The 57,671-nt window shown below is 51.0% G+C and carries 52 protein-coding genes and 2 tRNA genes (2 of these 54 cut by a window edge); 18 read left to right on the top strand and 36 right to left on the bottom strand.

What is annotated here, in order from left to right:
• The 6 genes from QZ516_RS04330 to QZ516_RS04305 form a co-directional block, all read left to right on the top strand.
• A protein-coding gene (locus QZ516_RS04330) for a carboxy terminal-processing peptidase (protein WP_297186708.1) crosses the window boundary here: on the top strand, nt 1-68 show its 3' portion. Its footprint begins 2,005 nt before the window's first position; the window shows 68 of its 2,073 coding nt (coding positions 2,006-2,073); its start codon lies beyond the left edge, outside the window; its stop codon occupies nt 66-68.
• 193 nt (nt 69-261) lie between these two features.
• The gene (xthA, locus tag QZ516_RS04325; RefSeq protein WP_297186705.1) at nt 262-1,074 is read left to right on the top strand and encodes an exodeoxyribonuclease III; all 813 of its coding nucleotides are present in this window, start codon (nt 262-264) and stop codon (nt 1,072-1,074) included.
• A gap of 73 nt (nt 1,075-1,147) precedes the next feature.
• Nucleotides 1,148-1,504, top strand: coding sequence for a hypothetical protein (locus QZ516_RS04320; RefSeq protein ID WP_297186702.1), 357 nt, complete (start codon nt 1,148-1,150; stop codon nt 1,502-1,504).
• A gap of 17 nt (nt 1,505-1,521) precedes the next feature.
• Nucleotides 1,522-2,127, top strand: coding sequence for an RNA polymerase sigma factor (locus QZ516_RS04315; RefSeq protein ID WP_297187301.1), 606 nt, complete (start codon nt 1,522-1,524; stop codon nt 2,125-2,127).
• The gene (locus QZ516_RS04310; protein WP_297186698.1) at nt 2,120-2,449 is read left to right on the top strand and encodes a hypothetical protein; all 330 of its coding nucleotides are present in this window, start codon (nt 2,120-2,122) and stop codon (nt 2,447-2,449) included. Before QZ516_RS04315 ends, QZ516_RS04310 begins: the two co-directional genes overlap by 8 nt.
• Nucleotides 2,450-2,452: 3 nt before the next feature.
• Complete coding sequence (locus QZ516_RS04305; protein ID WP_297186696.1) at nt 2,453-2,926, top strand: DUF3106 domain-containing protein; 474 nt, start codon at nt 2,453-2,455, stop codon at nt 2,924-2,926.
• A 44-nt stretch (nt 2,927-2,970) separates the two neighbouring features.
• Here QZ516_RS04305 and QZ516_RS04300 read toward each other — a convergent pair whose 3' ends face one another.
• Nucleotides 2,971-3,900, bottom strand: coding sequence for an FAD-binding protein (locus QZ516_RS04300; RefSeq protein ID WP_297186692.1), 930 nt, complete (start codon nt 3,898-3,900; stop codon nt 2,971-2,973).
• The gene (locus QZ516_RS04295; RefSeq protein ID WP_297186689.1) at nt 3,900-4,652 is read right to left on the bottom strand and encodes an electron transfer flavoprotein subunit beta/FixA family protein; all 753 of its coding nucleotides are present in this window, start codon (nt 4,650-4,652) and stop codon (nt 3,900-3,902) included. The genes QZ516_RS04300 and QZ516_RS04295 overlap by 1 nt, the downstream gene beginning before the upstream one ends.
• 237 nt (nt 4,653-4,889) lie before the next feature.
• Between QZ516_RS04295 and QZ516_RS04290 the strand changes: the two genes are divergently transcribed.
• A complete protein-coding gene (locus tag QZ516_RS04290; RefSeq protein ID WP_297187298.1) occupies nt 4,890-6,515 on the top strand; it encodes an electron transfer flavoprotein-ubiquinone oxidoreductase in 1,626 nt (541 codons plus the stop codon).
• A gap of 84 nt (nt 6,516-6,599) precedes the next feature.
• Here QZ516_RS04290 and QZ516_RS04285 read toward each other — a convergent pair whose 3' ends face one another.
• The gene (locus QZ516_RS04285) at nt 6,600-7,307 is read right to left on the bottom strand and encodes a TetR/AcrR family transcriptional regulator (protein WP_297186687.1); all 708 of its coding nucleotides are present in this window, start codon (nt 7,305-7,307) and stop codon (nt 6,600-6,602) included.
• Between the two features lie 143 nt (nt 7,308-7,450).
• Here QZ516_RS04285 and QZ516_RS04280 point away from each other — a divergent pair.
• Nucleotides 7,451-7,527, top strand: a tRNA-Pro gene (locus QZ516_RS04280).
• 52 nt (nt 7,528-7,579) lie between these two features.
• Here the strand turns inward: QZ516_RS04280 and QZ516_RS04275 are convergent.
• The 4 genes from QZ516_RS04275 to prmB all read right to left on the bottom strand — a co-directional run bounded on the left by QZ516_RS04275 (nt 7,580) and on the right by prmB (nt 11,216).
• Nucleotides 7,580-7,861, bottom strand: coding sequence for a hypothetical protein (locus tag QZ516_RS04275; protein ID WP_297186684.1), 282 nt, complete (start codon nt 7,859-7,861; stop codon nt 7,580-7,582).
• A gap of 51 nt (nt 7,862-7,912) precedes the next feature.
• A complete protein-coding gene (locus QZ516_RS04270; protein WP_297186681.1) occupies nt 7,913-9,061 on the bottom strand; it encodes an MFS transporter in 1,149 nt (382 codons plus the stop codon).
• A 15-nt stretch (nt 9,062-9,076) separates the two neighbouring features.
• Nucleotides 9,077-10,180, bottom strand: a complete 1,104-nt coding sequence (gene aroC / locus QZ516_RS04265) for a chorismate synthase (protein WP_297186678.1) — start codon at nt 10,178-10,180, stop codon at nt 9,077-9,079.
• Nucleotides 10,181-10,304: 124 nt separating this feature from the next.
• Entirely contained in the window at nt 10,305-11,216 is a 912-nt protein-coding gene (prmB, locus tag QZ516_RS04260; protein ID WP_297186675.1) for a 50S ribosomal protein L3 N(5)-glutamine methyltransferase, read from the bottom strand.
• A 106-nt stretch (nt 11,217-11,322) separates the two neighbouring features.
• Between prmB and folE the strand changes: the two genes are divergently transcribed.
• Nucleotides 11,323-11,865: a GTP cyclohydrolase I FolE gene (gene folE / locus QZ516_RS04255; RefSeq protein ID WP_297187295.1), complete on the top strand. Its 543-nt coding sequence runs from the start codon at nt 11,323-11,325 to the stop codon at nt 11,863-11,865.
• A gap of 58 nt (nt 11,866-11,923) precedes the next feature.
• Here folE and QZ516_RS04250 read toward each other — a convergent pair whose 3' ends face one another.
• The 13 genes from QZ516_RS04250 to sdhC all read right to left on the bottom strand — a co-directional run bounded on the left by QZ516_RS04250 (nt 11,924) and on the right by sdhC (nt 27,030).
• Nucleotides 11,924-12,379, bottom strand: a complete 456-nt coding sequence (locus tag QZ516_RS04250) for a histidine phosphatase family protein (protein WP_297186673.1) — start codon at nt 12,377-12,379, stop codon at nt 11,924-11,926.
• Between the two features lie 8 nt (nt 12,380-12,387).
• The gene (locus QZ516_RS04245) at nt 12,388-12,822 is read right to left on the bottom strand and encodes a DUF4389 domain-containing protein (RefSeq protein ID WP_297186669.1); all 435 of its coding nucleotides are present in this window, start codon (nt 12,820-12,822) and stop codon (nt 12,388-12,390) included.
• On the bottom strand, nt 12,806-13,843 hold the full coding sequence (locus tag QZ516_RS04240; protein WP_297186666.1) for an NAD(P)H-dependent glycerol-3-phosphate dehydrogenase: 1,038 nt from the start codon (nt 13,841-13,843) through the stop codon (nt 12,806-12,808). Before QZ516_RS04240 ends, QZ516_RS04245 begins: the two co-directional genes overlap by 17 nt.
• A 59-nt stretch (nt 13,844-13,902) precedes the next feature.
• Entirely contained in the window at nt 13,903-15,801 is a 1,899-nt protein-coding gene (htpG, locus tag QZ516_RS04235) for a molecular chaperone HtpG (protein WP_297186664.1), read from the bottom strand.
• A gap of 217 nt (nt 15,802-16,018) precedes the next feature.
• Nucleotides 16,019-16,891: a succinate--CoA ligase subunit alpha gene (gene sucD, locus QZ516_RS04230; RefSeq protein ID WP_036860383.1), complete on the bottom strand. Its 873-nt coding sequence runs from the start codon at nt 16,889-16,891 to the stop codon at nt 16,019-16,021.
• Nucleotides 16,891-18,060 (bottom strand): ADP-forming succinate--CoA ligase subunit beta, encoded by a 1,170-nt coding sequence (gene sucC / locus QZ516_RS04225; RefSeq protein ID WP_036860385.1) that lies wholly within the window; start codon nt 18,058-18,060, stop codon nt 16,891-16,893. Before sucC ends, sucD begins: the two co-directional genes overlap by 1 nt.
• Before the next feature lie 82 nt (nt 18,061-18,142).
• A complete protein-coding gene (gene lpdA / locus QZ516_RS04220) occupies nt 18,143-19,585 on the bottom strand; it encodes a dihydrolipoyl dehydrogenase (protein WP_297186658.1) in 1,443 nt (480 codons plus the stop codon).
• 32 nt (nt 19,586-19,617) lie between these two features.
• A complete protein-coding gene (odhB, locus tag QZ516_RS04215) occupies nt 19,618-20,835 on the bottom strand; it encodes a 2-oxoglutarate dehydrogenase complex dihydrolipoyllysine-residue succinyltransferase (protein WP_297186657.1) in 1,218 nt (405 codons plus the stop codon).
• Between the two features lie 38 nt (nt 20,836-20,873).
• A complete protein-coding gene (locus QZ516_RS04210) occupies nt 20,874-23,705 on the bottom strand; it encodes a 2-oxoglutarate dehydrogenase E1 component (protein ID WP_297186654.1) in 2,832 nt (943 codons plus the stop codon).
• Between the two features lie 86 nt (nt 23,706-23,791).
• Nucleotides 23,792-24,496, bottom strand: coding sequence for a succinate dehydrogenase iron-sulfur subunit (locus QZ516_RS04205; RefSeq protein WP_297186651.1), 705 nt, complete (start codon nt 24,494-24,496; stop codon nt 23,792-23,794).
• A gap of 14 nt (nt 24,497-24,510) precedes the next feature.
• Nucleotides 24,511-26,283 (bottom strand): succinate dehydrogenase flavoprotein subunit, encoded by a 1,773-nt coding sequence (sdhA, locus tag QZ516_RS04200; protein WP_297186649.1) that lies wholly within the window; start codon nt 26,281-26,283, stop codon nt 24,511-24,513.
• A gap of 4 nt (nt 26,284-26,287) precedes the next feature.
• Nucleotides 26,288-26,656 carry a succinate dehydrogenase, hydrophobic membrane anchor protein gene (gene sdhD, locus QZ516_RS04195; RefSeq protein ID WP_297186646.1) on the bottom strand — a complete coding sequence of 123 codons (369 nt, stop codon included), beginning with the start codon at nt 26,654-26,656 and terminating at the stop codon, nt 26,288-26,290.
• Nucleotides 26,653-27,030 carry a succinate dehydrogenase, cytochrome b556 subunit gene (sdhC, locus tag QZ516_RS04190; protein WP_297186643.1) on the bottom strand — a complete coding sequence of 126 codons (378 nt, stop codon included), beginning with the start codon at nt 27,028-27,030 and terminating at the stop codon, nt 26,653-26,655. Before sdhC ends, sdhD begins: the two co-directional genes overlap by 4 nt.
• Nucleotides 27,031-27,339: 309 nt before the next feature.
• On the opposite strand from sdhC, the gene gltA reads away from it, so the two are divergent.
• The 3 genes from gltA to QZ516_RS04175 all read left to right on the top strand — a co-directional run bounded on the left by gltA (nt 27,340) and on the right by QZ516_RS04175 (nt 29,777).
• On the top strand, nt 27,340-28,617 hold the full coding sequence (gene gltA, locus QZ516_RS04185) for a citrate synthase (RefSeq protein WP_297186641.1): 1,278 nt from the start codon (nt 27,340-27,342) through the stop codon (nt 28,615-28,617).
• A 237-nt stretch (nt 28,618-28,854) separates the two neighbouring features.
• Nucleotides 28,855-29,289: a hypothetical protein gene (locus QZ516_RS04180; protein ID WP_297186639.1), complete on the top strand. Its 435-nt coding sequence runs from the start codon at nt 28,855-28,857 to the stop codon at nt 29,287-29,289.
• Between the two features lie 98 nt (nt 29,290-29,387).
• Nucleotides 29,388-29,777, top strand: coding sequence for a hypothetical protein (locus QZ516_RS04175; RefSeq protein ID WP_297186637.1), 390 nt, complete (start codon nt 29,388-29,390; stop codon nt 29,775-29,777).
• 347 nt (nt 29,778-30,124) lie between these two features.
• Here the strand turns inward: QZ516_RS04175 and QZ516_RS04170 are convergent, their stop codons facing one another.
• The 5 genes from QZ516_RS04170 to QZ516_RS04150 form a co-directional block, all read right to left on the bottom strand.
• The gene (locus QZ516_RS04170) at nt 30,125-30,577 is read right to left on the bottom strand and encodes a lipocalin-like domain-containing protein (RefSeq protein ID WP_297186634.1); all 453 of its coding nucleotides are present in this window, start codon (nt 30,575-30,577) and stop codon (nt 30,125-30,127) included.
• Between the two features lie 112 nt (nt 30,578-30,689).
• On the bottom strand, nt 30,690-31,091 hold the full coding sequence (locus tag QZ516_RS04165; protein WP_297186631.1) for a GFA family protein: 402 nt from the start codon (nt 31,089-31,091) through the stop codon (nt 30,690-30,692).
• Between the two features lie 1,007 nt (nt 31,092-32,098).
• Nucleotides 32,099-32,174 (bottom strand) — tRNA-Ala (locus QZ516_RS04160).
• Between the two features lie 40 nt (nt 32,175-32,214).
• Nucleotides 32,215-33,729: a glutamate--tRNA ligase gene (gltX, locus tag QZ516_RS04155; RefSeq protein ID WP_297186629.1), complete on the bottom strand. Its 1,515-nt coding sequence runs from the start codon at nt 33,727-33,729 to the stop codon at nt 32,215-32,217.
• A 68-nt stretch (nt 33,730-33,797) separates the two neighbouring features.
• Nucleotides 33,798-35,762 carry an EAL domain-containing protein gene (locus QZ516_RS04150; protein WP_297186626.1) on the bottom strand — a complete coding sequence of 655 codons (1,965 nt, stop codon included), beginning with the start codon at nt 35,760-35,762 and terminating at the stop codon, nt 33,798-33,800.
• 172 nt (nt 35,763-35,934) lie between these two features.
• On the opposite strand from QZ516_RS04150, the gene QZ516_RS04145 reads away from it, so the two are divergent.
• Nucleotides 35,935-36,609, top strand: a complete 675-nt coding sequence (locus QZ516_RS04145; RefSeq protein ID WP_297186623.1) for a transglutaminase-like cysteine peptidase — start codon at nt 35,935-35,937, stop codon at nt 36,607-36,609.
• Between the two features lie 82 nt (nt 36,610-36,691).
• Here the strand turns inward: QZ516_RS04145 and QZ516_RS04140 are convergent, their stop codons facing one another.
• The 4 genes from QZ516_RS04140 to QZ516_RS04125 all read right to left on the bottom strand — a co-directional run bounded on the left by QZ516_RS04140 (nt 36,692) and on the right by QZ516_RS04125 (nt 44,923).
• The gene (locus QZ516_RS04140; protein ID WP_297186620.1) at nt 36,692-39,859 is read right to left on the bottom strand and encodes a retention module-containing protein; all 3,168 of its coding nucleotides are present in this window, start codon (nt 39,857-39,859) and stop codon (nt 36,692-36,694) included.
• A gap of 68 nt (nt 39,860-39,927) precedes the next feature.
• Nucleotides 39,928-41,244 (bottom strand): TolC family outer membrane protein, encoded by a 1,317-nt coding sequence (locus QZ516_RS04135; RefSeq protein WP_297186617.1) that lies wholly within the window; start codon nt 41,242-41,244, stop codon nt 39,928-39,930.
• A gap of 152 nt (nt 41,245-41,396) precedes the next feature.
• Nucleotides 41,397-42,761 carry an HlyD family type I secretion periplasmic adaptor subunit gene (locus QZ516_RS04130; protein WP_297186614.1) on the bottom strand — a complete coding sequence of 455 codons (1,365 nt, stop codon included), beginning with the start codon at nt 42,759-42,761 and terminating at the stop codon, nt 41,397-41,399.
• Nucleotides 42,761-44,923, bottom strand: a complete 2,163-nt coding sequence (locus QZ516_RS04125; protein ID WP_297186611.1) for a type I secretion system permease/ATPase — start codon at nt 44,921-44,923, stop codon at nt 42,761-42,763. The genes QZ516_RS04130 and QZ516_RS04125 overlap by 1 nt, the downstream gene beginning before the upstream one ends.
• Before the next feature lie 147 nt (nt 44,924-45,070).
• Between QZ516_RS04125 and dusA the strand changes: the two genes are divergently transcribed.
• From dusA to QZ516_RS04110, 3 genes are read left to right on the top strand one after another with little or no spacing between them, the layout of a single operon-like run.
• Nucleotides 45,071-46,099, top strand: coding sequence for a tRNA dihydrouridine(20/20a) synthase DusA (gene dusA / locus QZ516_RS04120; RefSeq protein ID WP_297186608.1), 1,029 nt, complete (start codon nt 45,071-45,073; stop codon nt 46,097-46,099).
• A 1-nt stretch (nt 46,100) separates the two neighbouring features.
• Complete coding sequence (gene tal / locus QZ516_RS04115; RefSeq protein WP_297186605.1) at nt 46,101-47,054, top strand: transaldolase; 954 nt, start codon at nt 46,101-46,103, stop codon at nt 47,052-47,054.
• The gene (locus QZ516_RS04110) at nt 47,051-47,497 is read left to right on the top strand and encodes a TerB family tellurite resistance protein (protein ID WP_297186602.1); all 447 of its coding nucleotides are present in this window, start codon (nt 47,051-47,053) and stop codon (nt 47,495-47,497) included. The genes tal and QZ516_RS04110 overlap by 4 nt, the downstream gene beginning before the upstream one ends.
• Here QZ516_RS04110 and QZ516_RS04105 read toward each other — a convergent pair.
• The 3 genes from QZ516_RS04105 to QZ516_RS04095 all read right to left on the bottom strand — a co-directional run bounded on the left by QZ516_RS04105 (nt 47,494) and on the right by QZ516_RS04095 (nt 49,962).
• Nucleotides 47,494-47,985, bottom strand: coding sequence for an STAS domain-containing protein (locus QZ516_RS04105; protein ID WP_297186599.1), 492 nt, complete (start codon nt 47,983-47,985; stop codon nt 47,494-47,496). The two genes, QZ516_RS04110 and QZ516_RS04105, sit on opposite strands and share 4 nt — an antisense overlap.
• Nucleotides 47,985-49,160 (bottom strand): SpoIIE family protein phosphatase, encoded by a 1,176-nt coding sequence (locus QZ516_RS04100; protein WP_297186597.1) that lies wholly within the window; start codon nt 49,158-49,160, stop codon nt 47,985-47,987. The genes QZ516_RS04105 and QZ516_RS04100 overlap by 1 nt, the downstream gene beginning before the upstream one ends.
• Before the next feature lie 106 nt (nt 49,161-49,266).
• Nucleotides 49,267-49,962, bottom strand: coding sequence for a VacJ family lipoprotein (locus tag QZ516_RS04095; protein WP_297186595.1), 696 nt, complete (start codon nt 49,960-49,962; stop codon nt 49,267-49,269).
• Between the two features lie 276 nt (nt 49,963-50,238).
• On the opposite strand from QZ516_RS04095, the gene QZ516_RS04090 reads away from it, so the two are divergent.
• Nucleotides 50,239-51,474 carry a putative porin gene (locus QZ516_RS04090; protein ID WP_297186592.1) on the top strand — a complete coding sequence of 412 codons (1,236 nt, stop codon included), beginning with the start codon at nt 50,239-50,241 and terminating at the stop codon, nt 51,472-51,474.
• A 237-nt stretch (nt 51,475-51,711) separates the two neighbouring features.
• A complete protein-coding gene (locus QZ516_RS04085) occupies nt 51,712-52,968 on the top strand; it encodes a putative porin (RefSeq protein WP_297186589.1) in 1,257 nt (418 codons plus the stop codon).
• A 77-nt stretch (nt 52,969-53,045) separates the two neighbouring features.
• Here QZ516_RS04085 and QZ516_RS04080 read toward each other — a convergent pair whose 3' ends face one another.
• The 4 genes from QZ516_RS04080 to hrpA all read right to left on the bottom strand — a co-directional run.
• Nucleotides 53,046-53,828 carry a putative DNA-binding domain-containing protein gene (locus QZ516_RS04080; RefSeq protein WP_297186586.1) on the bottom strand — a complete coding sequence of 261 codons (783 nt, stop codon included), beginning with the start codon at nt 53,826-53,828 and terminating at the stop codon, nt 53,046-53,048.
• Nucleotides 53,821-54,681 (bottom strand): DUF692 domain-containing protein, encoded by an 861-nt coding sequence (locus QZ516_RS04075; RefSeq protein ID WP_297186584.1) that lies wholly within the window; start codon nt 54,679-54,681, stop codon nt 53,821-53,823. Before QZ516_RS04075 ends, QZ516_RS04080 begins: the two co-directional genes overlap by 8 nt.
• A 20-nt stretch (nt 54,682-54,701) precedes the next feature.
• Complete coding sequence (locus QZ516_RS04070; RefSeq protein WP_365332864.1) at nt 54,702-55,016, bottom strand: hypothetical protein; 315 nt, start codon at nt 55,014-55,016, stop codon at nt 54,702-54,704.
• A 132-nt stretch (nt 55,017-55,148) separates the two neighbouring features.
• Nucleotides 55,149-57,671: the 3' portion of an ATP-dependent RNA helicase HrpA gene (hrpA, locus tag QZ516_RS04065; protein ID WP_297186582.1), read on the bottom strand. Its footprint extends 1,356 nt past the window's final position; the window shows 2,523 of its 3,879 coding nt (coding positions 1,357-3,879); its start codon lies off the right edge, out of view; its stop codon occupies nt 55,149-55,151.

The following is a 57,671-nucleotide window of genomic DNA, read 5'->3' as shown; positions in this document are numbered from 1 at the left end:
CCGGCAACATCTTTGCCGATGTATTGATAATGAGTAATGCCAGGTCCATGTTGGTACAACAGCCCTGAGCTGGATGAACAGCCCTGAGCTGGATGAACAGCCCTGAGCTTGAATGGGCAGCCCTGGGCTGGCTCTCATTCGACGTTACCCATCGGCTTGAAATCAATCAAGCGGGTGGATAACGCCAAGTTGTCAATCCAAAGCCACCGGGACACCAACCAAACAGAATCAGGACACCTGCTGTAACCGCTGGAACAAGACATGTATATCGTTTCTTTTAACGTAAACGGGTTGCGCGCCCGCCTTCACCAGCTGAAAGCCGTTATCGACAAATATGCTCCGGATGTTATCGGCCTCCAGGAAACCAAGGTTGAAGATGCGCTGTTTCCCATCGATCAGATACAGGGAATGGGCTACGATGCGATTTATCACGGTCAGAAAGGCCACTATGGTGTCGCCCTGCTCTACCGGATACCCGTCGCTCAGCAAATGAAAGGACTGCCTGGCGACCCGGAAGACCGTCAGAAAAGACTGGTGTACGGGACATTCGCTATTAACAACCGTAAAGTCCATGTCTATAACGGGTATTTCCCCCAGGGCGAAAACCGAAGCCACCCACAGAAATTTCCCTGTAAAGAACAGTTCTACAAAGATCTAACACACCATTTATCGAGCGTTCACACCAATGGCGACCACGTCATTGTGATGGGCGATATGAACATAGCCCCTCTCGACCGGGATATTGGTATTGGCGACGAAAACCGCAAACGCTGGCTGCGCAGTGGTAAATGCTGTTTTCTTCCCGAAGAGCGGACATGGCTATCCAGCCTCCAGAGCCTGCCACTGAAAGACAGTTTTGATTATTTTCATCCGGATGAACCCAACCGATTCAGTTGGTTCGACTACCGCAGCCGGGGATTTGAAGCGACACCGAAACGCGGCCTCCGAATTGACCTTATTCTCGCCTCGGAAAACCTCTTGCCTATTACCTCTGACGCCGGTATTGATTACCAGATCAGAGCCATGGAAAAACCCTCCGACCACTGCCCAATCTGGTTGTCCCTCAAGCCCTGATCAAAAGGTTTTGTCAACCGATGCCTCACCGGTACGTTCTAATGAGCATTACTGGAAAAATGGAGTACCCGGCATGCACAAATTCCCCATTATCAGCCTGCTGGCCACATCAATCATATTCGGCATGGCGCCGGCCTTGGCCGGGGATCGAGGCCACAAACCGAATTTTCGTGCTGAATATCGGCATGAATACCGGCACAACGATCGCATAAACTATCGGGACGATTATCGATATGACCAAAGGCATGACCAATACCGCGATCGCAGGTTTCATTCACACGACAACAGGCACTACAAGTACCGAAAACACTATGGTCATTCCGGCAGGCACAAAAAACATGATCACTACCGGAGAAGTGCCTCGGATGATTACATCTACATCATTGGTGGGGCCGTGCTGTTAAATGAAATATTGCATCACCGTCGTTGACAGCGCGCCAGTTGTCCATGCTGCTGACCTTATTGGATAATCGGACAGGTAACGACAAAAGGAACAGGACTCTGACGCAGCAATCTATGGAAAACTTTTTGTCGTCGGTTGAGCGCAGGGCCTACGCCATCGCAGTAACCTCCGTTGCGGACAGGGAGGATGCGCTGGATATTGTGCAGGAGGCCATGACCCAGCTGGTGGTCAGCTATGCACATAAGCCATGTGGCGAATGGCGCCCGCTGTTTTACCGAATATTACAAAGTAAAATCAATGACTTGCACCGTAAAAGAAAATTTCAGCGGCAGTTTAAAGGATGGCTTTCACGCTTTCGGGACAAACAGGGCGACGAGACCGAAGAAGACCCTATCGAAGCTGTTGCAGGGCCTGACAGTACGACGCCACATACACGGCATGAGCGCGAGCGCCAGATAAGCGTTTTGAAAGAGGCGTTGACCCGCCTTCCCCCTCGTCAACAACAGGTTTTTATGTTGCGCTGCTGGGAAGGCCTCAGCACAAAAGAGACAGCAACAGCCATGAAGTGCAGTGAGGGCAGCGTTAAAACCCATTATTCCCGCGCATTAATCAAGCTTCGGGACACACTGGGAGATTATTGGTATGACTGATCTAGAGAAACAACTACAGGACACCTTGCGTCACTCTGAAAACGGGCTTGACGCTGCAACAGCCCGTCGCCTCGTGGCAGCAAGAACCACTGCTCTCAGTGCAGTCAATCAGCGCAGATGGCCAGGATTTTTTATCCCGGTTATCAGCATGGCGGCGGTGTCCCTGGTAGCAGTGATGCTGGTATTCTCGCCACCCACACAACACCTGCAGCAAAATAGCTCTCCTCAGGAAGAGTTCCTGCTCAGTGAAGAAATCGATCTTTACGAAGATATGGAGTTCTATTCCTGGCTGGCCAGCGACACGTCCAATCTGAAGGGCTGATACATGTACAAAAGCATATTCTATCGCGGTTATTTTTTACGGCCTGTACTCACCTTTGCCCTGGTTTGTGTCTTTTCATTGCCGGGACAGGCCTATCAGGGTGAATCCTTTGTGCTGGGCAACAGCCGTCTCAGTCAGGTCAAAAAACCCTTCGAGGCTGCCACAAACCATCGTCATTATGCTGAAAAAGACAAAGGGCATCCCTCTAAACCCGACAAAAAAGACTGGAAACGTCGTTATGAATCAATGACGCCTGCGGAGAGAGAACAGCTGGAGAAACGACGTGAGTATTTTAAATCACTTTCGCCGGAAGAACGCCAACGCATCCATCAGGCACGTGAAAAATTTCGCAGCCTGCCCCCCGAGAAACGGGAAGTGTTAAAAGAACAATGGCGCAGCATGTCACCCGAACAACGGAAGGCATTCCACAAGAAAATTGATCGGAATGGTAACTTCTCAGAAAAAAACAGGAACTAAAAAAACCGGCCTAAAGACCGGTTTTTTTAGGGGCGATCCATCGCTCAGAGCTGCGCCTCAATGGCGGGAACCAGCTCAAACAGATCACCGACCAGACCATAATCTGCCACCTGGAAAATAGGTGCCTCCGGATCTTTGTTAATCGCTACAATGACCTTGCTGTCTTTCATGCCTGCCAGATGCTGAATCGCGCCTGAAATACCAACGGCAATATACAGGTCCGGTGCAACAATTTTACCTGTCTGGCCCACCTGCATATCATTGGGCACGAAGCCCGCGTCTACTGCTGCACGGGATGCGCCCATTGCCGCACCAAGCTTGTCGACCAGTTTTTCCAGCATAGAGAAACCCTCACTGCTGCCCATGCCACGACCACCCGCGACCACGATCCGGGCAGAGGTCAATTCCGGGCGCTCGGAAACGGCCAGCTCCTGGCCTACAAAGGTACATGCATCCTGGTTGTGTACACTGGAAATCTGTTCAATGGTGGCATTGCCTCCCTCTGCCACAGCCGCCTCAAATGCCGTGGAGCGCACAGTCAGCACCTTGACCTCATCGCTGCTCTGCACTGTCGCGATGACATTGCCCGCGTACACTGGCCGCTTGAAGGTGTCCGGGCTTATTACCTCGCTGATATCTGAAATAGCCTGCATATCGAGCAGAGCAGCCACTCGCGGCATCAGATTTTTTCCAGTCGTGCTGGCTGGCGCCAGTACATGACTGAAACCTTCAGCAATCTCGGCAACCAGGGGCGCCATATTCTCGGCCAGGTGATGGCTATAGACCGGATTGTCAGCCAGAAGTACTTTTTGGATACCAGGCACCTTTGACAGTGTGTCAGCCACGCCGGCGCAATCGGAGCCCGCCACCAATACGACAATATCACCACCAATCGCCTGCGCCGCGCTGACACTGTTCAGCGTCGAAGGCCTAAGATCACTGTTATCATGTTCAGCAATAATCAGAATACTCATCAGATCACCTTCGCTTCATTTTTCAGTTTGTCCATCAACTCCTCAACATCGGCCACTTTAATACCCGCCGCTCGCTGCGCAGGCAGTTCAACCTTTAGCAGCTTGACGCGCGGCGAAATGGAAACACCCAGCTCATCCGGGGTCGAAGTATCCAGAGGTTTCTTTTTGGCCTTCATAATATTGGGCAGAGAGGCATAGCGCGGTTCATTTAAGCGCAGATCGGCAGTCACAATTGCCGGCAAGGTAAGCGCCAGTGTTTGCAACCCGCCATCAATCTCACGGGTTACCGTCGCCTTATTGTCACCCGTCAGTTCCAGCTTTGATGCAAAGGTGCCCTGAGGGTACCCAGTCAGCGCCGCGAGCATTTGCCCGGTCTGATTATTATCGCCGTCAATGGACTGTTTACCCATCAGAACAAGGTCCGGTTGTTCGCGATCACACAACACTTTCAGACACTTGGCGATGGCCAAGGGTTCGAGCACATCTTCTGTAACCACCAACAGAGCTCTATCTGCGCCCAGTGCCAGCGCCGTACGCAACTGTTCCTGAGCCTGTTGAGGCCCTATTGAAACGACAACAATTTCATTGACAAGGCCCTGTTCCTTGAGACGTACTGCCTCCTCCACAGCAATTTCGCAGAAAGGATTAATCGACATTTTGACATTATTGAGATCAACGTCGGTAGCATCGGCTCGGGGTCTCACCTTGACGTTGTAGTCCACCACGCGCTTGATAGCGACAAGTACTTTCATGGAATACCCTTTGAAATTCATTGGTTAGCATTGAGGGGTGCTAATCATGCCGCCACCATCAAGCCAAATCAAGGCAAAGGGAGGTTTTCAGACAATCAATTACTGACCTCATGGTACTGACTGGCGAGTCCTAAATCTGCATGGCACCATGGGTCTATACAGGCTAAAATTCACACCCCTCCCACACTGGACATGACAGGCTGAAACCCTATGGAGAATGCTGTGGAACGTGAATATATGGATTACGACATCGTTATTGTCGGAGCCGGGCCAGCGGGCTTATCTGCCGCCTGTCGCTTGAAGCAGGTCAACCCCGACCTGTCTGTTGTCGTTCTTGAAAAAGGCTCGGAAGTCGGCGCCCATATTCTCTCGGGTGCCGTCATGGAGCCAACTGCCCTGAATGAACTGTTTCCGGACTGGAAAACGCTCGGTGCACCGCTCATCACAGAAGTTCGTCAGGACAACATCTATGTATTCAACAAAACCCGGGGAATAAAGGTTCCATCCCTGTTTGTGCCTAAAACCATGCACAATACCGGTAATTACATTGTCAGTCTTGGCAATGTCTGTCGCTGGCTGGCTGAACAGGCCGAACAGCTTGGCGTAGAAATTTTCCCCGGTTTCGCTGCAGCCGAAGTACTCTACGACGACAACAATAACGTTCGCGGCGTTGTCACCGGCGACATGGGTGTTGCGGCCGATGGCAGCCATAAAGCGGACTACACCCCCGGCATGGAACTGCGTGGCAAATACACTTTTTTTGCCGAGGGATGCCGGGGCCACCTTGGCAAACAGCTCATTGAGCAGTTTTCCCTCGATGAGAACAGCCTACAGCCACAGCACTACGGCATCGGCATCAAGGAGCTCTGGCAGATACCGCCGGAGAAACACCACCAGGGTCTTGTGGTGCACAGTGCAGGCTGGCCTCTGAGTGAAACAGGCTCTTCGGGCGGCGGCTTTCTATACCACATGGAAGACAACCTCGTCGCGGTCGGCCTGACGATCGACCTCTCCTATTCCAACCCGCATCTCAGCCCATTTGATGAATTCCAGCGCTATAAACAACACCCGGTCATCAGACAATATCTGGAGGGGGGAGAAAGAGTATCCTACGGTGCTCGGGCTCTGGTTAAAGGCGGTATGCAATCTCTGCCCAAAATGACTTTCAATGGTGGGGTTTTGTTGGGAGATAACGCCGGCACACTCAATTTTGCGAAAATCAAGGGCATCCATTGCGCGATGAAGACCGGCATGATCGCTGCGGAAAGCGCGGCGGAAGCCATTGCGAACAACAGACAACAGGATGAACTGACGGCCTTCAACAGTAGCTATCAGTCCAGCTGGGCCTATCAGGAACTGCACAGGCACCGCAATTTTGGCCCCGCACAACACAAATGGGGCAATATTATCGGCTCGGCCTATGCTTTTATCGATATCAATATTTTCAATGGCCATCTGCCCTGGACACTCACCGATCCCAGACCGGACCATACCAGGCTCAAACCCGCTTCGGAGTCAAAAAGCATTGACTACCCAAAACCGGATAACAGGCTCACCTTCGACAAACTGTCCTCGGTATTTATATCCAACACCAATCACGAAGAGGCGCAGCCCTGTCACTTGAAATTGAAAAACCCTGATGTACCAATCAGCCACAACCTGCCGCTCTACGATGAACCTGCGCAGCGCTACTGCCCGGCGGGTGTCTATGAAGTGGTAGACGCTCCCGAGGGAGGAAAGCGTTTTCAGATCAACGCACAGAACTGTGTGCACTGTAAAACCTGTGATATCAAGGACCCCAGCCAGAACATCATATGGGTTGCCCCAGAGGGTGGTGGCGGACCCAGCTATCCCAATATGTAACTTTAAAATCAAAAAGTTACAAGTAAAACTTAGTTAACTACATCAACCTGGTCAGCTGTCAGCCAGTGGTCATTTCGGTTTGTACTATGCGGGGTGTTTGACGTCGGTCGAGGTGGCACTGGAATCAGTAATTTTGTCGTCACGCAATTGACCGCGGTTACCCATCGTGATGCCAATATTACCAATAAAGTTAAGAAAGTCCTGCTTGTCCTCTACTGCTGCACCGTAACTGATATTGAAGTACGCCTCGACGGCACCCTGGGCCAGAGCCCAGCAGGCCAGGTAATGGTAATGTGGCGGGACATCTTCCAGCACCCCCTCCTCTATGAGTCTGGCAAGCATCGAATTCAGCGCATCCACATTGGAGCGCCGCAAGGCATGCAGCTCATCAATTTTATCGGCCACCTCATGATTATCATGGAGGCGGACTTCCAGCAATTGCACCAGGCGATCCAGTGATGGGTCGGCCAGACGGGCCTGGAAATAGGAGCGAGCAGCAGCCCCGGGATCACCCGCTTCGGCAGCCTCGATCCCCCTGCGAAGGTTTTCAGTAATATGTCGCTCATAGTCGAGCACAATACGCATCAGGATTTCTGTCTTGGTCAGGAAGTGTTTGTAAATGGTCCCTTTACCGACACCGGCTTCACGGGAAATGGCGGACACGGTCACCTTGTCAACACCGTCCCTGATCAGCAGACACAGTGCCTTCTCAATAATCGTTTCCTCGCGTTCCAGAAAACGCTTTTTCTTTGCACGAATTTTTTCAGTGCTATCGGAGATTGATCGTGGCATCAGATACTCTACGGGGTTTTGCCAGCGGACGATGATTGTCCGATGAAAACTCAAATACTGTCAATGGTCACACTAGTGAACCCGGGCAAGGGCGTGCGGCGAGCCGTGGACTCTTCAATTGAGAATGATATAATGCGCGCCGCCGGTGTGTAGCGCAGCCTGGTAGCGCACTTCCTTCGGGAGGAAGGGGTCGGAGGTTCGAATCCTCTCACACCGACCAACTATTAAACCCACGTTTTCGTGGGTTTTTTGTTGCTCACGGCGTCCAGCAATCAATTCGTGTCTTCTTTAAATAATTCAGGGTCGCTATAACGTTTTTCAGGTTGATAACTGCCATAGGTGCTTAATAGATCGCTCCAGTTGCTGCTACCTGCACAATGAAAGTAACGCAGCTTCATCACCATTGCCGCCTCCCGGCACCGATCAGCCGTCAGAAACTGGCTGTCCTGTAATGTAAAGGTTTCATCGAACGGGCTGTCCTTGACCAGCAGATCATAGGTGGGATAAAACAGATAAACACCAACCAGAATTACAATCACTAGAACGGATTTCATTGGCCCCTCTCCAGAGTCGCTGCGTACACAGGTATGATAGCTCTGAAAATATCAAAGACGGGTATCCTTCAGGCGGAACCAAATCACAAAGCTGGCCAGAAGACAGGACAGCGAACCCAGCTGGAAAGCCATCAGCGGACTGAAATCCCATATTAGGCCCCCTGCCCCGGAACCAACAGCACCGCCAAACCCCAGACAGAACGCACTGTACAGGGCCTGGGCCTTACCCTGATTACCTGCTTCAAACAGACGGCGGATGCAATCGATGCCCGCTGCATGATAGGCACCAAAGGTCAGTGCATGACAAACCTGAGCAAGCACCAATATTACCGGTTGTTCGGGGAAGTAGCCTATCAATAGCCAGCGCAATGTGGCGACCAGCAGGCAACTGATCATAATTATGCGCACACCAAAACGTGGTAAGAGACGGTGCATGATAACAAATAGAAACACCTCGGCAACGACACCCACTGACCACAAGACACCGATTTCACTCCTGCTGTAATCGTGAGACTCCATGTAAATACTGAAAAAACTGTAATAGATGCCATGGGACAGCTGCATCAGCATGCCTGCCACAAAAAAAGCCACCACAACAGGTTGTTTCAGGACTGATGCAAATGTCTGCGAGACGACTTCAAACTGTCGATAGGCAGGCGTGGGCACAGCGAGGCTGGACAGGAAAATTCCCACCAGCAACAGCAGACCGATGACGGGCAATGTATTGATGCTGTATCTGTCGAACCAGGCACCACTGCCCAACACAAACACAATAAAGCCAACAGAACCCCACACCCGGATACGACTGTAGTTTTCTGGTCGTTGATGTAAAAAACTGGTGGTTACCACCTCTTGCTGGGGCAACACTGCATTCCAGAAAAAACTGTATCCAGCCATCACCAATGTAATGGCCCAGAAACCCTGGTCAATAAAAATGCCGGCAAAGCACAGGCAGGCCAGCAATGCACCCAAACGAATAATGGCCAGCCGCTCACCGGTATAATCGGCAATCCAGGCCCAGATATTTGGCGCAATCACCTTGGTGGCCATCGGAATAGCCAGTAAAAAGCCTATCTCGGTAGCCGTATAGCCAAGCGACTGTAGATATAGGGACCAATAGGGAAACAGCGCACCCAACAGGCCAAAGAAACAAAAATAGAACGCAGACAACCGCCAGTATGGAACTGCCTCGTGAGTCACAAAGAAAACAGTTGTCTAACTGCCAGTGCTGGCAGGGATTGGTGGCAGACCGCTACTCACATGGATATTCTGGGCACGATGACGCAACAGGTGGTCCATCAGAGTGATTGCGAGCATAGCCTCAGCAATCGGCGTGGCACGAATACCCACGCAGGGATCATGTCTTCCAGTGGTCACAACCTCAATCGCATGGCCATCGATATCCACTGAACGGCCGGGAACCCGTAAACTGCTGGTCGGTTTTAACGCCAGATGAGCAACGATATTCTGACCCGAGGAAATACCACCCAGCACACCTCCCGCATGGTTGGACAGAAAGCCCTCGGGGGTTATTTCATCGCGATGCTCGGTACCTCGCTGGGCAATCGCATCAAATCCGGCACCGATTTCAACACCTTTAACGGCATTGATACTCATCAGACCATGGGCAATCTCCGCATCAAGCCGGTCAAATACCGGTTCACCAAGGCCCGGTGGGACACCGGTGGCAATGACGGTGATCTTTGCACCAACAGAATCACCCTCCTTGAGCAGCTGCTGCATGTAGGTTTCCATTTCCGGAATTTTGTCGGGGTCAGGGCAGAAGAAGGGATTATTTTCTATCTCATCAAAGAGAACCTTCTCGGCTTTGATCGGACCCAGTTGTGAGAGGTATCCACGAATCGTTATACCGGCAACTTCTCTCAGGTATTTTTTGGCAATCGCGCCAGCCGCGACGCGCATGGCGGTTTCGCGTGCAGACGACCGACCACCACCACGGTAATCCCGAATACCATATTTCTGAAAATAGGTGTAATCAGCGTGCGCCGGCCGAAACTGATCCTTGATATTGGAATAATCCTTAGAGCGTTGGTCAGTATTCTCAATGATTAATCCGATCGGGGTTCCGGTTGTCCTGCCCTCAAATGTGCCCGACAGGATTTTCACCTGATCGCCTTCACGTCGCTGGGTGGTGTAGCGTGACTGACCCGGTTTGCGCCGATCCAGGTCGCGCTGCATGTCCTGTTCGGTCAAACACAGTCCGGGGGGGCAGCCATCGACAATGCAGCCCAGAGCAGCACCATGGCTTTCACCGAAGGTGGTCACGGTAAACAGCTTGCCAATGGTATTGCCAGACATAGGATTTTCCAGGTTATCGGTTCGTTATGGGTTCATAGTCATGCCCGCATCTACTCTCCTGTGGACAAGAGACACAAAGGCAATAAGGGAGGAATTTTATACGATCATCTTTGCCCTGTCGTGGTTAGTCTAAGCCCAACGACAGGCGATGTGCACGCAGCTGCTGTGCGGTCAGTAAAAAAACCCCATGGCCACCGCGCGCAAAATCTATCCACAGGAATGATATGGTCGGGAATGCATCCTCGAGAGCCAGCCATGAATTGCCCACTTCAACAATAAGAGAGCCTTCCTCCGTGAGATAATCCAGTGCCTCACTAATCAGACGGCGAGTAAAATCCAGACCATCAACCCCTGAAGCAAGCCCGACAGCCGGTTCGTGCAGAAACTCACGGGGCATGGCTGCAATATCCTCTGCATCCACATAGGGAGGGTTCACAACGATCAGCTCAAAACGTTGACCGCAGAGGCCGACAAACAGATCCGACTCTACGGTGGTCACGCGTTCGCTGAGCTGATGACGCTGAATATTTTGCTCAGCCACGTCCAGTGCATCAACTGAGATATCACTCAGCACCACACGGGCCTTCGGGAAATAATGGGCGCAGGCAATACCAATACAGCCACTGCCGGTACAGAGATCCAGAACAGTCGCCGGCGAGGTTTTTAACCAGGGGGAAAACCCTGATTCAATCAGCTCGGCAATAGGTGAGCGCGGCACCAATACTCGCGGATCAACAGCGAACGACAACCCGGCAAACCAGGCCTCACCAATCATATAAGCTGCAGGAATACGCTCGTTAATACGCTGGTCGAACAGACTGGTGATACGCGATTGCTCATCAGTGGAAAGTAACCGTTGCAGCAAGCTTACATCGCTATCCCAGGGCAGACACAGAGCAAACAGCACCAGACTGAGGGCTTCGTCCCAGGCATTGTCAGTGCCGTGCCCAAAACACAATCCTTCAGCCTCAAAGCGGTCTGCACCCCAGTTGATGAAATCGCCAACCCTGGCGGGCATTATTGTTTGATTTTTCATGCTGTCATTGTACTTTTACCATCAACAAATGGCTTTAGGTTTACCTATTGCCAACGTAGGGTTATGCTCCCAGATCTACCGCTACTGGCTGAGAACCTTTGTGAAAATTACCGATTGCTACACCCATATAATTGAGTCTACCGGAGAAAAAATCTCCCGGGCAGGGCTGAAGGATACACCCAAGCGCGCGGCCAAGGCGTTCGAGTTTATGACCCGCGGCTATCACCAGAATCTCGACGATGTGATCAACGGGGCCCTGTTTCCCTCTGATGCCAGCGAGATGGTTATTGTCAAGGACATTGAGCTCTATTCGCTCTGTGAACATCACTTGCTGCCCTTTATCGGCAAGTGTCATGTCGCCTATATTCCCGAGGGAAAAGTGCTGGGCCTGTCAAAAGTTGCCCGGATTGTGGACATGTATGCTCGCCGGCTACAAATTCAGGAAACACTGGTTACCCAGATTGCGAACACCATTGAGTCGGTCACTGGAGCAAATGGCGTTGCAGTCATTATTGAAGCCAAGCATATGTGTATGATGATGCGGGGCGTTGAGAAGCAAAACTCGGTAATGAAAACGTCCGCCATGCTCGGCTCGTTCAGAGACAATCAAGCCACCCGGAATGAGTTCCTGTCACTGATCAATTGTTAGTCTCTCCGCTGACTCGACTCAAGAATTCATGGGGATGAAGTCTGCAGGTTCAGTTCGGCTATGGGTTGACTAACCACTTGAGATCAGCACAACCCCGGCTGAAAGCGGTGACATCAAGACAAGCCAGTGAGCCGGTGGTCATCGACCAGCCCAAACCAGTCCGATCTGTCAGATACTCGAGAATTTTGCCAATCAGAGGCTGATGACCGAGCAACAGTATCGGCTCCTCCGCCACGGCATTCACACGGTATTCAACGGCAGCCACACTACTTTCCGGGCTCAGCACATCATCAAACAGCAATGGCCCCTGATAATTCAGTGTTTCTGCCAAAACGGTCATGGTTTGCCGGGCACGAAGAACCGGACTGCAGAGCACCAGGGCGAGCCCGGACAGTTCTGCCCGATGCTGCGACAAGACACGTTGGAGGTCTTTTTTGCCTTCAGCCGACAATGATCGTTCACCCGCCATGCCACTATAGGGTGCGTCGCCATGGCGCAATAGGTAGATCAGCACCGGCTTGGCTACTCGCCCTTTTCCTTTTGAGCCTCATCAGCTGAGGGGGCATCTGCTGCAGACTTCTGACTGACAAAGGAGGGCACGTCCTCATCAGAAGCAGAGGAATACTCGGCGACAGGTATCTCATCTACTTCTGCGTCAGCCCAGTGATCGACTGAACTTGCCTGTGTTTCAGGCCAATCTGTAAAGGGATAGGGTTTTTCTTCGGAGTTGTAGGTGAGAAAAAGTACCGACTGATAGACCCATTGAGCAGTCCCCTGCCCTAATGTTCTCAGGTTACGGTTGTCCTCGCCGCTGACCAACACCACCAAAAACTGGAGAATGGTAATAATCAGCACAACAAAACGTGCGACCACTAACAACATGACAAACAGAATCATGTAGAGCAGCCGAATCCAGGTATCGACATTTAATACATTGACCTTAAACGTCTCTTTCATGACATTCCCCTGCGGTAAACTCAACATCGGTACTTTGCTCAGCGAGCATCAGGCTACTGAGCACCTCACTAACCGGCTTTTTATTGAACATGGTTTCATAGAGGGCACTGACCAGAGGCATATAAATACCCAGCTCTTCAGCCTCCTGTTTGATGATTTTGGTGGTGTTGACACCCTCCGCAACCTGCCCCACTTTTGCAACTGCTTGATCGAGTGTCAACCCCTCACCCAGGGCAAAGCCTATCTGATAATTCCTGCTCAGCGGGGAGGTACAGGTAACGAATAAATCACCTACTCCACTCAGCCCCAGAAAAGTCATCGGGTTCGCACCCAGCTTGGCGGCAAACCGGCTCATTTCTGCAAGACTGCGGGTAATCAGCACACTGGTGGTGTTTTGCCCCATTTTCATGGCTGCGCCCATACCGGCAGCGATCCCATAGATATTTTTTAAGGCCCCGGCCAACTCCACACCAAATCGATCGCGGTTGGCATAAACGCGAAAATAGGGAGAGCCCAATAACATCTGAACTTCCTTGCATAAACGCTCATCATCACTGGCAATGACTGTAGCTGTGATGGCTTTGTTGACGATTTCCTTGGCCAGGTTAGGCCCACTGACAACCCCAACCCTGACCTCTGGAAGCTCCTCTTCAAGGATCTCACTCATCAGTTTGAATGTGCTGGCCTCAATCCCCTTGGCAGTGCTGATAACCATTGCCCGGGGAGCAATATACCGCTTGGCATCTTGCGCCAGGCACCGAAAAGCGGAGCTTGGGACAGAAAAAAATATGACCTCCGCCCCGTCCAGACTTTCATGAAGATCGCTCGACACCTCGAGGTTCTGGTGTAATTGGTAACCCGGAAGATAGAGGTGGTTTTCACGCGTTTGACGGCAGCGTTCAACATTCTCCCCATCCCGCATCCACAAGATCACATGGTGGCCATTAGTAGCGATCATATTGGCAATGGCAGTACCAAACGTACCGCCACCCAGTACTGCAATTTTCTGTAGTGCTACCATGCTTTCAACTTCTGATTATCGTTGTTTTCGGGATTATAGGTTGAAGCCAGGGAGCATGGCTATGATGCTCCCTCAAACAACAATTGATTGAGCCGGCGAACAAAGAGGCCGGGGTTGTCCAGTTGATCACCGGCGGACAACACAGCCTGATCGTAAAGCAGTGCCACCAGATCAGCACATCGTTCTGTATTTTCCTCTTTGCTCAGCTGATTGATAAGCGGATGATGAAGGTTGATCTCCAGTGTCGGTTTATCTGCAGGCACTGGCTGCCCGGCAGCTTCCATCAATTTTCGCATTTGTGGACTCAATGCATCTTCAGCATACACCAGGCAGGCGGGTGAGTCCGTCAATCGACGAGTTTCTCTGACAGTTTCAACTTTGTCGCCCAGGCGACTGGCAATCTTGTCAATGAGCTCTGATGAAGGTTGTGTTGTCTCACCATCACTACCCGCTTGCTCCGTATCGCCAGTCAGAATGGCATCTTCCAGCTCTCCTTTCGCGATATCCTGCAGAACTTTCCCCTCAAACTCATGGATATGGGAAATGGTCCATTCATCAAGGCGCTCAGTCAACAAGAGCACTTCCACATCCTGCTTGCGAAAAACCTCAAGGTAGGCGCTGTTGCGGGCCGCAGTCATATTATCCGCCACCAGATAGTATATTTTTTCCTGCCCTTCCCTCATGCGGGACAGATAGTCTGCCAACGAAGCGGTTTCCTTCTCATCTTCTGTCTTGGTAGTAGCAAAACGAAGGAGTCCCGCAATCCGCTCACGATTGGCATAATCTTCTGCTGGCCCCTCTTTCAAAACGGTGCCGAATTCTTTCCACATTTTGTCATAGTCGGCGGGGGACTCTTTGGCCATTTTGTCCAGCATGTCCAGTACGCGCTTTACCAGTGCGGAACGGATGGAATCCACAGCGGGGCTGTGCTGCAGAATCTCCCGTGAAACATTCAGCGGCAAATCGTTGGAGTCCAGGACGCCCCGAATAAAACGCAAATAGGAGGGCAGGAACTGTGAGGCATCGTCCATGATAAAGGTGCGCTGAATATACAGCTTCAGCCCCCGGGCAACGTCACGATTATAAAGGTCAAAAGGTGCATGTCCCGGCACATAGAGCAGACTTGTGTAATCCAGCTTGCCCTCGACCCGGTTGTGAGACCAGACCAGCGGCTCTACAAAATCATGAGTGATGTGCTTATAGAACTCTTTATATTCCTCGTCGGTTATCTCATTGCGCGGGCACGTCCACAGGGCAGACGCTTTATTAATCACTTCATATTTATAAACCGGCGCTTCCGCATTTTCATCTGCATCAGGGTCCGGTTTTCTGACAGCTACGGGAATACCGATGTGGTCTGAATATTTTTTGACGATATTGTGCACCCGAAGCTGACTGGCAAATTCCAGTGCATCATCTTTTAAATGCAAGGTAATGGAGGTGCCTCTGGACGGCTTTTCTATATCTTCGATGGTGTATTCAGCTTCCCCTTCACAGGTCCAGCGCACAGCCTGATTCAGGTTAGCACCTGCGCGACGCGTTTCTACAACAACTTTGTCAGCGACAATAAACGCAGAATAAAAACCGACACCAAACTGGCCGATCAACTGGGCATCTTTGCGCTGATCTCCCGAGAGCGTGTTTAAAAATTGAGCTGTACCGGATTTGGCAATCGTACCAAGGTTCTCAATCACCTCCTCCTTCGACATACCGACACCATTATCATGCAGGGTGATGATACCCGCGTCGGGATCCAGGTCTATTTTGATCTGCAGGTCACTATCGCCATCGTAAAGTTCATTATCGGACAGAGCCTCGAATCGCAATTTGTCTGCGGCGTCTGAAGCATTTGAAATCAACTCCCTGAGAAAGATTTCCCGATTACTGTAGAGGGAGTGAATCATCAGGTGCAGAAGCTGTTTGGCCTCTGTTTGAAAACCGTGGGTTTCAACAGTCATGGCTGCCATTGTCTCCTTGTTACAAAGTTAAAAGCGAAATGTTTTTTGGCTGGTGCAGAAATGGGGGCACTAAATGAAAAATCAAGCACACAACGCTCAAATTTCGGGCATACATCAACGTTTATTCCCGGGAAAACCAATATGACAGGGTTTGATGGGGCCAACAAAAAAGGCGGCCCATCCAGACCGCCTTTTTGAATAACCAAGCAAACCAATACTACCAGCCTGTGACGTCCTTCAGGCCATTACCGATCTCCGCCAAACTGCGCACTGTTTTGACGCCCGCATCTTCCAGAGCAGCAAACTTTTCATCCGCCGTACCCTTGCCACCCGCAATAATAGCGCCCGCGTGGCCCATTCGTTTCCCAGCCGGGGCGGTCACACCAGCAATGTAGGATACAACCGGTTTGGTAACGTTATGTTTGATGTACAGGGCAGCTTCTTCTTCAGCAGTACCACCAATCTCGCCAATCATGACAATCGCTTCAGTGGCCGGGTCTTTTTCAAACAGAGCCAGAATGTCTATAAAGTTGGAACCCGGTATCGGATCTCCACCGATACCCACACAGGTGGACTGACCAAATCCGGAGTCTGTCGTCTGCTTGACCGCTTCATAGGTCAGGGTGCCAGAGCGGGATACAATCCCCACCCTACCCGGCAGATGAATGTGACCGGGCATGATGCCAATTTTGGATTCACCTGGCGTGATCACACCGGGGCAGTTTGGCCCGATCAATCGCACACCCAATTCATCACACTTAACTTTGCAATCGAGCATATCCAGCGTGGGAATACCTTCTGTAATACAGACAATCAATTTGATTCCCGCATTGGCAGCCTCAAGAATGGAATCCTTGCAAAAAGGTGCCGGTACATAGATAACTGATGCCTCGGCAGCCGTCTGGGCAACGGCGTCAGCCACTGTGTTAAACACTGGCAAACCGAGGTGGGTTGAGCCACCTTTACCCGGTGTAACGCCACCCACCATATTGGTGCCGTAGGCAATCGCCTGCTCGGAGTGAAAGGTTCCCTGACCACCGGTAATACCCTGACAGATCACCCTGGTCGATTTATTGATCAAAATTGCCATTACTGGTTACCCTCCGCTGCTTTTACCACTTGCTCCGCCGCATCAGTAAGGCTGGTGGCCGCAATAATATTCAATCCGCTGTCAGCAAGAAGCTTGGAGCCAAGCTCGGCATTATTGCCTTCCAAGCGCACCACTACAGGAACCTTCACGCCCACTTCTTCAACGGCACCGATAACGCCCTCCGCAATCAGATCACAGCGAACAATGCCACCGAATATATTGATCAAAACCGCTTCGACCTTGTCGTCAGAGAGGATAATTTTAAAGGCCTCAACCACGCGTTCTTTGGTCGCACCACCACCTACATCAAGAAAGTTAGCCGGTTGACCTCCGTGCAATTTGACAATATCCATCGTCCCCATGGCGAGACCGGCACCATTCACCATACAGCCGATATTTCCGTCCAGGGCCACATAGTTGAGATCCCATCTGGCGGCGTGGGCCTCGCGGGCATCTTCCTGAGAGGGATCGTGCATACCCTGCAGTTTTTTCTGACGATACATGGCATTGCTGTCGATATTAATCTTGCCGTCGAGACAATGCAGACTGCCTTCGTCAGTGATGACCAGCGGATTAATCTCCAGCAATGCAAGATCGTAATCATGGAACAATTTTGACAGGCCAAGAAATAACTTGGTGAACTGTTTAATCTGCTCAGCGTTGAGGCCCAGCTTGAAGCCCAACTCGCGAGCCTGGTAGGGCTGTGCGCCTGTGAGCGGATCAATTATCGCCTTGAGAATTTTCTCTGGGGTTTCTTCCGCAACCTTCTCGATTTCAACGCCGCCTTCTGTCGAGGCCATAAAAACCACGCGACGGGTTGATCGGTCGATGACGGCACCAAGGTATAACTCCTGGGCAATGTTTGTGACAGACTCAACGAGAACCCGGCTTACAGGTTGTCCACTACTGTCTGTCTGGTACGTCACCAGACGATTACCCAGCCACTCCCGGGCAAAGGCTTCAATTTCTGCTCTGGATGTCACCAGTTTGACACCCCCCGCTTTACCCCTGCCACCAGCATGTACCTGGGCTTTTACCACCCAGCGGTCACCGCCAATCACATCAGCAGCGGCAACGGCTTCCTTGACCGTTTCTGCTGCGATGCCCTCGGATACTGGCAGACCATACTCAGCAAACAGCTGCTTTGCCTGATATTCGTGAAGGTTCATTGTCATTCCCGTTTGTCGGTTAAGGATAATAAATAAGAAAACTCCGCAGGTCGTTGAGAACTGCGGAGTTATAAGACAAAAACTATTTCCGTTTCTTGCGGTTCGGTATGTGGATGGCGTGACCATTAACTGCCAGTGCAGCTTCATGAACCGACTCTGATAGGGTGGGATGTGCAAAGACCGTCATACCGATATCTTCCGCACTCGACCCAAACTCCATCGCAATCGCCACTTGCTGCACAAGATCTGCTGCACTGGGGCCGACGATATGGCAACCGAGGATACGATCAGTTTCTGCATGAGCGATCAGCTTTACCATACCCTCGCTGTCATTTGCTGCAAGAGCACGACCACTGGCGACGAAGGGGAATACACCGATACTGTAAGGCTCACCAGCTTGCTTCAGCTGTTCTTCGGTTTTGCCAACGGAGGCAATCTCCGGGTGCGTGTAGATAACATTGGGGACGATATCGTAATTCATCTGGGTTGTTTGACCCGCGATACGCTCGGCGACCATGACACCTTCTTCTGAACCTTTGTGAGCCAGCATTGGTCCTCGTACCACATCACCGACAGCCCATACCCCGGGCGCATTCGTGGCGCATTTTTCATTGACAAAGATGAAACCACGCTCATCGAGATTGACGCCGCAATCAGGCGCCAGAAGCCCTTCAGTAAAGGGTCGACGACCAACACAAACTATCAATTTATCAAAGGTCTCTTTAACTTCTTCACCGTCACTGTTCTGATAGGTGACAACAACCTCTTTAGCTTTTACGTCACTGCCAGTAACCCGGCACCCCAAACGGATATCCAGCCCCTGTTTGGTAAATATCTTCAGTGATTCCTTAGCAATTTGCTGGTCCATGATAGACAGAAAATCTGTCATTGCCTCGAGGAGCACAACCTTGCTACCCAGGCGGTTCCAGACACTCCCCAACTCCAGCCCAATTACCCCCGCACCAATCACACCCAGTCGCTTTGGCACAGCTGTCAATTCGAGAGCACCAGTGGAATCGAGAATAATTTTGCCATCAATGGGTGCCACTGGAATGTTGATGGGCTGAGAACCTGTCGCAATAATCACGTTATCAGCAGCGAGCACTTGTTTGCCGCCCTTGTGATCCGTCAACTCAACTTCCTTCCCAGACAACAACTTACCTGTGCCGAACAGGGACGTAACGCCATTACTTTTCAATAAACCTGCAATACCACCCGTGAGCTGCTCCACAATTTTGGTTTTGCGCTCAATCATCGCTTTTACATCAATTTTTACGCTCGTGGTGCTAATACCATGAACCGATAATTCACTTTTCGCCTCATGGTATTTATAGGAGCTATCCAACAATGCTTTAGATGGAATACACCCAACATTCAGGCAAGTGCCGCCATTAACGCCTTCGCCCTTGGCATTTTGCCACTTTTCAATACAAGCAGTCTTGAGACCCAGTTGGGCGCAACGAATGGCAGCAACATAACCGGCAGGACCAGCTCCAATCACGATGACATCATATTTTTCTGGCATTATTAATCCTATTAAATTCAGTTAACTAGGAATTATATCTCAAGTAAAATCTTAGCTGGATTTTCGATCATTTCCTTTATTGCCACAAGAAACTGCACCGCCTCCTTGCCATCGACCAAGCGGTGATCGTAAGACAATGCAAGATACATCATCGGGCGAATGACCACTTGACCGTTTTCGGCCACCGGGCGCTCCTGAATTTTGTGCATACCCAATATTGCCGTTTGCGGGGGATTCAGGATCGGAGTTGACAACAACGATCCAAACACGCCTCCGTTTGTAATCGTGAACGTACCACCCGTCATTTCTTCAATCGACAGTTTGCCATCGCGAGCCTTCGCACCAAATTCAGCAATCGTGCTCTCAACATCAGCGATACTCATTGTATCGGCGTTACGCAACACTGGCACAACCAGACCCTTATCGGTTGAAACTGCCACACCTACATCCTGATAGCCGTGATAAACAACATCCGGGCCATCAATAGAGGCATTCACGGCAGGGAAGCGTTTCAGTGCTTCAGTGGCGGCACGGACAAAGAAGCCCATAAATCCAAGCCGGGTACCATTGTGAATCTTGGAGAATGAATCCTTGAATTCTGTGCGCAAATTCATGATTCGGTGCATATCCACTTCATTGAAGGTGGTCAGCATTGCGGTCGTTTGGGTCACCTGAACCAGGCGATCAGCAATACGTGAACGCATACGTGTCATCGGGACACGTTTTTCGACTCGGTCTCCCTCCGCAAGAGGCGGCAGGCTGGCAGCTGGCGCTGGCGCACTGGCAGCCGCTGGCTGCTCAGGAGAAGCCGGTTGAATGGCGACAATATCCTCTTTGGTTATTCTGCCATCTTTGCCGGTTCCGCTGACATTTTGCAGGTTCACACCTTTTTCTTCAGCTAGCTTCCTGGCTGCAGGGCTGGCAATTTTTTCGTCGCTCGAATCTTTACCGCTATCATCAGATTTTACTTCCGGCTCAGGATTTTTTTCCACTGCCGGCTTCGCAGCACTGCTCCCGGCAACAACGCGGGCAATGATCTCGTTGCTCTGAACAATATCCCCCTCGCCCTTCAAGACTTCTTCCAGTGTTCCGTCTGCGGGAGCAACCACTTCGAGAACCACTTTGTCCGTCTCGATATCCACCAGTAACTCGTCACGAGTAACGGAATCCCCAGGCTTTTTATGCCAGGTAGCAATATTTCCCTCCTGAACGGATTCAGGGAAAGTAGGTGCCTTAATTTCAATGCTCATTTTTTATCATTTCCTTGGTCAAGGATGGTTTTTGGCGGCTAAAAGCTCAGCGCTTCATTAACAAATCTTGCCTGTTCCTCAAGGTGTGCCGACATGTAACCCGCAGCCGGCGCTGCCGAGGCAGGTCGACCGACATAACGAAGGGTTAAACCCGCATTATACTGATCGAGCACACTGCGCATGTGATGTTGACTGCTGTACCAGGCCCCCTGGTTTATGGGCTCTTCCTGGCACCACACCACCTCCTCTAAACAGGTATACTCACTGAGCACATTCAGCAAGTCTTCATCGGGAAACGGGTATAGCTGCTCAATACGCACCATGGCAATATCGTCAATTTTGCGCTCCATCCGCTCCTCCAGCATATGGTAATAGACTTTACCCGAGCACAATATCAAGCGGCGCGCCTTATCCGGAGCCACCTCTCGCTCGGGAATCACTGGCATAAAATGGCCATCGGCAAGATCTTCCAGCGAGGAAGTGGCAAGCTTGTGACGCAGGATCCATTTAGGGCTCATGACGACCAGGGGTCGGCGCATTGGCCTGATCGCCTGGCGACGAAGCATATGGTAGACCTGAGCAGGGGTTGTCGGGATACAGACCTGAATATTGTGCTCGGCACAGAGCTGCAGAAAACGCTCGAGTCTGGCCGATGAATGTTCCGGGCCCTGTCCTTCATAACCGTGCGGCAACAACATGGTCAGGCCACATAAACGCCCCCACTTGTGTTCACCGCTGGTAATAAATTGGTCAATGACAACCTGAGCGCCGTTCGCAAAATCTCCGAACTGTGCTTCCCATATCACCAGACCGGAGGGTGCAGTTGTCGAGTAGCCGTACTCAAATGCCAGAACGGCCTCTTCTGACAGGAAGGAATCGTAAATATCGAACACGGGCTGATTTTCTGAAAGATGCTTGAGCGGCGTGTAGGTTTCAGCATCTTTCTGGTTATAGAGCACTGCATGGCGATGAGAGAAAGTACCGCGACCAATATCCTGACCGGTCATCCGAATGGGATAACCCTGCTCTAATAACGTTGCATAGGCCAGAAGTTCTGCCATGCCCCAGTTCAGTTCCAGAGCCCCAGCCGCCATCTTCAGCCGGTCGTCATAAATTTTTTCCACCTGACGCTGCAACACAATACCTTCCGGAACCCGGCACATTCTGGTTGCCAGATCTTTCAGCTTGGTCAGCGGAAAGGACGTATCTGCTGGCGTCACCCACTCGTGCCCCAAGTAGGGAGACCAGTCGACAAACAGCGCATCATCTGGCTCTGAGACCAGCTTGTTCACGACATTATGGCCCTTGTCGAGGATGTTCCGATAATCGGCAAGCAGGCTGTCCGCTGCAGACTCATCAAGCACCCCTTCACTTGCCAGCCTGTCGGCATAAAGCGCTCTGGTGGTTTTATGTTGCTTGATAATCTTGTACATCAGAGGCTGGGTAGAAGAAGGCTCATCCGTTTCGTTATGGCCTCTGCGACGGTAGCAGAACAGATCAATGACAATATCCCGCTTGAACTGATAGCGATAATCTGCAGCCAGAGAGGTAGCAAACATCACCGCATCTGGATCATCTGCATTAACATGAATGATCGGGGCCTGAACCATTTTTGCCACATCAGTACAGTATTCTGTGGAGCGAGCGTCTTCCTTGCGACTGGTGGTAAAACCCACCTGATTATTGATCACGAGATGAATGCTTCCACCCGTTTTGTAAGCGCGGGTCTGAGACATCTGGAACGTTTCCATCACCACACCCTGTCCGGCAAAAGACGCATCGCCGTGGACAATAACGGGAACGACCTGATCACCCTCTGGATCTTCTCTGCGGTCCTGGCGCGCTCTGGCCGAGCCCACGACTACCGGGGATGCAATCTCCAGGTGAGAGGGGTTGAAAGCCAGAGCCAAATGCACTTCGCCACCCGGGGTCATGACATTTGAAGAAAACCCCTGGTGGTATTTCACGTCCCCCGAGGTATCGACATGCCTTTTACCCTCAAATTCAGCGAACAGATCAGCTGGACTTTTGCCCAACACATTCACAAGAACATTGAGTCGTCCGCGGTGGGCCATGGCCAACACAATTTCTTTGGCGCCGTATTCCCCGACTCGTTCGATCAGGCCGTCGAGCATCGGGATCAGTGATTCGGCACCCTCCAGACCAAATCGTTTGGTACCGGGATACTTGGAATCCAAGTGCCGCTCCAGCCCTTCAGCTGCCGTCAGTCGTTGCAACACGTGCTTACGCGTTTCAGCATCATAAGTGGGCTTCGAGCGCACACTCTCAAGGCGCTGTTGAAACCACTGCTTTTCAGCCAGATCAGTGATGTGCATCAGCTCCACACCGACGTGACGACAGTAGGTCTCCTCCAAAGCAGAGATGATTTCCTTCAGCGTGGCTTCTTGTTTACCAATAAACAATGTGCCACATTGAAAAGTGGTATCAAGATCGGCTTCCGTCAGGCCGTGATAAGAAAGCTGCAGATCTGGGACTATCTCCCGTTTCATGATACCCAAGGGGTCAAGGCTTGCTTTCTGATGGCCGCGGTTGCGGTAGGAACTGATGAGATGGAGTACTTTAACCTGCTTCCGTTCATGTTCGATATTGACGCCACCGGAACCGGGTGCGGGTACAGGTCTTGCCCTGCGACGACCGAGCAACTCAAAGTGCTCCTGTATAGTCGCATGGGATACGTCAATCCCATTATGGCCGTTAACACCGGGAAGCGAACTAAAGAAGGAGCGCCACTCGTCAGGCACTGCATTGGGGTCGTGTAAATAGGTTTCGTACAAACCTTCGATATATGCAGCATTCCCACCGGAAAGATGAGAAGTGCGCAAAAATTGCTGCATGATGCTTTCAGGCATCGAAATATTTCCTGTAGTCAGTCAGATAACAAAATCACCAAGACTCCCGGCAAAGGAAGCCTTGGCAGATTGTACTGTAATGTACTTTAAGTAGCACTTCTCAGTAGCATATTTCTGATATGACCAATCGCTTTGGTGGGGTTGAGCCCCTTGGGACAAACCGCCACACAATTTTGAATTCCATGACAACGAAAAACACTAAACGGATCCTCGAGATTGGCAAGCCGTTGCTCAGTATCCGTGTCACGGCTATCCACCAGAAAACGATAGGCCTGAAGCAGACCCGCAGGCCCGATAAACTTGTCCGGATTCCACCAGAAAGAGGGACAACTGGTAGAACAGCATGCACACAGGATACATTCATAGAGACCGTCCAGTTTGGCTCGATCTTCCGGAGACTGCAGGCGTTCAATTGCGGGTGCCGGTTGATTGTTTACCAGATATGGCTGAATCTTTTCATACTGGGCATAGAACTGGCCCATATCGATTACCAGATCCCGAATAACCGGCAGGCCAGGTAGCGGGCGAAGCACCAGCTTGTTATTTTTCACTGCTGCCGAGAGCGGCGTAATACAAGCCAAACCATTCTTGCCATTGATATTCACACCATCTGAACCGCAGACACCCTCACGGCAGGAACGGCGGTAAGACAACGTTGAATCCTGCGCTTTGAGCTGCTCTAAAACATCTAGCACCATCACGTCCTTGCCGGCAGTATCCACTTCATAGTCCTGCATGTATGGAGCTTCGTCCGTCTCAGGATTGTAGCGATAAATACTAACTTTCAACATGGTTCAAACCCTTATCAGTAGGTACGCGCCTTAGGCGCGAAGGCTTCCATGGTTTTGGGTGCAAAATTCACACCTCGCTTACCAACTTCTTTGGTCTCGGGAAAGTAGACCGAATGGCACAACCAGTTTGCATCGTCGCGCTCGGTAAAGTCCTCGCGGGCATGAGCGCCACGGCTTTCTGTTCGGACTTCGGCAGTAATGGCAGTAGCCTCTGCAACCTCCAGGAGATTTTGCAGTTCCAACGCCTCGATACGGGCTGTATTAAAAGCGTTGCTCTTGTCATCCAGGCGGACATTCTTTATGCGGGGACGAAGGGCCTTAAGTTTCTCAATACCCTCCAGCATGTAATCGCCGCGGCGGAACACACCAAAATAGTTTTGCATGATACTTTGCAGCTCAGCCCGCAACTCTGCGGTAGTCTCACCCTCAGTCGAATTATTGATTCGGTTTATGCCGGACATAGCCGCTTCAATATCTGCATCAGTGGCATCCTTCAGGTCAATTCCCTCGCGCAGAGCCTGCTCGATGAACAGGCCCGATGAACGACCGAACACCACCAGATCCAGCAACGAGTTGCCGCCGAGGCGGTTTGCCCCATGAACAGACACACAGGCCACCTCACCGCAGGCGTACAGGCCATCAATAACCCGATCGTTACCATCGATATCAAGGGTCAACGCCTGACCAGAGACATTAGTGGGGATACCACCCATCATATAGTGGCATGTCGGCACGACAGGAATAGGCTCCTTGACCGGATCCACGTGGGCAAACGTACGAGACAACTCACAGATACCGGGCAGACGACTTTCAAGAATCTCTTCGCCGAGGTGGTCCAGCTTGAGCAGCACGTGATCGCCTTTTTCACCACAACCACGGCCTTCCAGAATTTCCAGCACCATGGACCGGGCAACCACGTCCCGACCCGCCAGGTCTTTAGCATTGGGGGCATAGCGCTCCATAAAGCGCTCACCATCCTTATTGATCAGATACCCGCCCTCACCACGACAGCCCTCTGTCACCAGTGTGCCGGCACCAGCAATCCCGGTGGGATGGAACTGCCACATTTCAATATCCTGAACAGGAAAACCGGCCCTGAGGGCCATACCGACACCGTCACCCGTATTGATGTGCGCGTTGGTGGTCGACGCATAAATCCTTCCTGCACCACCGGTGGCGAGCACCGTGGCCTTGGACTTCACGTAAACGGTTTCGCCCGTTTCAATATTGATGGCAATAACGCCGACAACCGCATTATCGGCATTTTTCACGAGGTCGACTGCAAACCACTCATTAAAGAACACCGTATTGTTTTTGATATTATTTTGGTAGAGCGTGTGCAACAGAGCATGGCCCGTACGGTCGGCTGCAGCGCAGGTTCTCGCCGCCTGTCCGCCTTCACCAAAATTCTTGGACTGTCCGCCGAACGGGCGTTGATAAATACGCCCCTCTTCGGTACGAGAAAATGGAAGGCCCATATGCTCCAGCTCAAATACTGCCTCTGGCCCGACAGAACACATATATTCAATGGCCTCTTGATCACCGATATAGTCGGAACCTTTGACCGTGTCATACATATGCCAGCGCCAATCGTCGTTCGGATCGTCGCTGGCAATCGCACAGGTAATTCCACCTTGCGCTGAAACTGTGTGTGAGCGGGTTGGGAAAACCTTGGAAATCACCGCTGTCTTGTAGCCGGACTGGGCCAATTGGAGCGCCGCTCTCATGCCGGCACCACCACCACCGACGATTACGCCGTCAAACGAAATGGTTCTTACACTACTCATGGATTTAGATTCCCCATACGATATCAAGAGCCCATATGACATAAACCAGGGTGACCGCAATCATTCCCAGCTGAAGAAAAATACGCAGAGGTGTGGCCTTTGGACCAAGCAAACGCTCTGTCACATAATCGGTCAACACCGCCCACAAACCTATCCAGGCGTGGATAGCGATAGACAGCACTGTCAGGACATTAAAGATTTTCATGGCGATATGGCTATGCAGCCCGAGCCACTGGCTGTATTCAAGACCGGAATTAAACAGCAGGTAGGCTGTGATAAATACCGTGTAGGCAGCCATAACCACGGCGGTAACACGTTGCAGCAACCAATCTGAGAGGCCACTGCGACTGAAGCTCGTAACATTGGTAATCATACCCATACCCAGACCCCCGCAAGAAGAATTAGAACAACAGCAACAACCAGTACAATTTTTGCGCCCAGGCGGCCACCCTCAAGGGTTTCGCCCACGCCAAAATCCATAATCAAGTGCCGGACACCCGCGACAACATGGTAGGCCAGGCCCGCCAATGCTGCCCAGACAATCAACTGACAAATCGGGCTGCCCATCGTTTCCCTGATAGCATTAAATCCCTCTTCCGAGGACAAGCTGGTATCCAGCAACCACAGAAACACAGCAACTGCACCGAACAGTGCAACACCGGAAACACGATGCAAAATAGATACATAGGAGGTTATCGGAAGCGCTATTGTTCCGATATCAAGATTTACAGGTCTTTTCTTGTTCACGATATACACACCTTAAGTCCGCAGGTTGGGCAGAATGCAGAAATATAACGCAGGGAAAATCGGCTAACCGTCGTCGGCATACCGGGCTAAAATCGGGGAAAAATTATAGGAGTATTGTAACAGGATTACAATGAAACCTGTCCGCCATTCACTATTGAAGCAGTTATAGCCACAAAAGATAGCCGCTATTCACTCGCTGTATTTGCAGTAAAATTGACAAATCCAGAGAGAAGGCTATAGTTTTGCGCCTCAGAAATAGTTTGCACGCTTGATGCTTGCATCTCGCTCCCTGATTCGTAGGAGAACCCAATGAGCAATAAGAAGGTCCATCTTTCTGTAGAGGGCACAGATATTCATCTTGAATTACCGATACTTAAAGGTACTCTCGGCCAAGATGTCATCGATATCTCCAAGGTGCCTGAAACAGGTTGTTTTACGTTCGACCCCGGCTTTGGTGCCACTGCTGCCTGTGAATCAAAAATCACTTTCATTGATGGCGACAAGGGCGTATTGCTTCATCGCGGCTACCCTATAGAACAGCTTGCACAAAAATCCGATTATCTTGAGACCTGTTATCTGCTGCTAAACGGTGAACTACCCTCCCCTGAGGGGAAAAAAGATTTTGAGCAGATTATCAGAATGCACACCATGGTAAATCGCTCCATCGAGCAATTCATGTCCGGCTTCCGTTACGATGCGCACCCTATGGCCATGCTGTGTGGCGCAGTAGGCGGCCTGTCATCGTTTTACCACGACTCCATGGATATCAACGATCCGGAGCATCGACTGATTACCGCACATCGACTGATTGCCAAAATGCCGACCCTTGCGGCCATGTGCCACAAACACTTTATTGGCCAACCTTACATGTACCCCGATAACAAACTGGGTTATGCAGAGAATTTTCTGCACATGATGTTTGGCACTCCCTGCGAAGAGAGCAACATCAATCCCGTTATTGCGAAGGCGATGGATCTGTTGTTCCTCCTACATGCTGACCACGAACAAAATGCCTCCACCTCGACCGTCCGTCTCGCCGGCTCTTCAGGCGCCAACCCCTATTCCTGTATAGCTGCGGGCATCGCAGCACTGTGGGGGCCCGCTCACGGTGGCGCCAACCAGGCTGTTCTGGAAATGCTCGAGCAAATCGGCGATGAAAAACACATCGATAAGTACGTGGTTCGCGCCAAGGACAAAGACGACCCCTTCCGACTGATGGGCTTCGGCCACCGGGTCTACAAAAACTTCGACCCTCGCGCCAAGGTCATGAAAGAAGCCTGTGACGCAGTACTGGCTGAACTCGGCATCGAAAATGATCCATTGCTGAAAATCGCCAAGCGGCTGGAACAGATTGCACTGGAAGATGAGTATTTTGTTGAGAAAAAACTCTACCCTAATGTGGATTTCTACTCCGGCATCATCATGAAAGCTATCGGTATTCCCACTGAAATGTTCACTGTTATCTTCGCCACCGGGCGCACCGTTGGCTGGATATCTCACTGGAACGAGATGCTGAGCAACCCCTACCGTATCGGTCGCCCGAGACAACTCTACACGGGCTCGCCCAAACGGGATTATCCCCAGTAAGATCAGGTAAACTGCCAATCTCTGTATACCAAAAAAGCCACTCCTTGAGTGGCTTTTTTAATTCTTCCCTGTCCCGGCCTCGACTCTCCAACCTTACAACTGCACAGTCGCTATTCTTTCCAGGAGGTTACAGCTAGCAGCTAAATCCATTATTCTGTAGTAACATCAAAAAAAAGCTAACCTGAACTTGATCCAAAAAATCGAGTCTCAGTAAAAAGTTACATCCGGAGGCTACAAATGAGCATTAAACCAGTGAGCAAACTACTTCTACCCATCACCATAGTGCTGTCATTATTATTCACAGCAACGGCATATGCAGCGGAGAATACACCTGAAGGTGTCGTCAACAGCTACTACGCTGCATTAAAAGCACGAAAATACGAAGATGCTTACGACCTGCTGACACCAAGAATGATCGATGGTCGCACCAAAAAAGAGTACGCAGCTGACTGGAAGAATATCGTGGATATGGCGTCTGTCATTCTGCACGAATACGGCATATCGTCAGTCGAAATTGACGGAGAAACGGCCAAGGTCAATGCCTGGACCAGGGCCAGCGACGTCTTTAACACCAAAGGCATTATTGAAAAAGAAGTTGATTATCTGATCCTGACAGACGGCGTCTGGAAACTGGATGCAACAGAGGTCAGCATGGAAGCAGTCGATATGTAATGCAATCCTGTCAACAAAGCCGCCCTTTCGGGCGGTTTTTTTGTGCCTGCTGATTGGCATTGGCACGACTAACGTCCAATAGAGCACCGCACCAATTCATGGAAGACTCAGCGGCAGAATATGTGGAAACAGAAGGCAGTCAGATAATGCAAAAAATTCAGGCCTACATCGTTGGTGCACTCCTGATGTTCGGTTCTGCCACCTGGGCAGCTATCTATGCACAGAATGTATCCTCGGTCATCGCCATACTCTCGATCCCATCGCTTCTCGCCGGCTATATCTATGGCACAGCCCTACCACAATATGTATGGGGAATGTTGCTGGGGATATGCTCTTATATGCTGTTGGAGTTTTTTATGTATGGCCCCGTATACCAGACAACCGGCCTGATTTACGGCATTGCCTTCTTCACTGCCCTGGGGTGTGCCACGATCGGCTATGCACTGCTCCGCTGGAAAACCGGAAGAATGAGCCGTTTCTCCGATTAACACAGCAGCACATCAGCCTTCGATTGAGTGAATCGAAACGTAGCGCCTGACTCCTTCGTACCACAAACCCTCCTCCCCCGAGCAATATCTGAAATAGAGGCCACCCGACACATCGGCATGAAACAGTCATGTCTCGCTCAGTCCAGAATAGAAATACCCAGTGCGCCCCCTGAGAGTGAAACTATGGTCATATCGCAATCATCTTGGGGCTTTTTTTCTGCTGCGATCAGGCCATTTCTATATTCATCACTCATTTCATGGATCACATAGGTAAACGTTTGAGCTGAGCGGCTTGCCGGTGGAAGTCTGCTCGAGCGAAGGATTAGGCGTCACCTTCGTCGCTCAGCTCAGGCTCTCTCAAACTCGACCCTGTAGGTGCAAAGCCGGCCGTCCATTGGATCGACGGTTTCCGGCGTAGTGTAGATGAGGTTCTCACCTGAAAACGAGAGCAGTCTTGTCTGTTTGGTTCCGGTCCACAGCTCGTTCCAGCTACCGTCCAGTGTGTGGATGACTCTATCAGCCAGCACTTCGTACGAACCGACATAGGCGAAGAGGGAATCGAACAGCGCGATCTTCTCCTCCGGTGAAGGCGGACTCGATTTCGGCTTGGGGCGTCCGCTCTTGAGAACGAAGACCATCAACCTTCCATTTGGCACGTAACTGATATAACCGAACGGGTTGGGCCCAAGTGCATCCAACTCTTCTCCGGATGACACCAGCACACGTTTCCACGACAGCATGCGCCAGGTGCCGAGTAAGCGCGTCGGAAGATCTGAGCTAAGGCGAGTGTCGTTAGACATGATCCCTCCGAGCGTGTAGCGCCCTAACGCCTGCATAAACGGCGCCCGACTAGGGCGTCCGATGGAGGCCCATCGGGCCGGAACGAATTTAATGCACTGGTTATATGGTGGTTCACGTTGGCAGACCCTCGAACTTCGGTACCTCCACTAACCGTTCATCCCAAACGGCTTTGCTGGATGAGAATATATGCGCCGTTGGCAACATCGTTAGTTGAGAGTCCAAACACCCTGCGGGAACAACGACTAAACCCGCGACTGGCGCATTTGGCAATGCTGAACCACAGAACTTACAAAAGCTCCGGCTATGACGAGTACCTGGAAGCGTAAAGGAAGCCACGGCATCTGCACCCGATTGCCAGACCAATTTAGCAAAATGCGAGAATAGATTTGCCGCATAGGCCGAACCCGTATCTTTTTGGCAATGCCGACAATGGCACAGGTAGAAGCTTTCGAATTCACCTTTGACCTGAAAACTCACCGTGCCGCACAGACAAGAACCGAAATGATCACTCATTAGAACTCCTTCCAAGGCCGGCGGGTGGCGTGCACATAACGCCCCAAGCAGGGGCATATTTTGCGTTTTGAGCGCAGCGAAGCAAAATATGTCCCACTGCCTTGGATTGTTATGAGCTGGATCAACCGCCAGCCCTGTCATAGCTGAGTGATGAGAACCGCCTTACTTCCAAGTAGCCAATTAACAGCAATAAACCTGAAAGCGATACCCCCATCCATGTAGCTATGAGCCCAAATTTTCCGCCAACGTTTAACATGTCTATCCCTGCCACTATTGCCAAAAGAAGCACACCAGCGCTGACAAAAAGCACCATCTGCTTCCGGCTACTCCGCGAAATCGGTGCACTACTAAGGTGACACGAACAGTGCGGACAAGAAAACAGGTAGTGATCTCCCTCCTTCACTTTCTCTTCAAGGTGAAGATATCCAAATTCTTCTCCGCAATTTGGGCATTTCACAACGCCAATCTCCTCTCTAAGCGCGCTCTACTCATAACATTTGTATATGGCGCACTCGCACTTTGCCAAAACTGATATTCGGCACTTTTTGATAACGGATTGATACAGAATAGAAAATTGAGGCATATCCGATTCCTTTCAGAATAAAGCGAGTTTTTCCTATTATCTAAAATAATAGGACCTCATTATTTTTTCTCGCGAACCTGTAACAACCTGTTTTATTTATATTATTTTTTTCGGTTGGCATGATAACGCGCATCAACTGAGTATAAACCGAGAGGGGGATTTAACAACACCTCGACATACTATATAAAAAAACAGCATATTGAGCGCACATACCCATGTAATTTAGATGGTGCACAAAGCTGGTGGCAAACCGGCGTAGAGGTTACCTTTCTGGAGATTTTCAGTGCAGCTTATCTTTCAACCACCACCTACCAGAAGTACGCGACCATCAACAAAAACTGGACTTAATATGGACTTAAATGGAGAAACGAAAAAGGCCCGCTTAAAAGCGGGCCTTTTATGACGTTGATTTACAACGATTTTTTGGTGGAGCTAAGCGGGATCGAACCGCTGACCTCAACACTGCCAGTGTTGCGCTCTCCCAGCTGAGCTATAGCCCCGTAAAAGAGGGCGCAATTTTAGGCACAGCCCCCTGGAGTGTCAAGCCTGTTCTTCAGGATGTTCAATACGGGCTGCAGAGAGAAGGCGATAATCTTTTTCCCAGGCCTTTAGCTGCTTTTTAGAAACCCCACCAGACGCCTCCAGAGCGCTCCTGATACGCGCCCTGACCATATCTGGCCCAAGGATAGCCATGGCATCAAACAGGGGCGGGGCCGAGGTGGATCCAGCGACAGCAACAAACAGGGGCGATAAAAAATCCTTCAACTTTAATTCCATCCCCTGAGCCAACTGATTCAGCTCCTCATACAAGCCATCCCTGCTCCAATGACGCAGTCCATCCAGGCGCCAGGAACTGTATTGCAGAATTCTCCGCACTGTTTCATTGTCCAGTTTTTTATGTTCAAAGTGAGCAGCATCGAGTTTCGGCATGCCCGAAAACATAAATCCGAGTAACGGCGCAATATCGGAAAACTTTTCCACTCGCTCCTTGATCAGTGGAATCATCCTGGAGAGGTTGTCACGGTTTATCGCCCATTCGGCAACACGATTGGCAAATGCCTGCTCATCCAGGTTTTCACGGATCCAGCGGCCATTCAGCCAGTCCAGTTTTTCGGTATCAAAAACTGGGCCACCCAGATGCACAGCACGCAAGTCAAACTGATCAAGCATGTCCTGAAGGCTAAACTTTTCACTCTCGTCCGGCATCGACCATCCCATACGCCCGAGATAATTGACCACGGCCTCGGGCATATAACCCATATCCCGGTAATAATTGATGCTGGTGGGGTTTTTTCGCTTGCTGAGCTTGCTTTTATCAGGATTTCGCAGCAAAGGCATATGACAGAGCTCAGGCATCGCCCAGTCAAAATATTTATAGAGGAGAAGGTGTTTAGGCGCTGAGTTGATCCATTCCTCGCCACGGATGACATGTGTGATTTTCATCAAGTGGTCATCTACCACATTGGCAAGGTGGTAGGTGGGCATACCGTCTGCCTTCAGCAGTACCTGCATATCAACCTGTGACCAGGGAATTTCAATCTGGCCGCGCAGCAGATCCTGAAAAACGCAACTGCCTTCGTCGGGAATTTTCATACGAATAACGTAGGGTTCTCCCGCTGCCAGGCGCTTCTCAACGTCCTCAGCCGACAAGAACAAACCGCGGCCATCATATTTTGCTGTTTCTCCCCTCGCCATCTGTTCACGGCGCATCTCGTCCAGCTCTTCAGACGTGGCAAAGCAATAAAACGCATGGCCTTTATCGACCAGTTCCATAACATGTTGTTGGTAAATATCCGTTCGTTCGCTCTGTCGATAAGGACCATAAGGTCCACCAACGTCGGGTCCCTCGGACCAGTCGAGGCCCAACCAGCGCAGGGAGTCCAGAATCATTTTCTCGGATTCCGGGGTGCTGCGAACCTGGTCAGTATCTTCAATACGCAGGATAAACTCACCACCCTGGCTTCGGGCGAAACAGAGATTAAAAAGAGCTACATAGGCAGTCCCAACGTGGGGGTCACCAGTGGGGGATGGAGCAATACGCGTGCGAACAGACATCAAATAAACATTCCGTTTGGGGTGAATTGGGTCAACAGGAAAAGAGCGTAATTATACGCAGAACAGGACTAATCAACAGATTTCAAGGTCGGCTGCCCCAAAAAATAACCCTGCGCAGCATCCACATCCAACTCGGCAAGCTGATCCCATTCCTGTTCGTTTTCCACTCCTTCCACCCACAGCTGCAAACCACTGTTGTGGGCAAGCCCAGCGAGTGACTTGATATAGAACTGGTTGTCCAGGTTAGTGCCCAATTCGCGGAGAAAACTGCGATGAACCTTGAGATGATTCAATGGCAGGCTGCTCAGATAGCCAAAAGCCGCGGACTCAAGACCGAAATGGTCAATACCGAGTGAAGTGCCGTGTTTCTGCAGGAGCTGACTAAAAGTCCGGAGAGAGGCATCGTTTGCTTTCATGGCATATTCCGGCACCTCAAATACCAACTTCGCTGCCAGTCTCCGCTGGGACGCCAGGAAGTTATCAAGCCATCTCAGAAAGCCAGTTGTTTTCACCGATACTATCGATAAATTGACACACAGTTTAGCGGGAGTTTCCTTTTCGCGCTCAGCCGACGCCAGTGATTCCAGAATCAGCCTGTCAAGGCTAGGCATCAGCCCCAGTCTTTCTGCAATGGGAACCACCACAGCAGCTGCCAGCAAATCCTTGCCGTTGAGAAAGCGCACATACACTTCCTGAGCCAGTAGCGCTTTATCCTGAATACTGACAATAGGCTGGTAGTGAAGCGCCACAAGCCGGTTTTGAATGGCCTGATTGAGAAATACTTCCCACTCATTGAGGGGCTTCCCTAGTACGGGAACATCACCATTCTGCACGTCGGCAAATTTGGTCCAACGGCTGGCACTACCAAGCTTTGCCTGCCGCAGTGCAATATCGGCTTCACCCAGCATTTCGGGGCCACTAGTGATATTCGCATGAAAGGTGTAACCCATGTGAAAGGACAATGGACACTTCTCGTTATGAAGCCAGCTGATGTCCTGGACAGCCTCAAATATTTTCTGTGCCAAAACATCACCTTCTCCAGGGGTAATATCGGGGATAAACAGTGAAAACTCCGGGCCCTGCCGTCTGGCAACAATAGCCCGGGGATGATCAGTCACTGCGCTTTGCAAACGCTGGCCAACAGACTGGAGAATCGCATTTCCCTCTCCACGCCCGGCATACTCGTTGACGCATGAAATATCGTGCAATGCGACAATCGCCAGAGCGCCGGTATGCATGCCCTCCTCCTGGTCATCGACATAGCTTCGCAGGCGGTTGTCAAAATCACGCCGATTGGACAGCCCGGTAACCGCATCCTGAAAAGACTGTTTCTGCAGTCGGTCGATGAGCGAGAGCTGATCTTCAAAAACGGCCTTGAGATGAAGAGCCATCCTATTCATGGCCTGAACGACGCTGCCAAGCTCACGAGTTTTCGGTAGGGGCTCCAGAACAACAAATTTTTTATTGAAAATATCATTGGCTTGCTGCTCAACCCGGGCAAGTGGTACCAGCAACCATTTGAGCGCAATATAGGCCAACAAACAGACAGCCAGTGTAATAACAGCAAACCAGACTAACTGTGTCGTGGTAACCCGCCACAGTTTCAGGTAAGCCTGACCGGGATGACTGACAACGACCACCTCCCCCAGTTGCATCCAGTCAGACGTTACTTCCGCCCTGCCTTCGTTACTGGGCAGGTCAATGAATGACACAAACCAGCCTGGAACACCCTGAAGAGAAACCGGAAACTCCCTGTCGATCAGGGTATTCCCGTCGAGATCGGAAAAATAAATGCGCTGAAAATAACCGCTGTCTGATACCGCATTGAACATCGTATCCATTGTTGCTATGTCTTTTTCCTGCGCCGCCTGGGTCATGGAAAGACCGAGGGAAGTAGCGGTGTCCTGCGCGTGGACATGCATCTGTTCAGCGACCAGTTGCTGGTTGTTATAAAGACTGACAAGCGTATTACCTGCGTACAGGCAGACAAACAACAAGACAATAGCGATAATCAGTTGGCGGAACAGTGTCACGCAAAATTCCTTTTGGGTTCAATTGACCGAGTCTAATCCAAACTGGCCCACTTGCCAATTGAGCACTGGATCACGCTACAGTGCCTCGCATCGTAGCCTTGCCAGGCGATGTCTATGATAAGATCAAAGTCGCTGTAAATAGGCCGATAACGTCGCAAAAAACGGAAAGAAATTGAAGTCTTCATCTGCTCTACAAGCAATTTTTTTCGGTCGCATTGGGCTGCTGGCTTCTCTGTTTTTCGTGATATTTTCAGGCAGCGCTAATCACTCCGGCATCAGTGACGAAATGCTCGCTAAAATCCGCAGTAAATATGGACCTTCTGCGCAGTCACGTATTGAATACTGGCAAAATATGACTCACGAATATCGCGGCAAAGAGGATATCGAGCAACTCAAGGCAGTGAACGATTTTTTTAATGGCGCCCGCTTTGTCAGTGACATTGAGCTGTGGGGAAAGAATGATTACTGGGCGACTCCCATCGAATTTCTTGCCAGAGATGCCGGCGACTGTGAGGATTTCTCTATCGCCAAGTATTTCACGCTAAAGGGAATGGGCATGGATGTTTCAAAATTGCGGATCACCTATGTCAAGGCGACCTTGCTGAATCAGGCACACATGGTACTGGCCTACTATCCCACCCCAACGTCTGTACCCCTGATTCTCGACAATATCAATAAACGTATCAAACCGGCCAATGAGCGACGCGACCTCCGACCGATCTACAGTTTTAACGCCGATAATCTATGGCTGGCCAGGACACGGAACGAACAGCTCAAAGCGGGCAAATCAGACCAGCTCAATCTTTGGCGGGATTTGAATGCGAGAATGGCAAAAGAGCTAGAGTAAAAAACAATAACGACCAATCCATCATGGAAGTTATTGTAAAAAAAGCCCGGCCATCTGGCCGGGCTTTTTTATTTTTCAACAATCAATCTACAACGAGATTATTGTTACTGATAAGGCTTTCGATGACTTCTGCTGAAGAGAACTCACCACCATTTGTTAAATCCACACCCTGCAGCACAATTGTCTGGGTCGTGGTACCTGCCGCGCCACCATCAACATCGGCGACAATACTTGTATCAGTTCCATCTGATGTGACCGTCAGAAAGGACGCATCCAGGGCCTCGGCTAAAGTCATCCCTGATGTATCCAGTGAAGCTACGCCCACAAGCAGATCTGAGAGATCAAGAATATCACCCTCTGACGGGTCATAGCTGCCACTCGACTGGTTGTAGTCAGTAACAATATCAATGGCGCCAATTCCTTCATCGCCTGCTACCCACTTGAACACATCTGCGCCGGGACCTCCCGTCAGGCTATCGTTGCCTGGACCGCCTATAAGAACATCATCGGCCCCAGCGCCATTGAGAACATCATCACCAGCTGCGCCGGTCAAATATTCATTCGCTGACGTACCCATCAGGGAATCGTCTCCAGAAGAGCCATAAATATTCTGATAGCCGGAAATATTAATTTCCAGTGTACTGGTAGTGCTGCCAAACTGATTGGTAACCGTATATTCGAAGATATCTACCAGGTTCTCACCAACATCTAGAACGTTCTTGATATCGCTATTCAGTATATATTCGTAACTGCCATCTTCGCTGACGGTCAGAGTTCCGTATTCACTGGAAGTATCAGTCCAGGTGACCACATCATCACTCCCCGTCCCGACAGTTCCGGAAACACTATCCAGCACCTGAGGGTTTTCAGATGATGAAGTGAAACTACCGACAATCTCAAAGTCATTTACTGCATTTTCATTCGTGTAAATTGCATCAACCAAATTGCCATCAACATCCCTGAATCCCAACACATGGAAATCATAATCAAAGCCATCCAGATTGACGGTAATCATCTGCGGTGGAAGTGAAATAATATCCCGGGGGTCACCACTATCATTAGGGGTCTCGTCGTGACTCATCAGCAGTTTTAAGTCTATCGGTTTTTCCAGATGTACCCCATTAATCACTATATCCATATCAAGAACCAGGTAGACTTCCTGGAGGTTTGACGAATTGACAGCTATGGGAAAATTTAAATGCTGGAAGTCCGCGAGCTTGAAGGTTGAGCCAACGTCTACTGTTGAGCCGGTTTCTGAACTGAAGAGGGTATTGTCAACAAGTGTGTAACCAGACTGGCCGGTGCTACTGACAGGTCTTCCCCAACCCAACTGATCAATATATGGATCGGAATCCGTATTATATTGTGAAGTATTTGCCGTTCCATTAATAAAAGTAGCGTCTACAAAACCGACTTGAAGATTTTTGATAACCAGTTCATCGAGGCCAACGTATAAATTTTTTGTAACACCCAGTTCTAACGGGGGCTGCCCCTGGTCCTGACCATTCACAGTGATCGTCAATGTTGATGAACTCTCTGCGCCACTTGAATCAGAAACCGTATAGTTGAACACCTCATTCAACTCTTCGCCGGTATTAAGGTCGGCCAACAGTGGATTATTATCATCAAGGTCGTAGGCATATGAGCCGTCTGCCCCGATAGTCAAAACACCATATAAACCGGCAAGCTGCGTTCCATTAGCCGCCGTTGTTCCCAAACTAACTGATTGGTTATTTATACTGACTATTCTCAAGGCATCGCCAAGATCAACGTCTGTATCAGCGACATCAGCGTATTGCTCAGCACCAGCAAAAGAGTCTGCTGAATCTATTCCGTTATCACCACCTGATATGACATTCCCGAAAATGATGGGGGCATCTGCCCCATCAATACTTTCATTTACAAAATTGGTGTCGGGGTTGGCCACGGGGCCGTCGTTGGTTCCATTAATCGTAATCGTGATGGTGCTCGTACCACTGCCGTCCACAGAGTCCACCGTCCAGGTCTGAACCACCGTGTCACCTGCCGCCAGGTACTGCACCGCCGCATTGTCTACCGCAAAACTGTAGTTGCCCTGGTCGTCCAGCAACGTCAGCGTTCCCAGCTCAGTAGTGTCTGTGTCCAGCGCGCTCGAGTTCGTCCGACCGCCAAACGACAGCGTCGCCGGATCAAAGGCTCCTTCGCCCTGATCAACATCCGATACACTGATCGCGCCGGTCACACTCAGCACCGTATCCGGCACACTGTCCACCGGGTTCAGGTCCTGATCTTCCGTTACCGAGCGGGCATCGTTCGTGACCACCGCGCCATCATTGAGGCCGTTAATCGTAATCGTGATGGTGCTCGTACCACTGCCGTCCACAGAGTCCACCGTCCAGGTCTGAACCACCGTGTCACCTGCCGCCAGGTACTGCACCGCCGCATTGTCTACCGCAAAACTGTAGTTGCCCTGGTCGTCCAGCAACGTCAGCGTTCCCAGCTCAGTAGTGTCTGTGTCCAGCGCGCTCGAGTTCGTCCGACCGCCAAACGACAGCGTCGCCGGATCAAAGGCTCCTTCGCCCTGATCAACATCCGATACACTGATCGCGCCGGTCACACTCAGCACCGTATCCGGCACACTGTCCACCGGGTTCAGGTCCTGATCTTCCGTTACCGAGCGGGCATCGTTCGTGACCACCGCATCATTGTTATTGGCCTCTCCGTTATTAATACCATTTTCACTGATATCTGCGTTAGCAGTCGGATCAGGCAACGGCGGTGGCACATAGTCGGGATCAATACCCGCCGTTGGTGTCACTTCTCCGCCGAGCAAGGAAAATTGCAGGCCCTGACCGATTTCATCACCCGTTCCAGAAGCACCGTCCTCAGCGCCAGCGGCTGTTGCTTCCTGATCTTCCGCTATATCCTCACCGGCGGCGAGTGTGGCCAGCAAGTCCTGGAATTCGGGGTTTTCCTCTTCGGCAGACTCGATAGCCGCCAGCTGTTGATGACTGTCTAGGCCGACAACAAAAGAATCACCACTATTTAACTGGCGAACAGAGCCATCGGCAAAACTGATCGCGACATGGCTACCATCAGTTACCTGAATAACGTCGCCTTCATGAATGGGATCACCCATTTTGAGCTCGCGGAGGGTGCCGTCTGGAGAAACAACCACCACTGTGGCGCCTTCAGTCGATGCAACAAATCCGAGAATTTGCTGGTCTTGACCGGACTCGACGGTGCTTACTTGTGAAGTTTGCTCGTTCATAATTTTAACCCTCCCGGCTCAATCCGGCTTTAACTTGGTCACATCTTACTTAGACATGTAACCTGCTATTAGAGTTCTACACCAACGGTATAGAGCAGTTCTCCAATGGCGCGAAATATCCTGTATTCATTATAGAGAAGATCCTGCCTGGCAGTGACCAGAGACTGCTTGGCAGTGATCGTTTCATTTTCAGTATTCAAAAGATCAAGGAGTGTGCGGCGACCAAGATCGAACTGTTGAATATAAGCTGATTTTGTTGACTCGGAATCCCGAACATAGTCCTCGAGCACCGGGATTTGATCGCGAACAGCCTCATATGCAACCCACGCTAGACGGGTTTCCTGCTCAACCTGACGATATGTGTTATTGCGGACTTCTTTTGCTTTTTCCACCAGGTATGCGAATTGCTGTTTTTTTGCTTCATCTGAGCGACCACGATAGAGGTTGTAACGCATACGTAGCATGACTGTCAGATCATCAACCTGCTCATCCACCCCATCGATATTCTTGTTCAGGTCGCGCTCAAGCTCTACATGGAACTGGGGGTAAAAGGTGCTTTTTGTCTGTTCGTACTGAAAGTTCACAGCTTTGACATCCGATGCAGCGGATTTCAGCAACGGGTGTGCATCGATGGCCCTGGCAATCGCTTCATCAACCGTTGCAGGCAAATATTTACTGTAGGTGCCGGGCGCTGCCAACTCACCCTCCTGCGGATAACGACCAACCACCCGTTGAAAATTTGTTTTAGCATCCAGCAAATTTGCTGTCTGATTAATCACATTCGTTTTTGCCAGGGCCAAACGCCCGGATATCTGATCAAAGTCAGCGGTACTGCCCACACCGGAATCAGAACGTTTCTTCATCTTGTCGTAAATATTTTCATGCGTGGCCAATGTTTGTTTGGCCAATGCAAGAATATCTTGCTGCTTGATGACTTCCAGATAGGACCTGACTACCTCCAGAGCGATATTTTCGCCCACGGAATAGGCGCGGTGCTCGGCACTTTCGTGCCTGGCAATCTGATTTTTGTGTTCATTTGGCGTATTAAAACCGTCAAACACCAGTTGTTTGATGTTTAACTGAGCTTCGTGTCTCTCCAGTTCATTGCGCGTGCGATCAGGGTCAGAAAACTGACGAGATGTGGGATCTCTCTCCTGGTAACCAAACCCGGCCAGTACGTCAACTGAGGGATAATAGCCACCCAACGCTTCCCTTATTTGCCTTTCTCGTGCATCGACTTCCCGAAGTTCCGCCTGAACCTCGGGATTGGATTGCAACGTTTCGGTTATGGCGTCGCGCATATTTATTGTTTGTGCATTCAATTGCATGGAGAGGCAGGCAGCCCCGGCAATAGAAAAAAATGTCAGATATCGGTTAAAAAACATTATTACTTCCTGTCCTTCTGTATTGCCCTGGAATTATAAAATTACACATAGTTATATGTAGTTAGATTTATAACACAGAATTTGAATGAACCAGTTACCGTTTGGATCGGTAAAATGACCACTTAACTAGTGATCTATTTCAATTGCGGCAACTAGCGTTCTCTGAATGCTAACTCTTTGGTTTTCAGGATAGGTTTGAGCAGATAGTCCAGAATGGTTTTCTGGCCAGTCAGAATATCGACCTGAACGATCATCCCCGGAATAATCGGTAAGGGATCGTCTTCGTTACCCAAATGGCTGCTGTCAGTTCGCAATCTGACCTGATAGTAGCTGACACCCTCCTCGTCCACAATCGTGTCCGGGCTGATTCTAATCACCTTGGCTGGCAAGCCTCCGTGAATCGAAAAGTCGTAGGCCGTAAACTTGACCGTTGCCTTCTGTTCGGGATGAATAAAAGCGATATCGGAAGGAGATACACGAGCGTCTACCAATAGCGAGTCATCAAACGGCACAATCTCAACCAGATCCTCCCCGGGCTGAATGACGCCACCGATCGTTTTAACTTTAATCTGCTTGACGATGCCTTTCATGGGCGAACGAACCAATGTCCGGGTCACCCGATCCTCCAACGCCTGGTTACTTTGGCCGATACGACCAAGTTCAGCCATTACCTCATTCAGTTCTGCACGGGACTCACTGGCAAAGGTTTGCGAGTAGCTTTCAACATTTTTAAGTGCCTCCTGGTAAGCAGATTCAAGCTGGGGAATTGATATTGTCGCCCTGTCCAGCTCGCCTTTAAGGTCGTTAGCCTGACGCTCCAAGCGAAGTAATTCCACCTGGGAAACGGCACCCTGGGAAACCAGCGGACGGGTAAACTCGAGCTCCTGGCGAAGCAGGCGGTAACTGTCAGACAGGCTTTGTCGATTGACCCGCATCGAAGACAGCTCCTGCTTCTTTTGTGAAACCTTCTGATTGAGGCTATCTAACTTCGAGAGGTGAGCCTGCTTGCGGGATTCGTATAATGCCCGCTCACTGGCAACCAATATTTCATTGTGAACACCACCCAGTTTCTCCAGCTCTTCATCAAACTCACTACTATTGGCCTCAGCTCGCAACCGGGCAGCTTTGACCGTTAACTGTTCGACTTGCAGCGAGCGCTCTCTGTAAGTCGATGCAAAAATGGTATCGTCAATCTGTAAAAGCGGTTGACCCCGGTCGACGACCTCGCCCTCAGTAACAAACAGCACTTCCAGTATGCCGCCCTCCAGATTCTGTACTATCTGGATGTTGCTGGAAGGGACAATTTTGCCCTCCCCCCGGGCAAACTCGTCAATTCTGGCCAAACTGGCCCAAATCATCATAATGACCAGGAACGCTGCTATCACCCATAACAACACCTGAGATACGAAAGGCGACTGTTTCAGAACCGCCTCTGAGGAATACGACATGTACTTCAGATCGACAGCAGAAGTCTTGTCCAGTTGACGGCGCAATTTTTCGAGTCGTTGCTTGGGCATTAGCCTTTCCCTCTGATGTTGCCTTCCTTGAGGGCCGCCAGCACTTCCGACTTTGGACCATCACTAATAATCACACCCCGATCCACCACAATCAGGCGGTCAACCAGACTCAACATGCTCATCTTATGGGTAATGATCAGTAACGTACTGTCCGAAAAGCGGGTTTTGATCTGCTGGGTCAGGCGCTCTTCTGTCCCTTGATCCATGGCCGATGTCGGTTCATCCATCACCAGCACTCGGGGTTTGCGAAGAAAAACCCGAGCCATCGCAATGGCGCTGCGCTGACCTCCGGAAAGTGTTTCTCCCCGCTCACCCACTGGCATTTCAAAACCCAACGGATGACTATTGACCAGCTCCAGTATGCCGGCCTGTGCTGCCGCGTCGACCACCTGCTGATCGGTAATACCATTCAGGCCAAACGTTATATTGTCTCGCAGCGTGCCAAAATACAGTTTTGCATCCTGCGCCACATAAGCCACGTTATGACGCAAATCTGCCGGATCGAGCTGATTGATATCGAAACCGTCCATCAGCACGGATCCACTGGTGGGCTCATACAAACGTATCAGAAGCTTGGCAAGGGTCGATTTACCAGAGCCAATTCGACCGATAATCGCCACTTTCTCGCCTGAATTGATGATGATATTGGCATTTTCGAGTGCCGGCCTGGGTTGCTCAGGGTAACTAAACGTCACTTGCTTGATACGGATATCCCCGTGAAAGACAGGGCGCGTCAGGTAGCGTTTTTCCGGTTCGCGCTCAACCGGCAGGGCCATCACCTCATTCAGGGACTTCAACGTCGCTTCGGCGTGGTCATAACTGACCAGTAAATTAGCGACCTGACTTAACGGCGCCAGCGCGCGTCCGTTCAAAATCACACAGGCAATCAGACCACCGAGGGTGAGGTTCTGATCGGCAATCAAATAAACACCCCACACCACAATGGCGACCATGGCTACCTGCTGCAAAAACTGGACAGCCTGAAGTGCACTGTTGGACGTCAAGCGGGATTGCAGACTCCATTGCGAGACATAACCCACAGCCTGCTCCCAGCCTCGCTGGATCTGACTTTCGGCACCCAGCGTCTTGATGGTTTCGATACCCACCAGGCTTTCGATTAATGTGGCATTTTTCTTGGCACTGCCCCGCATGACATTTTCAATGGTGGGACGAAGCTTTTTCTGGGCCCGAAATCCAAGGTAAAGCGCTATCGGGAACACCGTTAACGGGACAAACACCAACCAGCCGCCCAGGTACCAGATGAACACCATAAAGAGAACCACAAAGGGCAGATCGATAAGGGTCAATATGGTGGAAGAGGTGACAAAATTTCGCAGCATATCAAAATCATGCAGACGGGATGCAAAGGCACCGGTGGAATTGGGCCTGGCAGACATTTTCAGATTAAGCACCTTTTCGAGCAATTGTGCAGACAGCACCACATCTGAACGCTTTGCGGCCAGCTCTACCAGGTAGGCGCGTAACAGTTTCAAGACCAAATCAAACGTGTAGACAATGAGTACACCGATGGCCAGTGCCCAGAGAGTCTCCACAGCATTGTTTGGCACCACCCGGTCGTAGACATTCATAACAAACAGGGGTTGAGCCAAAACAAAGAAATTAATCAGGAAGGACGCCAGCAAGACATCGCGATAAATCTTCCAGGAGCTGCGCATGACGCCCCAGAACCAATGATCGCCGGTTTTCTGATAAATTTTTGGCGTGCGGGAATCAAATTGCTGCATCGGCCTGACATAGAAAACATGGCCACTGTGAAGCGCTTTAAGCGTTTTAAAATCAACTTGCTCTGAGGTATTGTCATGAGGGTCGGTTAATACGGCCAACTGCAGCTCAGCATCCAGACTGGACAGGACCACCGCCTGGCCGTTGTTGAGTAGCAGGACACAGGGTAAAACTTCCTGTGGAATATTATCCAGTTGCCGAGCCAGTAGAATGGAGGCCAGGCCCGCCCGGTTTGCCGCCCGGTTAAATAACTCCGGCGTCAGCTTTCCATCCACCAGCGGCAAGCCGGATGACAGGGCAGAAAGTGAGGTCGGGCGACCTTCCAGTCCAGCCAGCAACAACAGGCAATCCATTAGTTCGTGGGTGCCAATCTCTGCCGTATCCTGATGATATTCTGTTTTTTGCTCGGGCGTAGTCATAAATATTATTCTTCGTGAATGGTCAGTATCAGTGGCTGGGCAATGCTAACATGCCGGTGACTGAACACCCAGCAGGGTTATTTTGGTGGTTTTTGCCGATATAATTCCAGCCCACACACTTATTTTACAAACAAGCCAGTTGTACCCATGCCAACCAGTAACAGCCCTTTAACCAGCCCGGTAAACCGTCGGTTCTCTATCGCACCCATGATGGACTTGACCGATCGATACTGTCGTCATTTTCACCGGTTACTTAGCAGGCAAAGTCTCCTCTATACAGAAATGGTGACCAGCGGGGCGTTGATTTACGGCGACAGGCCAAGGCATTTACAGTTTCACTCAGCGGAGCACCCTGTGGCTTTGCAGCTTGGCGGCAGTGATCCCGCCGAGCTCGCCACGGCCGTCAATATTGCCAGCAGTTACTGTTACGACGAGATCAATCTGAACTGTGGCTGTCCCAGCGACCGGGTACAGTCAGGCAAGTTCGGTGCAATTTTAATGAAAGACCCCGGGCTGGTCGCTCAGTGTTTTCAGGCAATGCAGGAAGTGAGCACAGTTCCTGTCACGATCAAACATCGCACCGGTATTGATGAGCAGGATAGTTATGCCTTGCTATGTGACTTTGTCGGCACTGTTGCAGATGCAGGCTGTCAGACTTTTATCGTTCATGCGCGCAAAGCCTGGTTAAAGGGGTTAAGCCCCAAGCAGAATCGTGATATTCCGCCACTGGACTACGACAAAGTTTATCGCCTGAAAAAAGACTTTCCGCAGCTGGAAATCATTCTGAATGGTGGTGTCACAACACTGGGGGACACCAAGACCCACCTGGATCACGTCGATGGCGTCATGATGGGTCGCGAGGCTTACCAAAACCCTTATTTACTCGCTGAAGTTGATCGAGAACTCTACCACGATCACCGTCCATCGCCCTCCAGGGAGCAAATTCTGGAGAACTTCGCTGTTTTTATGACAGAGGAACTGGCTAGAGGTACCAAGCTCAGTCACATGACCAGACATATTCTTGGCCTCTATCAGGGCATGCCCGGCGGGAGAAAATTTCGGCGTTATATCAGCGAACATGCTCACCGGCCAGACGCCGGTATAGAGGTTCTTTACGGTGCCATGGCAGCAATGCAAGGCACTCAAACCAACATACAACAAACCGAGCCTATTTAATATGATCAGCAAACTGGATCAATTGCGCGAAATGACTGTCGTTGTTGCGGATACTGGTGACATCGACGCCATTAACCACTATCAGCCCATTGATGCCACCACCAACCCATCCCTGATCCTGAAAGCTGCCGAACTGGAACGTTATCGCCCCCTGCTGGAGCAATCAGTCAACCGAGCCAGACAGTCACATTCGGACTGGCTGCCGGAATGCATGGACACGCTGGCGGTAGGCATTGGCCGTGAAATACTTCAGGTGATTCCCGGTCGGGTCTCAACAGAAATTGATGCCCGCCTCTCGTTCGACACGGAAGCAACCATCGCCCGGGGTATGAGCCTGGTGGAGAAATACCAGAGTGCCGGTATTGCCAGCGACAGGATTTTGCTGAAGATAGCAGCAACCTGGGAGGGTATACGCGCCGCTGAACAACTAGAAAAAGCCGGCATCCAATGTAATTTGACACTCCTGTTCAGTTTTGAGCAGGCAGCAGCCGCAGCGGATGCAGGCGCTTTTTTGGTTTCCCCTTTTGTGGGCCGGATTCTCGACTGGCATAAACGTCACGGCGGCAAGACGGATTACCTCCCCGAAGAGGATCCCGGTGTTCTCTCGGTAAAATCGATCTATAACTTTTACAAGCATCACGGTTACGACACTATTGTCATGGGCGCCAGTTTTCGAAATACGGATCAAATCGAGGCCCTTGCGGGCTGTGATCGCTTAACCATAAGCCCACAACTACTGGAAGCATTGAACAATGCTAGCGGCCACCTGGCGCGCCAGCTCCATCCGGACAATACTGGGGAAGCAATCGATTGCGATCAGTTAAATGAAGCAAGCTTCCGTTATCAATTAAACAACAATGCAATGGCCACCGAAAAACTCGCCGAGGGAATACGCAACTTTATTGCCGATCAGGACAAACTGGAAAAACGGCTGACGGGAGTAACAGCTCGATGATAGACCAGATCAAACAGTTTTTTTCCGCCAGAATTGATGAACCGGATGGCGAGCCTGTTCACCAGAAACAACTGGCAGCGGCCGCCCTGATGGTTGAAATCATGGTCATTGACAGAACCCTGGACGAACAGGAACAGGCGATTATCCGGCAACTACTGGAAAAGCAGTTTTCCCTGGCACACGAGGAAATTGAGATGTTGGTCCGCCTCGCTCACAGCGAGGTTAACGATGCCACATCACTGTTTCAGTTCACACGACTGATCAATGATCATTTTGATGTGCACGAAAAAAGGGGATTGGTTGAAAACCTGTGGCGAGTAGCCTTTGCTGACAACCGACTTGACAAGCATGAAGAAGCACTGATTCGGCGGATTTCAGAGTTACTGTACGTCTCCCACACAGATTTCATTCAGGCAAAACACCGCGCCAACCGCGGAAACTAGCGGGTCTGCTCGAGAGAACGTATCAGATCGATAAATTCCTGTTGATTCCGCTCATTCAATACAGACAACAACCGGTGCGCCTCAAGGACACGATCCCTAACTTCTTCTACTTCCACGTCTGAACTGATGTCCGGCAACTCCTGATAGTCTGCAGCCGACGCCGGTGATTCCTGAATGATATTAAAAATCTCATCGAGCCCCATCACGGCAAGCACCTGATAGAGGCTTTCATCGTTACAGAAAAGGGTTGGCTTGATACCGAAATGTTCATGACTGTAAATAGCAAGTTTGGCCAGCAAACCCAGCGTCGTGCTATCGACGGCAACAGCATCCAGCATGTCGATCACCACCTCAGCGACGTTTCCGGTCTGAAAAATGGCTTCAATATAATTGTTCAGCGAAGTGCAGAGGGTAACGCGCACGTCCCCGACCAGCTTGATAAGATAAACATCATCATGATGAGAAACCAGAATCTTGCCCGGTTGCACTAATACCCCCTGCGCACGGTCAGAACAGTGACATCGTCGGGTGCGTCTTCCAACTGATTGATACACAAACCTTCGCAGATCGCCTCGATGGACCCATCCGATTTGGCCACCGCATCAGCAATAAACTGCTGCTTTTCACTGTAGGATTTGCCCGGCAAAAATTCCAGTACACCATCCGATACCACGGTCATAACAAATTTTTCCGGCAGCTTGATCTCTTCGACGTCCCACTGACCCTCAGAGAAAATACCAATGGGTTTACCTTTGCCCGGTAGCAGGGAAACCTGGTCGCCGGTAACCAGCACGGGCATCGGCATATGAGCAGCAACCGAATAACGCAAAATATTCTGCTCCATATCAATAGAAGCAGAAAACATGGTCAGGTGTTTATCGAGTCCCAGCGCCATAATCTGTTTATTGATGTGTTCAATAAAGCCCTCTGGGGCTCTGGTCATGGCGCCGTAATCATTGCGGGTAATATGTCTTCGCAAAATGCGATTGAGGATAAATTTCAACAAGACGGTTAAAAAAGCAGACGATGCACCGTGACCGGAAACATCGGCGACATAAAGCACCATATAACGATCAAAAATGACATTGTAGCCGACGAAATCACCGCTCAGAAACAGCGATGGGACAATCCGATGGGCAATTTCGTAGTCGCCATGATAGAGCGGAGTTACCGGCAACAGGCTGCTCTGCACCTGCCGACCTGCCATTTGATCAACTTCAAGTATCCGGAGACTCTCTTCCAGTTCCCGATTAGCCTTTTCGAGCTGCTCACGGTATTGGCGGTTTTGCACCATCAGACTTTTACAGTTTGACGCGCGTTCGACGGCCTCCCGGAACCGGTCACCATCAAATGGTTTAATGACCACGTCCGACGCATAGTTATGGAACAGTGCAACCACATCCCGGGGATCCGTTTCCGGAAGCACGACGACATAGGCAATATCCACATCCTGAGACGGAAGGCAGGCAAATTTTTCTCGAATCGCCGAGAGAGGAAGGTCGACCACCACGACACCGGGGTGCTCGATTTTAATTGCTGCGAGGGCATTTTCAGGTTTATCAAAAGTTGAAACGCGCCAACTGGTGTCGGCCAGATGCGCGTTCAAGGCATGACATTTATCCTGACTGTCGGCAACAATAAACAGTTTGCCGTTCTTATCCATAGGTTACTCGGAACTGATATCCAGTTGTTCAGGTATAAGCTCCATGCCCTTTTCGACAGTTGCCTTTCCAGGCAATTGTCGATTAGCAAAGAAAAATAACCTGGGGCTAAAAATCCTTATAGTCCCCGAAATCATCTTCCACACCGCCATCCATCAGCAAAAACTTACGACGCTGTAAATACGCATCACGGATAAAGCTATAGCGCTCGCCACGCACAAACTTTTCAGCCTCGAGAAGATCGGCACGAGTGGAAATCACCTCGGCGCCGTATATCTGATTTCTGGTTGGGACATGGTCTATTTCATTAATGGGATTGATAAATCGATCAACGACCCGGGCTGGACCATCGCGCAGGGTACTTGGACCGATCAACGGCAACACCAGATAAGGCCCACTATCTACACCCCAGACACCCAGTGTCTGGCCGAAATCTTCCCCATCATTTTTAGGCAGGCCAAAATGATCGGCTACATCAAAAAAACCCACCAGACCAATGGTGGTATTGATAACAAACCGTCCCGTGTCATTGCCCGCCTGACGGAATTTCCCCTGCAGCAGATCATTGAAAACATTCACCACTTCTCCAACATTGGAGAACATCCTGCTGACCCCACGCTCAACAGGGTCAGGCGTAACCGCCCGGTAGCCCTTGGCGATAGGCTTCAGCGTATAGGTATCCACGGTATCATTGAAAGCAAACATCTTGCGATTGAAGCCTTCCCAGGGATCGTCGGGGTTCCCCTCCGCAAACACGTGGGTAGACATCATAACGCCAGCCAGCAACAGCACTATTTTTTTCATCTGGGGTGTTCTCCCTGCTTTTTTATAATCTGATAACAACAAATTCTCGCAATTCTACACGCTGAACTTTTTCAGGTATACCGTAATCATCCAAAACCACACGCCACAAGTCTCCCTACCCTACCGCTCAGCAGATAATAACCTTGTGTCATAAAACTGACACATTAAGATACCGACACCCGTTTATGTCTGTTTCGGAAAAAACAGCAACTATAAAGAAAGCATCGACGATATCGAGATATCAAGTTTTAAATTAACAGGATTGGAATTATAACTATGAAACGAACTGCCATTTTCCTAGCCGTTAGCGGATTCACCCTGTGTCCCGCTCTGTTCGCAAACGCAGACGAAGCAACCTTGCAGGAATTGAGGGACCAGGTTGCCGCCCTGACTGAGCGCCTCAATGCAATGGAAGCTAAAACCAAAGTAATGGAGGAAAAAACCAACCAGGTGGTTGCCACCGCAAAACCGGCCACTTCCTGGGCCGACCGAATCCAGTGGCACGGCGATGTCCGATACCGTGTCGAACAGACTGACAAAGACAGCGCCTACGATGACATCAACCGCAACCGGATACGTGCGCGCATTGGTCTCACCGCCCAGGTTTCCGATGACTTCAAGGCGGGAGTAGCACTGGCCAGCGGCAGTGAGTCGCCAACCTCCGCCAACCAGACCCTCGGAGGCGGCGGCAGCTCCAAACAAATCAATCTGGATATGGCCTGGATTGACTGGAATTTTGCCGAGAACCTGAATCTGGTGGCCGGCAAGACCAAAAATCCTTTCTATACCCCTGGTGGTAGCGGCCTGGTATGGGATAGCGATTATCGCCCTGAGGGCGGGCACCTGTCCTATGACAATGGCTCGGTCTGGGCCATTGCCGCCTATCACTTTCTGAATAGCTACGATGGCAGCAAAGGGACGGACGATATCGAGGAAATGTTTGGTGCCCAGCTAGGCTATAACGTAACAGTTTCCGAAAAAACATCCCTAAAGGTGGGCACCAGCTATCTTTATATACCGGTAGCCGGCAGTGCCGCTTTTTTTGAGGATAGTGATGATAATGCCGAGTTCTTTGGTAACACAGGGATTGGCGGAACCCATGCACTGGATTATGAAGTTGCCGAAGTCTTTGCCGAGTTGAATACCAAGCTCGCCGGCATACCAACCATGCTGTTTGCCGATTACGTCAAAAACACCGACAGCGATGCCGATGAAGACACAGGCTACGCGGCAGGATTCAAACTTGGCAAGGTAAAAGGCAGGGGTGACCTGGCCTTCAGCTATCTGTATCAGGATCTGGAAGCCGATGCTGTCTTTGCCGCTTTCGCTGACTCGGATTTTGCAGGCGGCGGCACTGACGTGAAAGGACATAAATACGGGGCCTATCTCGGCCTCAGCAAGAACACCACAGCAAGCCTGTCCTACTACGACACCGAAATCGGCAAAGTCAGAGGTGAAGGTAAAAAGAGTGACTACGACGCCATCAAGCTCAACATAGAGGCGAAATTCTAACCGGCCGTCCCGACAAGTATCAGAAAAATGGCCCCTACCGGGCCATTTTTTTTGTTACCCCCAATAGCCTTCACACCTTCCAGCTTGGCCAACCTCTCAGGGGACAAATTACCGAACACCCCAACTGTCACCAAAGTGTCACGAAACTATCATGGCGCTGAAACAATCGCGACCTAAGGTTCTCCTGTCTGAAGCAATCAGGCTAAACGCGTTTAGTAATTTGAGGAGAACGATTCAATGAAATCAAAAACATCTGCAATTTTAATCACCGGCGCCATGCTGAGTGCCGCTGTTTTGCCTGTTCAGGCGGACCCGATGCTGGATCTGCTGAAAGTGTTGCGGGATAAAGGCACCATCAGCGCCGAAGACTACAACGCCATCGCTGATGCGGCCCAAGCCCAAGAAGAAAAAATGGACAAGATGGTCGCCACCGCTTCCGCAAAATCCGCGGATTCCTGGGCCGATCGCATTCAATGGTACGGTGACTTCCGCTACCGCTACGAGGAAATGGACAACGACGCCAGAAACGACGACCGCCGTCGTAACCGCGTTCGCGCCCGTATAGGCCTGATGGCCCAGGTGACTGATGACATTAAGGCCAGTGTAGCCCTGGCCAGCGGCAGCGACGATCCCGTTTCCTCCAACCAGACTCTAGGGGACGCCGGCAGCAGCAAAGGTATCAACCTGGACCAGGCCTGGATCGACTGGAACTTTGCCGAAAACATGAACCTGGTGGCCGGTAAAACCAAAAACCCTTTCTATCAGCCTGCTAAAGACGGCCTGATCTGGGACGGCGACTACCGCCCGGAAGGTGGCCACCTGTCTTACGACAACGGCACTATCTGGGCTATCGGCGCTTATCACTTCCTTAACAGTGAACATAAACCGGATAAACTGCCCGCGACTACCAATGATAAAGAGGACACCGAAATGTTCGGCGCCCAACTGGGTTTCCGCGGCAAGCTGGCCGACAACCTGAATATTATCGTCGGTGCCAGCTACTACCACATTCCCACCGAAGGCTTGGCCCCCATCCTGGGCGCTGGCGAGAATTTTGGCAATAGCCTGGACCTCAGCGGCAACCACCTGTACGACTATGATATTGCCCAGGTGTTTGTCGAGCTAGAAACCAAACTGGCCGGACTGCCCGCCTCTGTGTGGGTCAACCACGTTACCAACACCGACAGCGACGCTGATGAAGATACTGGCTATACCGCCGGCTTCAAACTGGGCAAAGCCAAAAACCGCGGTGACTGGGAAATCGGTTACATGTACGAAGACCTGGAAGCCGACGCCGTCTATGGCACACTGTCTGATTCCGACTTCGGTGGCGGTGGTACCGATGTCAAAGGCCACAAATTCAAAGCTGGCCTGGGCCTCGCTAAAAACACAAAACTTGGCCTCACCTACTTCAAGAATGAGTATGGTGGCTTCAGCGGTGAGGAACTTGATTACGACCGCATTCAGCTGGACCTGGCAACCAAGTTTAAATAGCAGCACCCGGGTTAGCCGATAGCTGTCAGCCAACCCACAACATCTCTCACTTTAAACGGCCCTGCGGGGCCGTTTTTTTATGGTGCGTGAGTGAAAACAACAATGTCCAGTTGATAAAGCCGCTTGAGCAATTGCGCACCGTGAGCGATAACGGCGTCGGGGTTGTCATACCCCAACTCCGTGGCAATAGTTTGCAGCGCATCCAGACCGGTGCAACGACGTGCCTCAAGCAACTGCAACAGCCGGATTGTCACCGCGTTGCTCTCAAGAAACTTCACGCTCTGTTCCCGGTTACGATACACCACCAAGAACGTCGGCTGTTCGGGCGGTTCTGCTGGCTGGTATTCCTCACCAATCAAATGAACCGGATATTGATAGGACAGGCGCCACGCCAGTGGCGAAACCTGCAACGACTCAGCCATTACATCAACGGGGGTAGATGATGACTCCGGGAGATCCTCCTCGGCGACATCAAGTGCCAGCTCTACCCATTCATAATGGGCAAGTTCCAGCATAAACGGTGGGTCCGTCATCAGAGGTTCGCGTTCTTCCTGAAGGTACTTGAGGAACTCCTGACTGATCTCCAGAAAATAGGGTGAATGACTACAGTGTCGGCTGACAAAGTCGCGAACCAGGGCATGCCACAGCTGGTCGGCGATCAACTGCCTCAACACGGGGAAACCGGTTGCGATGAAAGATTCTATGTTGTTGTAAACCAGCTCCCGATAGATCTTCATACGCCGGTCTTCAACATCCGGAGGAGCAGGGTTGGTATCCGGGTCCCGCAGATGTGCAGCAAAAGCATATTGGGTTTGCTGGAATGTCGGCAGGGTTGATGAATCGAGGAATGATTCAGACATTGGCTACTCTTCCACGCTCACCGGTCTGCAGGGCTGACTGCTGCGACTGCCGGATACGCGCCACCTCCTCCAGCAATACAGGCACGGGTGGTATGTTAAAGTCCCGTTCCAGCAGGGTTGGCACAATGCCAAACTGTTGATAGGCCACGTCGAGGAGATGCCAGACAGGGTCAATAACATCCGCGCCGTGGGTATCGACTCGCAGATCGTCCGCCTCTTTGTAGTGGCCGGCAATATGGGCATAGACCACCCGCTCCCCGGGCAATTGCGCGAGGAACTCCTCTGCGTTGTAGCGATGGTTGATACTGTTCACGTAGATGTTGTTCACATCCAGCAACAAATCGCAGTCGGCCTCTGCGATCACCGCATTGATAAAGTCAATTTCAGACATTTCCTGTTGGGGCGCCGCATAGTAGGAGACGTTCTCCATTGCGATACGCCGGCCGAGAAAATCCTGAACCTGGCGAATTCTTTCAGCCACGTAGTGAACAGCCGACTCAGTGAACGGTATCGGCATCAGATCGTAGAGATGACCCTGATCACTGCAATAACTCAGGTGTTCAGTGTAGTAACGCACCTGGTGCTGATCGAGAAAGGCTTTGATTCCCGACAGCAGTTCAATATCCAACGGCGCGGGGGAACCGATTGACAGAGAAAGACCATGACAGACAAAGGGGTAGCGCTCCGTAAAGGCGCGGAACTGATGACCCAGACGGCCACCCACCCCTATCCAGTTTTCCGGGGCCACCTCCATAAAATCGATGCTTTCAGGCATCGGGGAAGACAGCGAACTCATCAGCGTTCGCCGCAACCCCAGCCCAGCCCCCTGAACGGGGTATTGGCGATCAAACATGGTTATACAGGCTACTCAACTTACCCTTGACCACCACATTTTCCTTCACCACATTTGCCTTCGCCACACTTTCCTTCCTTATCGCCTTTGTCACCTTTCTCGCTTTTCTTTCCTTCACCGCATTTACCTTCTTTATCTCCCTTTTCACCTTCACCGCATTTCCCTTCACCACATTTGCCTTCGCCATGGTTACCGGCCAATTTATAGCCTGCGCCCAGTTCAGTGGCCTGAAAGGGATTCTCGGAGGCGGATGCCATTGGGGAAAGGGCAACGGATGCCATAAACGCGGCGCCAACTGCCGCTGCCAGTGGATTCAAATTACGCTTGCTCATCATTAATCTCCATTTAGGTTAATTGGCTGATAGAGCACTCGACAGTAGATGAGAGGCTCTAAAGTCAGACTGAACGTCACAGAATAAGTTTCCCAAGCCAGCTTTGATACAGGATTATTCAAAAAATACACCAAATCAGGTCCCTGCCAGCATTGACTGCAACTCGAACCAGTGGGCAGTTATCCGTTTCTCCGAAACAGGCATACGCGTACCCAGTTGCTGAGCAAACAGTGAAACACGGTATTCCTGCAACATAAAGTAGTGCCGCCACACCTCCTCGCGAACGTCGCTGGCGAGATCGTCCCATTTACTGAAGCAGGGATACAGGCGATCCTCCAGTTTTGCCAACTGTTGTACTGACTGTCGATCCTTCTCCGGCTGGCCCGGCAGTTTTTCCAGTCGATACAGGATTGCCTTTAAATAGCGCGGATAGTGCTGCAACCACTCCGTGGGCACATCCAGCAAAAAACCGTCGCGGAACAGGCCGTCAATCTGCCGGTTGATGTCCGACACAGCGGGCAAAACAACGAATCCAAGTTTTTTAATGACTCGATACACCTCTGCCCGCAGGGGCAGGCAGCTGAGCAACAGCTGCTCGAGCTGCAGGGCGGCACCGGCAACCTCTGCCTTGCCCTCCAGAAGCTGCTGTTCAAAGACTTCGCGGTTTCGCGGCACGGTATGATGCTCAACCAGTGAGTGATAATAGGCTGCATCGATCAGTGAATTGAGCAGTTGCTCGCGACTTTGGAAGTGGGCAGCTTTCAGCGACAAATCGCACCCCTTCAGTAACGTTTTGCGGAGGTATTTCACCCCCTGTGAATAACTCAGCTGATAGAGCTTCAACAACCCCCTGACCGTTTCATTGGCGGCTCTTGCCGGATTATCCAGTAACTTCAAATCCACCCGGTTTCCGTTACAAACCAGCGCCGGATAGGTGCGAATAGCCAGCCCCTGCTGCCGGATGGTGAAACTCGTCGGCAATTCATCAAATGTCCAACCGGTAAGGTCTGTTTGCTCAATGCTGTCGACCGAGGATTCATTGATCGTTCGGGAGACCCGCCCCCGGTAGGTCGCTTTAAGCTCGGCCAGGTTGCGGTCCATCGCCAAAAGTTCGCCCTGTTCATCGATCAGGCGGATATTGATGGAATAAATGGGCTCCAGCTCAACCTGTTGCCACTGCTCATCGGCAACCGTCACACCGGAGAGCCTTTTCAGCTGATACCCGAGGGACTCGGCAAGGGGGAAATCACCCACCTTCAGGCCCGCCAGCGCTTTGTCCACAAAACCGGGAACCGGCACAAAATGGCGACGCAGTGATTTCGGCAACCCCTTGACCAAGGCAATACATTTGTCCCTCAGCATACCCGGCACCAGCCACTCAAAACGGTAGTTTGGCAACTGGTGGAGGATGCTGACGGGAACCGTCAGACTCACCCCGTCTTCGGGGTGTCCCGGCTCGAAATGGTAACTCAGTGGATAGACCGTACCCTGCCACTCCAGGTGATCCGGGTACTGGGCCTCAAGGTCTTCATCAAGCTCCCGCTGGACCAATAGGGACTCGTCCATCCACAATAATCTGGGGTCCTGCTTTTCGGCCTCGGCGCGCCACTTTTCAAAACCTTTCAGATTAACAATATGGGCGGGCAGACGCTCCTGGTAAAACTGGTACATCACCTCGTCGTCCACCAGCACATCGCGACGGCGGATTCGCGACTCCATGTTCTCGAGATTTTCCTGCAGTGATTGATTGTGATCGAAAAATGCACCCTTCCCCCGATACTCGCCCTCCACCAGTGCGGCACGAATGAAGATGTCGCGGCATGCGGATGGATCAATGGCACTGTAGTTACAGGGTTTTCTACTGAGAATCGGCAGTCCATACAATGTCTGCTGCTCAAAGGCCATCACCTGCCCTCGCCGGGCACTGTAGTGGGGCTCGCTGTAACTTTTCTTGACCAGGTGTGCAGCCAGTTCCTGCAGCCATTCAGGTTCAATCGCGGCGTTGACATGGCTATACAGTTTTGACGTCTCGATAATTTCTGCTGCCATTAGCCACTTAGGCGGTTTTTTAAACAGTCCTGAGGCGGGAAAAACATGAAACTTGCGATTGCGCGGGCCGAGAAATTCCCGTTCATCGTGGCGGAATCCCACTTGCCCCAGCAAACCGGTTAACAGGGCTCGGTGGATCGCCGGATAGTCCGCTGGATCACGGTTTTCGGGTAACTTCAGCTCACGACAATAACGGTGCAACTGGTGATGCAAATCCCGCCATTCCCTGATTCGCAGGGGCGATACAAACTGCTGCCGGCAATATCTGTCAAACGGATTGCGGCCCAATGCCTGGCGCTGGTCTTCCATCGTATTCCAGAGGTTTAACAGCGCCGTGAAATCCGAGTGTTTATCCTGCCACTGGCGATGTTTTTCGTCGGCGGCCTGCTGCTTGTCGGCGGGTCGCTCCCGGGGATCCTGAACACTGAGCGCGGAGACGATAACCAGCAATTCACGCAGGGCCCCTTCTTTTCCGGCCGCAAGTAACATCCTGCCCAACCTCGGATCGGCCGGAATACGGGAGAGTTGCCGCCCTGTCTCGGTCAACTCGCCCTGTGGGGTGACCGCGTGCAGCTCCTGTAACAGGCTGAAACCGTCGTTGATCAACCG

Origin of the sequence: uncultured Porticoccus sp., assembly GCF_913061305.1 — a bacterium.
GTDB lineage: Bacteria > Pseudomonadota > Gammaproteobacteria > Pseudomonadales > Porticoccaceae > Porticoccus.
This window is presented reverse-complemented; position numbering and strand designations above follow the sequence as displayed.

Coding starts and splice junctions, on each gene's coding strand:
- prmB (WP_297186675.1), bottom strand. CDS start 11,216: ATGAAAAATCAAACAATAATGCCCGCCAGGGTTGGCGATTTCATCAAC.
- QZ516_RS04095 (WP_297186595.1), bottom strand. CDS start 49,962: ATGAAAAAAATAGTGCTGTTGCTGGCTGGCGTTATGATGTCTACCCAC.
- QZ516_RS04170 (WP_297186634.1), bottom strand. CDS start 30,577: ATGTCTAACGACACTCGCCTTAGCTCAGATCTTCCGACGCGCTTACTC.
- htpG (WP_297186664.1), bottom strand. CDS start 15,801: ATGACTGTTGAAACCCACGGTTTTCAAACAGAGGCCAAACAGCTTCTG.
- odhB (WP_297186657.1), bottom strand. CDS start 20,835: ATGAGCATTGAAATTAAGGCACCTACTTTCCCTGAATCCGTTCAGGAG.
- tal (WP_297186605.1), top strand. CDS start 46,101: ATGATCAGCAAACTGGATCAATTGCGCGAAATGACTGTCGTTGTTGCG.
- QZ516_RS04085 (WP_297186589.1), top strand. CDS start 51,712: ATGAAATCAAAAACATCTGCAATTTTAATCACCGGCGCCATGCTGAGT.
- QZ516_RS04320 (WP_297186702.1), top strand. CDS start 1,148: ATGCACAAATTCCCCATTATCAGCCTGCTGGCCACATCAATCATATTC.
- QZ516_RS04130 (WP_297186614.1), bottom strand. CDS start 42,761: ATGCCCAAGCAACGACTCGAAAAATTGCGCCGTCAACTGGACAAGACT.
- xthA (WP_297186705.1), top strand. CDS start 262: ATGTATATCGTTTCTTTTAACGTAAACGGGTTGCGCGCCCGCCTTCAC.
- QZ516_RS04180 (WP_297186639.1), top strand. CDS start 28,855: ATGAGCATTAAACCAGTGAGCAAACTACTTCTACCCATCACCATAGTG.
- dusA (WP_297186608.1), top strand. CDS start 45,071: ATGCCAACCAGTAACAGCCCTTTAACCAGCCCGGTAAACCGTCGGTTC.
- QZ516_RS04210 (WP_297186654.1), bottom strand. CDS start 23,705: ATGCCTGAAAGCATCATGCAGCAATTTTTGCGCACTTCTCATCTTTCC.
- QZ516_RS04075 (WP_297186584.1), bottom strand. CDS start 54,681: ATGTTTGATCGCCAATACCCCGTTCAGGGGGCTGGGCTGGGGTTGCGG.
- QZ516_RS04295 (WP_297186689.1), bottom strand. CDS start 4,652: ATGAAAGTACTTGTCGCTATCAAGCGCGTGGTGGACTACAACGTCAAG.
- QZ516_RS04080 (WP_297186586.1), bottom strand. CDS start 53,828: ATGTCTGAATCATTCCTCGATTCATCAACCCTGCCGACATTCCAGCAA.
- QZ516_RS04070 (WP_365332864.1), bottom strand. CDS start 55,016: ATGATGAGCAAGCGTAATTTGAATCCACTGGCAGCGGCAGTTGGCGCC.
- QZ516_RS04315 (WP_297187301.1), top strand. CDS start 1,522: ATGCTGCTGACCTTATTGGATAATCGGACAGGTAACGACAAAAGGAAC.
- sdhD (WP_297186646.1), bottom strand. CDS start 26,656: ATGATTACCAATGTTACGAGCTTCAGTCGCAGTGGCCTCTCAGATTGG.
- QZ516_RS04165 (WP_297186631.1), bottom strand. CDS start 31,091: ATGAGTGATCATTTCGGTTCTTGTCTGTGCGGCACGGTGAGTTTTCAG.
- sucC (WP_036860385.1), bottom strand. CDS start 18,060: ATGAACCTTCACGAATATCAGGCAAAGCAGCTGTTTGCTGAGTATGGT.
- QZ516_RS04245 (WP_297186669.1), bottom strand. CDS start 12,822: ATGAAAGAGACGTTTAAGGTCAATGTATTAAATGTCGATACCTGGATT.
- QZ516_RS04310 (WP_297186698.1), top strand. CDS start 2,120: ATGACTGATCTAGAGAAACAACTACAGGACACCTTGCGTCACTCTGAA.
- QZ516_RS04090 (WP_297186592.1), top strand. CDS start 50,239: ATGAAACGAACTGCCATTTTCCTAGCCGTTAGCGGATTCACCCTGTGT.
- QZ516_RS04175 (WP_297186637.1), top strand. CDS start 29,388: ATGGAAGACTCAGCGGCAGAATATGTGGAAACAGAAGGCAGTCAGATA.
- aroC (WP_297186678.1), bottom strand. CDS start 10,180: ATGTCTGGCAATACCATTGGCAAGCTGTTTACCGTGACCACCTTCGGT.
- gltA (WP_297186641.1), top strand. CDS start 27,340: ATGAGCAATAAGAAGGTCCATCTTTCTGTAGAGGGCACAGATATTCAT.
- QZ516_RS04285 (WP_297186687.1), bottom strand. CDS start 7,307: ATGCCACGATCAATCTCCGATAGCACTGAAAAAATTCGTGCAAAGAAA.
- QZ516_RS04275 (WP_297186684.1), bottom strand. CDS start 7,861: ATGAAATCCGTTCTAGTGATTGTAATTCTGGTTGGTGTTTATCTGTTT.
- QZ516_RS04300 (WP_297186692.1), bottom strand. CDS start 3,900: ATGAGTATTCTGATTATTGCTGAACATGATAACAGTGATCTTAGGCCT.
- QZ516_RS04240 (WP_297186666.1), bottom strand. CDS start 13,843: ATGGTAGCACTACAGAAAATTGCAGTACTGGGTGGCGGTACGTTTGGT.
- QZ516_RS04110 (WP_297186602.1), top strand. CDS start 47,051: ATGATAGACCAGATCAAACAGTTTTTTTCCGCCAGAATTGATGAACCG.
- QZ516_RS04125 (WP_297186611.1), bottom strand. CDS start 44,923: ATGACTACGCCCGAGCAAAAAACAGAATATCATCAGGATACGGCAGAG.
- sdhA (WP_297186649.1), bottom strand. CDS start 26,283: ATGAGTAGTGTAAGAACCATTTCGTTTGACGGCGTAATCGTCGGTGGT.
- QZ516_RS04290 (WP_297187298.1), top strand. CDS start 4,890: ATGGATTACGACATCGTTATTGTCGGAGCCGGGCCAGCGGGCTTATCT.
- QZ516_RS04205 (WP_297186651.1), bottom strand. CDS start 24,496: ATGTTGAAAGTTAGTATTTATCGCTACAATCCTGAGACGGACGAAGCT.
- QZ516_RS04100 (WP_297186597.1), bottom strand. CDS start 49,160: ATGGATAAGAACGGCAAACTGTTTATTGTTGCCGACAGTCAGGATAAA.
- QZ516_RS04140 (WP_297186620.1), bottom strand. CDS start 39,859: ATGAACGAGCAAACTTCACAAGTAAGCACCGTCGAGTCCGGTCAAGAC.
- sucD (WP_036860383.1), bottom strand. CDS start 16,891: ATGGCAATTTTGATCAATAAATCGACCAGGGTGATCTGTCAGGGTATT.
- lpdA (WP_297186658.1), bottom strand. CDS start 19,585: ATGCCAGAAAAATATGATGTCATCGTGATTGGAGCTGGTCCTGCCGGT.
- QZ516_RS04135 (WP_297186617.1), bottom strand. CDS start 41,244: ATGTTTTTTAACCGATATCTGACATTTTTTTCTATTGCCGGGGCTGCC.
- gltX (WP_297186629.1), bottom strand. CDS start 33,729: ATGTCTGTTCGCACGCGTATTGCTCCATCCCCCACTGGTGACCCCCAC.
- QZ516_RS04305 (WP_297186696.1), top strand. CDS start 2,453: ATGTACAAAAGCATATTCTATCGCGGTTATTTTTTACGGCCTGTACTC.